Origin of the sequence: Paraburkholderia largidicola (assembly GCF_013426895.1) — a bacterium.
In the GTDB taxonomy this organism is placed as follows: domain Bacteria; phylum Pseudomonadota; class Gammaproteobacteria; order Burkholderiales; family Burkholderiaceae; genus Paraburkholderia; species Paraburkholderia largidicola.
The window spans coordinates 2,357,021-2,413,717 of the sequence record NZ_AP023174.1; the positions used below are offsets into that span (position 1 = coordinate 2,357,021).

The window sequence follows — 56,697 nt, forward strand, 5'->3', positions numbered from 1 at the left end:
GCCGGATCAGCAGAACCCGGATCCGTAGCACCCGAATCAATAGAACCCGAATCAGTAGAACCATTTGTACCGCGCGCCCAGCAACGTGACGGGCGTGCCGATCTTCGACACGCGCTGATGCTGAAGGAACACCGCCAGGTGATCGCCGCCCAGCACCGCGCCGGCAATGCCGATACTCACGTCCGGTCCCCAGCCCTGAATCGAGTCGTGCACGATGCCCACGTCGAAGAACGGACGCCATGCATGCGTGTACTGCTCGAGCAGATCGTTGCCGAAGCCGAAGTAGAAGCCGTATTGCGTGTACGTGTCCGGCATGAAGTCCTGCGGCGACGCAGGCTGCAAGGCCGTCGGCAACAGGCGCGTCATCAGCGCGTCGGCCTGGCCGCTTGCGCCGTAGCCGCCGTGCGTGATCAGCGCGCGCAACGTGTAGTCCGGGTAAGTCGTGCGGATGCGGTAGGTCACTTCCGCTGTCGACAGCACGCCGCTGCCGATGTAGTTGCGCGCCTGGCTGTAGAAGCGGTCCGCTTCGACGCTGCCCGTGAGCGTGATGCGTTCGGTCATCCGATACGTCAGATCGCCGATCACGTTGTCCTTCATGCCGCCGACCAGCAGTGTCTGGTTTTCATCCGCGACCTGGTTGCGGCCCGCGCGCACGCCGAGCGTGAGCGGCGAGTTGCGCCCCACTTCGCCCGCGAGATCGAGCGTGTAGAACGCGGCCGAACCGACGCGCCGGCCGCCTGTGATCCTGAACGACGTGTCGCGCGTTTGCCGCTCGCCGTAGATGTCGAGCCAGCGGTCGACGGACGGCACGTTGACCAGTTGCGTGATGTCGGTCGAATGCTGGAAGTGCTGCACGGCCGTCACGCCGACCAGATAGCGCTCGGCAATCTTGCGGCTGGCGGCGAGCGTCGTCTCGACGTAATCGAGCGGATGCTCGATGTGATTGACGACATCGGCGTCGATCGATTGCGGCCAGTCGAGCGTCGTTTCCGTCACGCGCGTATGCAGGTCGGTATCTTCCGGCGCGCCGTCGAGCGCGTTGAACGCGAGTTGCTGCGCGCGGTCCGGACGGTCGACGGCGATCGTCGCGTCGATGCGGTCGTTGACGGGCAGTCGCGAGCGCTCCACCGCGAGCAGGCGCTCCATCTCGGGGATATTGTTCTCGGCGAGCGCGATGGTCAGCTGCGCATCGGCGGGACGCGACAGGCGCTCCGCGTATTGCTGCGCGAGCCAGCGTTTCGCCAGCGGATTGCTTTCCTTCGACAACGCCCACGCCACGGCCACTTCCTTCGCAACGGCACCACGCACGCGCGCGTTCTCGGGCAGGCCGGCGCCGTCCAGCGGCGCGCCGCCCGGCAAGCCCTTCGCCGTGCCGATCATCGAGCGGCGCGCGATCGAATTGTCAGCCGATGCGGGCCGCGCCGACATCAGGCTGTCGAGCAGCGCAGCGGACGTATCGCCCGTTGCGTAGTCGGCCGAGAGCGTCACGCGCCGGCCGCGCAGGTCTTCGAGCGTCTCGGCGTCCTGCGCGGTGCGGCCGCGCATGGCCGCGCGCTGCGCGCCGTGCAGTTTCACGAGCTGCGCTTCGTCCTGCTGCATCTGCAGCCACACCTTCTTGCGGATCGACCACGCGAGACCGTCGTGACCCGCCTGCTCCTGCGCGTCGGCATAGGTGAGCAGCCACAGCGGATCGCGCGACATCATCGCCGACTGGCGGCGCAGATATTCGAGCGCGGCGACCGGCCGGTTCAGGCGCATTTCGGCGGCTGCGTAGGGCTCCCACAAGGCCGAGCTTTGATCGGCACTGCCGCGCCAGCGCTTGAGCGCTTCGCGCAGATCGCCGTCGCTGCCGTAGTCGACCAGCGTCCACAGGTACGCCGCGCGCAGATCGGAGCTCGCGCCCGGCAGATCGACGGCGCGCTTCAGATCGGCGAGCGCCTTCTGCGGCTCGTTGATCAGGCGATAGTATTCAGCGCGCACGCCGAGCAGCGCGGGCGAGGCTTCCGCTGCCTTGCGCTCGTCGGGCGTCAGGCTCGCGAGCAGCGTCGCGATGCGGTCCATCGCCTGCGCGTCGGTGTAGTAGAAGATTGCGTCCTGCAACGCGCGCACCGTGTGATCGCGGCGATAGCGCAATTCGGCGACACGGCCCGCATCGATCGGATACGGATCGTAGAAGTACGTCATGTCGCCGAGGTCTTCGGGCGTCGCCGCGCCGCTCGCGATCAGATGGAAATACGCTTCGTTCGCGTCGTCGTCCCGTTGCAGCAGACGCGCGAGTTCCGCGTAGTTGCGCCAGAAGTCCTCGTCGCTGTCTTTCGCGCCCGCGCGCGCCGTTTTCAGCGCAGCCAGCGACGCACGATAGTCGCCCTGCCGGTACAACACGCTGGCCGTGCGCAGCGCCGCATTCGCGTCGTTCGGATGACGCGCCTGCACCGCGCGATAGGTCGCGAGCGCCTGATCGTCGTGACCCGCGCGCTCGGCAAGCTGGCCGATGCGTTGATCGATCGCATCGGCATTTGTTGTGCGCGGCAGCGAGCGCAGGAATGCAAGGCCATCGTCGGGACGGCCGAGACGTTCGTACGTTGCCGTCACGTTGTCGATCAGCTTCAGGTCGTTCGGCTTGGCGCGCGCCTCGTGCACGAGCGCCGTCAGATAGGCTTCGTCGTCATCGAGCATGGGCGCGATGCGCAGCACGTTCTGCCAGCCGACCTGATCGTTCGACAGTTGCGCGTAGTCGAGCCACGACTTCAGCGCGAGCGACGGATCGCGATTCCATTCGGCGACCTGCGCGAGACGCTTGACCCATTCCACCGAACGCGGATCGCGCTGCACCTGCTGCGCGGCGACTTTCTGCGCGCTCGCCAGATCGCCCGATTCGACGAAGGCCTGGAATACGACGTTCGCGACGCTCGGGTCCGAACGGATTGCGGAGGCGTCGACGCCGTTCACACTGCTGGCGGCTTGCGGCGCTGACGCTGCTGGTGCGACCGGCGCTGCTTGCGTGGCGACGCGGATCACCCGCACTTCGCCCTGCTCTTGCGCGGCTGCCTCACGCATCGCGGCGCGCAGGCTGACGAGCGAGCCGCCATGCCGGTACGCGACGGGACCATCCATATACGCATAACCCGCTTGCGCCACGCTGCGCACATGCTCGGCGAGCGGCGACGTCGGCTCGGCGAGCGCGTACTTCGCCAGCAGCTTCGCATAGCGGTCCACAGCGTCCGGACGATTGGCCGCGCGCGCGAGATTGAGCATCACGATGAGCGTGGCGGGATCGTCGGCGAGCTTGCCGAGATGCGCGTCGGCGGCCGTCAGCGCGTCGTCGAGCAGATTGCCCGACTGCAGCGTGCGCACGCCCGCGACGAAGCAACGGCGCTGCTCGTCGCGCGTCTGCGCCACGGCTTCCTGACGGAACCATGCGTCGGCGGCTGCGTGATAGTCGCCGACCTGCAGCGCGTAGCGCGTGATCTGCGTGTCCCACTTCGTGCGCCCGTCGGGATCGTTGGCCGACAGACGCGCGTACAGACGCGCCGCGAGATCGGGCATGCCGACGGCGGCCGAACGCTGCGCGAGCCACTCCAGATCCTTCGGCGCCCACGGCAGCTTCGCGGCCTGCGTCAGGCGCGCGCGCAGCTCTTCGAGCGCGGGCGCGCGGCGCGGGTCTTCTTCGGGAATCGCGAAGGTGCGCTGCTCCGTCACCGACAGATGCAGCATCATCGCGCTGCGCATCATGTCATCGGTGCCGAGCGCTTCCATGCGCGTGGCAATACGTTCGGCGTCGTCGGTGCGTCCCAGATATAGATACTGGGCGCCCAGCAACGACAGGAATTCTTCGTTGTCGGGCCGCACCTTCGACCACGCTTCCAGATACGCGACGCTCAACTCGCTCGGCGCGCCGACGGAGGCGACACGCTGACGCAAGCCGCCGCGCGGCGACACGCCGTACATGGTCGCGAGCACCACGCCCGTGAGCGTGTAGACGAGCCACGTCGGAACGATACGGGGACGTTTGTCGTTCGTTTTATCGTTCACAGCGGATCTCGACGGGCTGATAGTGGACTTCGAGGGCATTGAGCGCGGGCGTGTCGAAGCGTGCGTAGGCGCCGTCGCGTTGCAGCGGCACCGCGCGGCCCGCGACGCTCGCGGTGCAGCTTTGTGCATTCGCGAGCTTCACGAACGGCTGGTAGTAGCTGCCGAACTCGAACGAGAGGTTCTTGCCGTCGCGTTTGAAATCGCGCACGAAGCCGTTCGCTTCGGCGATGTACGGCAGCGCATCCGCTTTCGGCAGCGCGCCGGCCGCATCGAATGAGACGCGCGCCGCGCCATCGGTGATATGGATGTACGTGCCGTCCGGTCCCGCCGCGTAGCCCGTCACGCCGCGCGACGCGCGCAGATCGGGCGACGTCGTCAGCGGCCAGTGCAATTCGCGCACTTCGCCGTTGCCGCGCACGATCCAGTCGCTCGACCTCGCATTCGACGCCTCGCTTTGCACCGTGCGCGCGACGGCGAACGAGCGCCAGTCGAGCACCTTGTGCGCGTAGTCCGTCATATGCACGGGCAGCACCGGCTGCTTGAGCACGGCCGAGAAAATCTGGTCGAGCGCGCGCAGCGACGCGACCTTCGTGCCGCTGTACATGTGGTAGTAGATATCGATCGGTTTGAAGCGCAGCGGCTTGTCCGTCATGTCGAAGGTTTCGAGCACGCGCGTGAAGCCGTAGAACGGGCCGAGCCAGTCGTTCGTGTAGACGTTCTCGTCCTGGTTCGGCGCATACACCTGGTACGCGCCCGGCCCTTTCAGCACGCCGATGGGCGCGATATTGGTCCAGCTGTTCGCGCTCTTCGTGATGACGGTGTCGCCGCCGTTCACGTTATCGACGCCTGCTGCATAGACCTTGCGCACGACGATCGCGGGCGGCTCACAGTTGCCGGGCCATTGCAGGATCGTCGTCTTCTTGCCCGGGGGCGCGAGACGCGAGTTGATGTAGTCGATCGAGCCCGTGACTTCGCGGTCGATATTGAACGTGTAGTTCGGGATGTTCAGCGAGAACGCGGTATCGCCACCGCCGCGATCGATGCGCTCGCCCGTCTTCGCATCGACGTTCTCCCATTCGAACGGATGCGAATACGTGTGCGTGCCGATCGCCACATACGGCAGCGCGAACATCTTGCGCGCGATCTCTTCGAGTCGCGGCGAGATCTGCGGATACAGGCCCTTCGGCCCCACTTCGCCTTCGATCACCGACAGCGTCATCGGCACCTTGTAGCGCGTGAAGATCTGCTGGAACAGCGCTTCGCCCGAATAGTCGGCGCCGGGAAATTCCGCGCGCGACGCGAAGCCGTCGCCGTCCACGTGCGACATGAACAGACGCCGGCCGTTTTCTGTCGTCACGCTGGGCGACGGCATCGGTTGCAGACGCAAGGCCTGGCGCAGGAACTCGATCGGCTGGATGGCCCAGCGCTCCTGGCCGATGCCGTTGAGCGAGACCACCGTGTAAGGGCTCATCGCGAAGCCGCCCCACGGCGTGATCGCAATCTGGTCGAGCGTCGCTTCGCCGCTCTTCACGCGCAGCAACGACTTGCTCGCGCTGCCGACCTGCACGCCCGTCAGATCGCGCGTGCCGAGCTTCGGATCGACTTCGAAGCCGACCATCGGATCGCGTGTGACGACTTCGATCTTGTCCGCGAACGGCCCCGCCACGGCTTGCAGATCGAGCGCGCGCCCTTCGTCTTCCGCGGCGTCGAAACCGAACTGGCCGAGAAACACCATCGGCACGTGCGCGGCGAAGCGCGCATCGACCCACGCGCGCCAGGCGCCGCTGTTCGGCGTCTCGTCGCCCTGCAGCCACGCGACCACGCCCGCATAGCGGTCCGGCGTGATGCCCTCGGGCAACGGCTCGTGGACATTCGCGTACTCGACGTCGTAGCCGAGATAGTTGAGCGGCGTTGCGAGATCGCGCACGCCGGGTGTTTCGTCGAGCGGCAGGTCTTCGTCGCTGTCCTGCACAATCAGTACCTTGCGCGGCAGCACTTCGATCGCGCCGATGCCGACCGCGTTCAGCGACGCGTTCGTCACATACGGCGTGAGGCCCGTGGCGAGCACCTGAGCAGCCGTCGCGCGCGCACAGGCGCGGTCGTCGGCGGGACAGGTTTCGATCGTTACGACGGGCACGCCCGTCGCTTGGGTGAACTGTTGCGCGGCGGCGCTGCGCGCGTCGCGCTCGCCTGCCGCGACATTGCCGCTCGCTGCGTCGCGCACGAGCGACGGGCCGACCACCGCATACAGCGCTTTCGCATGCGGCGACGCTGCCTGCAACGCCGCGTCGCCGCCGATCACGATCTTTGCGTCGGGATGCGCGGCGCGGATTGCATCGACAGCTGCAATGGCCGTCGGCGTGTCGAGCAGGAAGCCGCGAAAGCCGCGCTGCCAGAGCGGTTCGATCTGTGCAGCAACGAATGCGTCGGGCGTGCCTTGCGCGGCATCGGCCTGCGTGCGGGCGAGCCATACCGTATGACGCAACGGATGCGCGGCAGGATCGAAGCCGCTGGCGGGATCGATCACGACGGCATCGAATGCCTGCAACTCGCCGACGGGCACGCGCGAGCCATAGAAGAATGCGAGATTGACGTGCGGCGTCTGTGTGCCGCCCGATGCTTGCGCGTGCAACTGAGTGGACGCGGAAGTCTGTGCGTGCGCGGCGACGCCGTGCAGCGCGAGCGCTGCCGTCGCCATGAGCGCAACCATGCGGGCGTGCGTCAGCGCACGAACGAGCGCGCGCGGTTGCGCCATCATCGTTCTGTGTCTTTGCGGCTTATCGCCTTGCATTACCCCGTCGAGCGCCGGTCGCGCTTCGAATATCGTTTGAATCCCCACTGGCATACGATTTTTTCTTCGGTTTATTGCTTTTTTTACCGACCGGCTTTAAACGCCGGTTTTCCCCGGGATTTATGTCCCTACGGCAGCATTGGATGGCCAAATGTCAAATACTGGCCAGCCGCGGCAAGCGGATGAAAATCTGCAGACTGGAAAGATCAGAGGATATGAAGCGCTATCTCTGTGAATCGGCGCGAATTCTAACGCGTCCATCGTCAAAAAAGACGGGTGTCGCAAAAATATCACGCGCTTAAAAATGCTTTAACGACGGGCACAGACGATATCGGATTAACCTGAGAAAGGCTCGCAAACGTTAAACAGATAATCGCGAACGGATATTCACTTTTCATTATTTTTCAATTCGGCACCGTGCGATACCCGGTATTTCATGCAGGGCGTGGCCATTTTAAAACTCCAATATCTGGAAACTGAAAGGCGCGCAAACGATTTCGCGGTTGCAACGCATTGCAACTCGCGTCGGCGCACGCGTTCATGCGATCATCGGGCGCATGAACGATCAACGTTACTGGTGCGACCCACAGCTGCCGTTCGTCGAAAGCCGGCGGGCTTCTCATTCGCGCGCGTGCTACGTGCCGCATACGCACGACACGCTGTCTATCGGCGCCGTCGACAGCGGGCATAGCAACTACGCGTGCGGCGACGACCGCGCGCGTCTGGGTCCAGGCAGTCTCGTGCTGATTCCGGCGATGCGGGTCCACTCGTGCAATCCGGACACGGAAAGCGAGTGGAGCTATCAGATGCTTCATCTCGACGTCGCATGGGCGAGCGCGGTGCTGCGCGAAAGCGGCAGCGCGGACGCCGATGCCGTGCTCGCGCGTCCGTCGATCAACGAGAGCCGCGAAGCGTACCTGCGTTACTGCGCGCTCAACCGGCTGTTGTTCTCGAACGCGGATAGCGCCGCCAAGGAAGCGGCACTGATCCTGTTCGTCGGCGAACGGTCGTGGCTCGGCGAGGCACGCGATGTGCCGCCCATACAGCCTATCGCCGCCGAGCGCCTCGCGCGCATCACCGAACTTCTGCATGACGCGTATGGCGAGCGCCTGCCCATTGCCGAGCTCGCGCAGATGGCAGACATGAGCCGCTACGCGTTCATTCGCGCGTTCCGCGCCGCGACGGGCATGTCGCCCCATGCGTATCAGCTCGATCTGCGCATCAACGCGGCGCGGCGCCTGTTACGCCATGGGCGCGCGCTCACGGCCATCGCGCATGAACTCGGTTTCGCGGACCAGGCGCATTTCCAGCGCGCCTTCAAGGAGCGCGTCGCGATGACGCCGGGTGCTTACCGTCGCGCAGCCGTCTCATAAGCGTGCCCTTCCGCGCCGCGTCGCGCACTTTTCTTCAATATCTTCGCTCGCAAGTCCAGCAGACTCCCGTCACACACAAGGAGTCGAGATGGGTCTTTCTCTTCAGCAATTCGTGATGGTCGCGGGCGCGCATCTGCTTGCGCTGCTTAGCCCCGGCCCGGACTTTTTCCTGGTCGCGCGCAGCGCGCTGCTGCGCGGCTGGCGCAAAACGGGCGCCGTGTGCTTCGGTATCGCCTGCGCAAACGGCGTGTTCATCGCGCTCGCGGTCGGCGGCTTTGCGGCGCTGCATCGGCATGGCCTCGCGTTCGCGCTCGTGCAGGCGGCGGGCTGCGCGTATCTGTTCTATCTCGGCGTATTGATGCTGCGGCACGCAAGAGCGGCATCGATCGAGGCGCACGTGCAGGACGGCTCGCCTGCGACGCAGACAGGCGCGTGGCATACGCGTTTCGCGATGGGTTTCGCGTCCGCGATTCTCAATCCGAAGAACGCGCTCTTTTACGCAAGCCTGTTCGCCTTGCTCGCGGCCCGCGACGCGCCGTTCGGCGCGCAAATTGTGTACGGCGTATGGATGTTCGCCGCCGTGTTCGGCTGGGATCTGCTCGTGGCGATGGGCATCGGGCATCCGTCCGTGGTCGCGCGCTTCACGCGGCATAGCGCCACGATCGAACGCACCACGGGTGCCGTGCTGCTCGCGATCGGAGCGAGCGTGCTGACGATGCTCGCTCGCGAATGGCTATGAAGGCGTTGGCGTCTTGACTCTGCGTTATCGATCACGATCGATCAATGCCGCAAGCTCATCGATCCCGTCAGGCGCGAACACGCGTATGCCGTGCCGTTCGAGCAAGGCGGCTGTCACGCCGGATGCGTCGTGTGCGACGCCCCAAAACGTACCGTCATGGATGAAACTGCTGCCACACGACGGACTGCCGTCGGCGAGCAGCGCATAGCGGCAACCGTGCGCGAGCGCCTGCTGGAGCGCGTGACGCGCGCCGTCGACGAAAAGCGCGGTGACATCAGCGCCGGCGTTATCGCGGATGCGGGCCGTGCCGTCGAGCACGTCGCGTCCGTTGCGGCGCAACTGGATTTCGGCGGGACGGCGCGGCGTGCTGAAGCCCGCTGCCACTTCCGGACACACGACGACGAGCCGCCCTTCATCGCGCCACGTCTGCATCAGCGCGCCCGCGAGCGACTTCGCGGAACCGTCGTATCGCACCGGTAAACCGGCGAGGCACGCGCTAACGAGTATCCTTTTCATGTCGGGACGATTGGGTTTCAGCGAGCTGCGGGCGTTCGACGGATGCCCAATGGGCACGGGTGTTGCTCCATGCCGTGACGGCGGCGCCTGTGTCCGTCGATGCGGTTCCCGCGCGTGGGTCGATCATCGGATCGATCTGTCCAGCAATCCTTTGGTGGAGGCTTCCATGCTTCGATACGCTGCCATCTTTTTCGTCATCGCCATTATCGCGGCAATCTTCGGGTTTGGCGGCATTGCCGCTGGCGCGGCCGAAATAGCGAAGGTGCTGTTCTTTATCTTTATCGTGATCTTTCTCGTCACGCTGCTCATGGGCGTGATCAGACGCTGAGGCTGCGTGCGGGCCTTGCGCTTCTTCAAAGGCCTGCGAAGTGATGGACCTTGCCGGCGGGCGTGCAATTTATAGTGCGTCCGCTTGCAATACTTTCCGCCCGATAGCGTCTGATGGCCTGTCCGGCGGCCTTACGCCCCCGTGAGCGACTCCAGCACGCTCAGTGCCTCATCCAGCCTTCGCGCGCGGCTCTTTTGAGCGGGAATACGCGCTGCGGCCGACACGTCGTCGACGCGCTTGCGCCAGTACGACAGCGGTATGTGATCCGTGCCGGAAATCCGCGCCAATACATGTTCGAGATGGTCGAGCGCCGACTCGAGCTGGTGATGGTTCATGCTGTTCCCCGATCGCACCGTCCGCGCGAACCGACTGTGTGTCGTCGCGGCGGCGTCGAATTGATATGTCCTGCAGGAGGCCATCACGCGCTCGTGATCCGGATGATGCATCGGATTGGCAAGTGCTCGCGGCCGTCGGACGCACAATATGACATCCTGGAAAAATCCCCCGCAAGCCCGCCGTTGCTTATACGAGGAATCCTCATAACTTTCACGCGCTTGTAAAACTGTCATCCTCCGGGGCCAGTCGCGGAATGTCCGGACTGAGGTCGTAATTCAGGAAGCCGAGAATCAGGCGGACCATTTCGTCTTCGAACGCATCGGTGCCGAAGTAATGCGGCCGCTCCAGCGCTGTCGCGAGCAGGACGCCGGAGATCGCGCGAAACAGCACGAAGCGCGCTTCGTCGCGCTTGATGCGCTTGCCCAGATCCGGGTTCTCACGGTTCAGCGTCCCCGCGATCAGTTCGAAGTAGCGCAGCATGCCCTGCCCGATCGCCGTGTCGGGCGCGGCGTCCGCCCATTCGGCGCGCAGGATGCTGTAAAGCCGCGGACGGTCGCCGATGAAGGCCGCCGTCGCGCGCATCATGCGGCGCGCGTTCAGGCCCGTGCCGAATGGCGCGGGCTGCGTGAGCGCTTCTTTCATCATCGCCGTGAGGCGTTCGAGTTCGCGCCGCGCGAGTGCTTCGATCAACCCGTCCTTGTTCGGAAAGTACTGATAGATCGCACCGATGCTGAAGCCTGCCGTATCGGCGACGCGCTGTGTCGTCAGCCCTGCCTTGCCATGGGATTCGAGCGTGCGTGCGGCCGCTTCGAGAATGCTGTCGAGCGCGAATTCGGCGCGCGCCTGCTTGGGCTGCCGACGCGACGTGTGAGTCGTGGGCAAAGAAACTCCGTGAATGAATGAAGGTTGAAGATCGTTGGGTGTGCAACGTGATGTTCGATCGAACCTCTCTACGCAAGCAGTTTGCATCAACCATGCCGATGAGGGAACGCCATAACGCGAAAACGGTGCACGATCCGCGCAGCGAGGTTATCACGCGCCTCGCCGCCTATCACCGTCGTGGCGCTCTAGACGTGCGTTCGATGAAGTCGAGATCGAGCGCTTCGCAGAGAAAGCGCTGCAAGGCATCGACGGCTGCTTCCTGCGCGCCTGCCGCCTGCCGCACGAACAGGCCGAGGTCGGCGGCGGGCGGTTCGGGCAGGCCGTCGGCGGCGCCGAGCACGCGCATCGTGTCGTAACGGATATTGCCGTCGAGCAGCACCGACACGCCCAACCCCGCCTCGACGGCCGACTGCACAGCGGGCAGGCTCGTGCTCGTGCAGACAACGCGCCACGCGATGCCCGCGCGCCGCAGCACCGTCATCACCTGCTGCTGCCACAGACACGTACCGCCGAATGCAACGAGCGGCAACGGCGACTGCGGGTCGGCAAGATAGCCGCGCGCGCCGACCCAGAAGAGCGGCTGCGTCCACGCGACGAGCGGCGTCGCGTCGACCATCGCGGGATCGCCGACGAGCACATCGAGCGCGCCGTCGTTGAGCCGTTGCGACAGCGCCGCGCTCGCATCGACCACGATCTCCAGCGCGACCTGCGGATGCGCCGCCGAAAAGCGCCGCAACGCGCGCGGCAGGCGGCCCACGGCCACGTCTTCGAGCATGCCGAGGCGCACGGTGCCCGCCACGTCGCCGACTTCGAGCGCGCGCCGGGCGTCTTCGCCCGCGCCGAGAATCGCATGGGCATACGGCAGCAGCCGGTGCCCGGCGTCCGTCAACCGCACGCCGCGCGGCGAGCGGTCGAGCAGCCGCTGGCCAATGTCGTCCTCCAGCCGCCGCAACTGCATGCTGACGGCCGCCTGCGTGCGTGCAAGACGCACGGCCGCCGTGCTGACCCCGCCCGTTTCGGCGACCGTCACAAAGGCTCTGAGAAGGCTACTGTCGAAGTCACGCATTATTAGCATCCGTGATAGCGGCATAAGAAATATCAGCTTATCTTAACGCCCGTTTCGTCGATATGATGAGCCTGTCTGTAGTGCACCCGCTCGAACCCCATGAAAAATTCCACGCTCGCCGAACCGCTTCCCTTTGATACCGCGCCGCCGTCGAGCGCGCCGAAGCGCCATGTCGGCATGGCTGCGCTGCTCGGTCTGCTGTCGATGTCGTGCGTGCAGTTCGGCGCCGCCCTTTCCGCGCCGACGATGGCCGCATTCGGCGCGTTCAGCACGACATGGCTGCGGCTCGCGTGGGCCGCCGTGATTCTTGCGCTGGTCGTGCGTCCGAAGCTGCGCAGCTACTCGCGCGCGCACTGGATCGCGGCGGGCGTGCTCGGCGTGGCGATGGCGGGCATGACGCTATGTTTTTTCTCGGCGATCGAGCGCATTCCGCTCGGCCTCGCCGTCGCGATCGACTTTCTCGGGCCGCTGACCGTCGCGACGCTGGGTGTACGGCGCCTGCGCGCGCTGCTTTGGCCGCTGCTCGCCGTCGCGGGCGTGCTGCTGCTCGCGCATGACCGTTCGGGTTGGATCGGCGAGCCCGTCGGCATGCTGCTCGCGGTGGGCGCCGCGTGCGGCTGGGGCAGCTATATCGTGCTGATGAAAAAAACGGGCGCGCTGTTCGACGGGTTGGAAGGTCTCTCGGTGTCGCTGATCGCGGCAGCCCTCGTTGCGACGCCGTTCGGCCTCGTCGAGCACGGCCTGCACATCGCGCCGATGCAGTTCGCCGCCACGGCGGGCCTCGCTGTGCTCGTGCCGCTGCTGCCGTACGCGCTTGAAATGATCGCGCTGCGTCACATGCCCGCTGCGTCGTTCGGGATTCTGATGAGTGTCGAGCCTGCCATCGGCGCGGCGGCGGGCTTTATCGTGCTGCATCAGCCGATGACGGCGCTGCAACTGGCAGGCACGTTGTTCGTCGTGAGCGCGAGCGTTGGTGTGATCGTCACGTCGAAGTGAACCGTCCGATCAGGTCTGGATGATGCTGCGTGTGAGCCGTCTACAATCGACGGATCGCATGCCGACCTGCAAGGAACCCAACATGACCGACGACGAACGCGCCATTCGCCAACTGATCGATGACTGGCTCGCCGCAAGCAAGGCGGGCGACACGGCGACCGTGCTGAGCCTGATGACCGACGACGCGATTTTCATGGTGCCTGGGCAGAAGCCGTTCGGCAAAGCTGCGTTTATGGCAGCGTCCGAAGGGCAGAAGAATGTCGATATCGACGGGAAGAGTGAGATTCTGGAGCTTCAGGTGCTGGGGGATTGGGCGTTCCTGCGGTCGCAGCTCGAAGTGACTATCACGGTGAGGGATGGCTCCGCGCCGCCAGTGCGTCATGCTGGGAATACACTTACGATTCTGCGCAAGGAGATTGATGGACGATGGTTGCTGGCGAGGGATGCGAATTTGCTTGTGGTGGAGGGGTGAACGCTTTTTCGTTGTTCACTTTTGGGTTTTGTTTTTGTTTTGCTGTTTTGCTGGCATCTGCGTGCTTTTGCGCTGGCATCCGCGTGCTTTTGCGCTGGCATCCGCGTGCTTTTGCGCTGGCATCCGCGTTTTTTTAGCGTGCTTCAAGCGTTGCCCCTGTGCGGGGCGGCACCTACTTTTCTTTGCCGCCGCAAAGAAAAGTAGGCAAAAGAAAGCGGCTAACACCGCCAATCCTCGTTACTGCCTGAGGGCCCCCACAGGGTCTTACACTTCACACGGCAATCACGTCATACATGCTCGCTGCCAGCGCTCTAATGTGCGCCTCACCCGCTTCGTGCTCCCGCGTTTCGGCATGCCACGCCAGACAGTCCACCGCCGTCCAGGTGGCAAACTGTGTGTCGGCCCGCGTGCTCCACACGCCTTACTTCGGACCGATAGCACACGCGTTCCACCTGTAAGAGCGCTAACTTATACGACGCGACAACCTACACACAGTTTGCCACCTGGGCGGCACCTACCATTCGCTGCCGTCTGCCGTTGTACGGGTGCCTGACGCGGGTGATGCGATTGTTCGAAGCGTTGGCAACGGGCAACGAACAACGCGTTACCGTGTGACGTGTGGGGACGTTGAGGGCCCGTGGATAAGCACACGGGCTGGCGGTGTGAGCCGCTTTCTTTTGCCTACTTTTCTTTGCGGCGGCAAAGAAAAGTAGGTGCCGCCCCGCACAGGGGCAACGCTTGCGAACCAATAACATCACGCGGATGCCAGCGCAAAAAACCAAAACCACCACCCCAGCGTCGCAGACATAAAAAAACCTAACCCGAAAACCCATCACCTTTCCCAAGGCGTAGCCTTACCACCCCCAACCAACCCATACTGCTCGCGCGCACGCGCAACAACATCACGCGCAATCGCGCCCTCATCAACGAGAGCCTTCAAAGCCGCAATCACAATCGACGCACGGTCGACCTCAAAGAACGCCCGCAGCGCCGCGCGCGTATCGCTACGTCCGAATCCATCCGTCCCAAGCGTCACATAACGCCGCGGCACATACGCGCGAATCAGCTCGGGCACGGCCCGCACGTAATCGGTTGCGGCAACCACCGGACCACGCGATGCAGCAAGCGCAGACGTCACATACGGCGTCGCCGTTTCACCATCATCGAACAGGCGCTCGGCGCGCTCCGCCGCGGCCCCATCGCGATGCAACTCGGTAAAGCTCGTTACGCTCCATACAGCGGCGTCGATGTTCCAGTCGTTCTTCAACATGCGGGCGGCCGCCTGCACTTCGCCGAGTATCGCGCCCGAACCCAGCAACTGGACCTGCGCGGTCTCCAGCGAAGAAACTTCCAGTGGGTACATGCCCTTCAGCACGCCTTCGCGCACGCGATCAACAGAAGCCGCAGGCAATGAAGGCTGCGCATAGTTCTCGTTCGTGACGGTCAGGTAATAGAACACGTCCCGCTGTCGCCCGATCATTTCTTGCATGCCTTCGTCGACGATCATTGCCACTTCATAGGCGAACGCGGGATCGTACGCGCGGCAGTTAGGCACCGTCGATGCCGCGAGATGGCTCGTGCCGTCCTGATGCTGCAAGCCCTCGCCGCCGAGCGTCGTCTTGCCCGCCGTCGCACCGACCAGAAAGCCTCGCGCGCGCTGATCGGCGGCTGCCCAGATCAGATCGCCGATGCGCTGGAAGCCGAACATCGAGTAGTAGATGTAGAACGGCAGCATGGGCAGATCGTGAACGCTGTACGACGTCGCCGCCGCGATCCACGACGACACCGCGCCCGCCTCCGAAATGCCCTCTTCGAGAATCTGCCCGCCCGTGTCTTCGCGGTAGTACAGCATCGAGCCCATGTCTTCCGGCTCGTACAACTGGCCAAGCGGCGAATAGATGCCGACCTGGCGGAACAGGTTCGCCATGCCGAAGGTGCGCGCCTCGTCGGCGACCACGGGCACGACCCGAGGCCCAAGCGACGCATCCTTCAACAGACTGCCGAGCATGCGCACGATCGCCATCGTCGTCGACATCTCCTTGCCGTTCGCGTCCAGCGCGAATTGCCCCCAGGAAGACATCGCAGGCACGGTCGGTGTCTGCGATGCCGCTTTCCGCCTTCTGGGCAGATAGCCTCCCAAGGCAGCCCGGCGTGCATGCAGGTACTGCATTTCCGGGCTGTTTTCCGCTGGCTTGTAGAACTTGAGCTGCTCGACGTCGCTATCGGACAACGGCAGGCGAAAGCGGTCGCGGAACGTCTTCAACTGCTCGACGTCGAGCTTTTTCTGCTGGTGCGTCGTCATGCGCCCCTGGCCGATCGCGCCCATGCCGAAGCCCTTCATCGTCTTCGCAAGAATCACCGTGGGCTGGCCGCTGTGCTTCAACGCGCGGTCATACGCAGCGTGCAGCTTGCGCACGTCGTGGCCGCCGCGCCGCAAGCGGTCGATATCGTCGTTGCTCAGATGCGCGGCGAGCGCGGCCAGCTCCGGGTTCTGTCCGAAGAAACGTTCGCGGTTGTAGGCGCCGTCGTTGGCCGAGAAGGTCTGGAACTGGCCGTCGACCGTATGTGCGAACGCGCGCAGCAAGGCCCCCGTACGATCGCGCGCAAACAGGGCATCCCAGTCCGAGCCCCATACGACCTTGATGACGTTCCAGCCCGCGCCCGTGAACTGCGCTTCGAGTTCGTCGATGATGCGGCCATTGCTGCGCACAGGACCATCGAGCCGCTGCAGATTGCAGTTGATCACGAACACCAGATTGTCGAGGCCTTCGCGCGCCGCCAGGGACAACGCGCCGATCGATTCCGGCTCGTCCATCTCGCCATCGCCGAAGAAGCCCCACACCTTGCGGCCTTCCGTCTTCTGCAGGCCGCGGTTTTGCAGGTAGCGCATGAAGCGCGCCTGGTAAATCGAGTTGATGGGACCGATGCCCATCGAGCCCGTCGGGAACTGCCAGAAGTCCGGCATCAGCCACGGATGCGGATACGAACACAAGCCCGGCCCCGCGATCTCACGGCGGTAATGTTCGAGATGCGTCTCGTCGAGAAAGCCTTCGAGGAAGGCACGCGCATACACGCCCGGTGACGAATGCGGCTGGAAGTAGACGAGATCGCCGCCATGCCCGTCGCCGACCTGATTCGCGGCGCGGAAGAAATGATTGAAGCCAACTTCGAACAGATCCGCCGCCGACGCATAGCTGGCGATATGGCCGCCCAGTTCGCCGTACGCGCGATTGGCCCGCACCACCATCGCGAGCGCGTTCCAGCGCAATGCAGCGGCGAGCTTTTCCTCGGTGTCGAGGTCGCCTGGATACGGCGGCTGCTGATCGACGGAAATCGTATTCGCGTACGGCGTGACATTCGCGCGCGCCGTCGCAACCCCATTGCCAAGCGCATGTGCGGCCAGCCGGTCGAACAGATATTGCGCGCGTTCGAGGCCGACGTGCTGGACGACGCCATCGAGCGCAGTCAGCCATTCGGCCGTCTCCTGCGGATCGCTGTCGATGCGAGCTCGAGTGAGGGCAAGAACGGGGCGGGCACCGCTCGATAAGTCCGTCATGGCACAACTCCGGCTGAAAAACGTACGTGAAAACGACTCGGGAACGTGTAATCAGCTTACCCATGCACCCGCAAAATGTGCGTCTCTTTTGCTTGCGTCAGCGCTTTCAGATAGTGTATTTATTCCGGTAAATCGGCTTTACATGGAATATTTACACTATGACTTCCGACACAAAACCGGCCGCACGGCGGCTGGACCGCATCGACATCGCGATCCTGCAGCAGCTTCAGCAGAACGCGCGCATCACCAACGCGGAACTGGCGCGCGCCGTCAATCTGTCGCCGACGCCCTGCTTCAACCGCGTGCGCGCGCTCGAAAAGCTCGGCCTGTTCCGTCAGCAGGTCACGCTGCTCGACGCCGGGGCGCTCGGGCTGCGCATCAACGTGTTCATTCAGGTGAGCCTCGAAAAGCAGGTCGAAGACGCGCTGCGCCGCTTCGAGCAGGAAGTCGGCGAACGTCCCGAGGTGATGGAGTGCTATCTGATGACGGGCGATGCCGACTATCTGCTGCGCGTCGTCGTGCCCGACATGCAGGGCCTGGAACGGTTCATCGTGCAGTGGCTGACGAAAATTCCCGGCGTGTCGAACATCCGCTCGAGCTTCGCGCTCAAGCAGGTGCGCTACAAGACGGCGCTGCCGTTGCCCGTCGCGGGCCTGACGCTGTCGACGGAGGATGACGCGCCGCGCGAGTGGGCCTGATCGTGGCCGCCTCGTCTGTCGATCAGCGCGGCGTCACGCGTTCGCGCAGTTCGCGCCGGATGACCTTGCCCGTCGCCGTCATCGGCAACGCATCGACGAAATGGATCGCGCGCGGATACTCGTGCGCGGCGAGATGCGTCTTCACGTGCTGCTGCAACGTCTGCACGAGCGCGTCGCTCGCCTGATAGCCTGGGTTCAGCACGACGAACGCGGTGACGATCTCCGTGCGCTGAACATCGGGCGCGCCGACCACGGCCGCCATGCGCACGGCGGGATGACGCAGCAGGCAGTCTTCGATCGGCGCGGGACCGATCCGGTAACCGGCGCTCGTGATCACGTCGTCGTCTCGTCCGACGAAGCGGATAAAGCCGTCCGCGTCCATCAATCCCATGTCGCCCGTCAGCAGCCAGTCGCCGCGAAACTTGTCGCGCGTCGCGGGCTCATTGCGCCAGTAGCCGAGGAACATCACGGGGTCGGGCGCGTGGATCGCGATGTTGCCGGGTTCGCCGCGCGGCACCGTGTGCCCCGTGTCATCGACGATTGCCACGCGATGGCCCGGCACCACCTTGCCGATCGAACCGAAGCACGGCTCGAACAGCGTAGCGCATGACGCCACGACAACATTGCATTCCGTCTGTCCGTAGAACTCGTTGATCGTCACACCGAGCGCACGCCGTCCCCATTCGATCAACTCCGCGCCGAGCGATTCGCCGCCGCTCGCCACCGCACGCAGCGACAGAGCCCAGCGCTCGGGATGTTCGACGGTGCGCATCATCTTGAGCGCCGTCGGCGGCAGGAATGCATGCGTGACCGCGTGACGCTGCATCAGGTCGAACGCGGCCTCGCCGTCGAACTTCTCGAAGCGCCGCGCCAGCACGGCGACGCCGTGATGCCACGACGGCAGCAGCACGTCGAACAGCCCGCCGATCCATGCCCAGTCGGCGGGCGTCCACATCAGACGTGCGTCGCTCGGGAAGAACGCTTGCGGCATCTCCACGCCGGGCAGATGACCGAGCAGCACGCGATGCGCATGCAGCGCGCCCTTCGGCTTGCCTGTCGTGCCGGACGTGTAAATGATGACGGCGGGGTCGTCGGCGGAAGTCGGCTCCGCGTCGAAGGCGGCTGGCGATTCGTTCAACGCCGACCAGAACGATTCGACCTGCAACGCGGCATCCGCGTGGTCGGTGTCGACGCAGAAGATCGAACGCAATTCGGGCAGACTCGAACGCAACGAGGCGATTTTCTGCGCGCCGCCCAGGTCCGTGACGAGCGCGACGGCGCCGCTGTCGGACAAACGGTATTGAAGCGCGTCGGGACCGAACAACGCGAAGAGCGGCACGGCGATCGCGCCGCATTTGTAGACGGCGAGATGCGCGAGCGCCGTCTCCACCGATTGCGCGAGAAAGATGCCGACACGGTCGCCCTTCTGTACGCCGCTTTTACGCAGCGCATTGGCGAAGCGGTCGGACAGCGATTTGAGTTCGTCGAAGGTGTATTCGGTCGCCTGTCCTTCCCGCGTCTCGCAGATCAGTGCGAGACGGCCGCTGCCGTCGGCCCATTTGTCGCAGACATCGATGCCGATGTTGTACTGCGGCGGAATGCGCCATTCGAACGCGGCGACGAGGCCGTCGTAGGTGTCAGCGGCGGGGAGCATCCGTTGTCTCCTGAGTATCGGATATCCGCGGGTATCCGCGGGTGCAAGCACGCTCATGCTACTCCGCAAGCAACGCCTGCGGCGCGTGCGCGCCTCACTCGACGCGCTTCGACGGTTCGTCCGATGCTGGTTTGTCATCCGTGTTGTGCGGCACGAGCGGCTTGAACATCCGCACGCCGCCGAGGATCACGAGCGCGATCACCGTGCTGAGAATGGCGGTCGCTTCGCGCCCGAGTCCCGTCGCGACGCCGACGCCCGCTGAGAGCCAGAGACTCGCGGCCGTCGTCAGTCCGCGCACTTCCCGCTCCGCGCTGAGTTTGATGATGGCGCCCGCGCCCAGAAAGCCGATGCCCGATACGAGGCCCTGCAACACGCGGCTCATGTTGTCCTGCGAAAACCCCGCCTGCAACGGCACGAGCACGAACAGCGCCGAACCCGTCGCGACCAGCATGTGCGTGCGCAGCCCCGCGTCGCGCCCGGCCATTTCGCGCTCGAAGCCCAGCGCGCCGCCCAGCAGCAGCGCGAGACCCAGGCGCATCACGACTTGCGTGATCGCCTTGACGTCGTCGAGATCCGAGAATTCCCGGGCTACGGTCAACCAGACTTCATGCCACCATCCACCCATGCCCTCCTCCTCTCGACACGACAACGCACGCGCTGCGCCCTTGCAGGAAAGCATAATGTAATGTCAACGCGTGCGGCCGGATAGCGGGCCCGACACACTGAACCCCGCTAAAGTTTTTTTCAGTTGCCTGTTGCGGCCCTCGCCCGCGACAATGCGCCAACCGAGGGAGGACTATGAAGAAGTGCATTCTGCTCGCCGGAATTGGCGTGCTTGCCGCGTGTACCGCGGTTTCGGGCGTGGACAGAAAGCAGAACGGCTACCTCTCGGTCACGAGTCGCGGGCGCATCAGTCTGATTTCGTGGAATAGCGTCCGCAACGCGGGGATCAAGCATGCCAAGGCGTATTGCCGCGAACAGAACAAGGAATTGCACACCGTCGAGATCCACACGAACGGCGTGCGCGGCGCAGGCACTCAGACCGTCGAAGTGGTGTTCGAGTGCATCTGATGAAATGATGACCGGCACACCTTATGACGGCGCTCAGTGCGTGCCCGCTTCGTCCGCGACCGTGTCGCCGAAATGGCTCGCCACGAACGCGCGCATCGCGGCAATCAGCGGCGATTCACCGACCTGCTCGATGGTGCTCGCGCCGGCCGGAACCGACCCCGTCCATGATGCGCGATCGCCCGCCGCGGCCGGCACGAGATGGATTCTCGCCCGTTCGATGATCGGGCCGCATTGCGCCCAGTCCGTGGACGGCGCAAATGCGGCTTCGAGCGCGCCAGCGGGATCGCCGTCGCAGGCGGGCTCCTCGATCCAGCAGAAGCCGTCGTCGACGCGCGGCTTCGGCAGATTGTCTGCTCGTGCGACCCAATAATCGAGTAACGCGCCTTCCAGCTCTGAAACTCTCATCTCTGCTCCTCGTGGAGATCGTATGTGCCGAACGCAGCATCGATTGTGCATCAAGTTCGTGTTGCCCTTTGTGACGCCGCGAGATCCGTTCGCGGCGACTGACGTCCAACTCAATTGCGAGGCACCATGACGTTCGACTATCGACAGGCAAGTCCGCGCGCAAACCCGTTGCACAAACGCTGGCGCGCGCTGGCATTTGTCCTGCTCGGCATCGCCGCGACGCAGGCCGATGCCGCTACTGGCCCGGCGCATGTCGTGGCAGCGGCGGGCGCCGCGGACAGGCCCATCATCATCGACGCGCAAGGCGATTCGACGATGTTCGGCTATCAAACGTCGGACGGTTTCAACAAGTCGTGGCAAACACGGGACAATCCGCCCGCCCTGCTTCAGGCCGCGTTGCAGGCCCGCTTCGGCCCGCATGTGATCGTGCAGAACAACGGTGTGCCGGGCGCCACGCTCGTCGATCGCGAGAAAGGCATCAACGGATATAGCCAGCCCTACGCGCAATGGGCCGCGACGTCGCCGGCGCATATCGTGATCGTCAACTTCGCGCTCAACGATGCCGACAATCACGTCAAGGAACCGCCCTCGGCGTTTCGCGCGCACCTGATGCGCTTCATCGAAGAATCGCGAGGCGCGGGCCGGATCGTCGTGCTCGAAGAGCCGAACCCCGTCGATTATTCCGTGAATAGAAGGATCGTGCCGCGCTATGTCGCCGTCGTCGATGAAATGGCGAAGCATTACCGGCTCGCGCTGATCCGGCAGTACGCGTATATCGGCGCGATGCATGACTGGCGTTCGCTGTTGATCGACCGCGTGCATCCAACGGATGCGCTCTATCGGCTCAAGGCCGAGCGGCAGCGCGAAGTCGTCGAGCCGATCGTCGCCAAGCTGGTCGAGTGATCGGGCGACGCTTCACTCGCCTACGGAGAATGTCTGCTGCGACGCGATCAGCTTCGGCGGCGGCTCGCATCCGCAGATGCAGAGATCGTCGCTCAACGCGGCGTGACGGCCATCGGGTGCCGTCATCACTTCGCGCGGGCCGTCGCATTGGATCTTGCCCGTCGTATTGCACGCGGGACAGATCACGTTGTCCCCTTCATGCGCGACGTCGCGGCCTTCGAGTTGAATCGTCGTCGATACGGCTTGCACAGTGCCACTCACCGTCGTCGTATCGCCGTTCAGGATCAGATAGCGTTTCATGGATGGGGCGTCTGTTGGAAGCTGCGTTTTTGAGGGTGTAGGCGGATAGCGTATTGCGTGTTTGCTTTCAAACGAATTTTCGGATTCTACAAAAAACCGCTAATGAATTCACCATCGAATGGTTTAAGGCATACGACAAGACGCTATATGCAATAAGCATTCAATCAATTTTTCCGCGCTTTAATAAGGCCACGACAGGCAATAAAGAAGCCATCGAATCATGTTGCATTCGACGGCTCGATAACCACGAAGCGCGGGATCATCGCCAGTACGCGAACACTCCCAACGCCGCCATCACCGTCAACGCGCCGCCGATACGCGTCGCAATCTGCGCAAACGGCATCAGTTCCATCCGGTTGGCCGCCGTGAGAATCGCCACGTCCCCCGTCCCGCCGAGCCCGCTATGCGTTGCATTGACGATAGCGGCTTCGACGGGATACATGCCGACCAGCCTGCCGACGAAGAAGCCCGTCGTCGTCAGCGTCAGCACCGTCGAAACCGCCGTGACGATATTGACCCAATGAAACGCCGTCACGATCTCGCCCCACGGCGTCATCGCGACGCTGATCGCGAACATCAGCGGATACGTCACGGCCGTCGAGAAAAAGCCGTACATGAAACGCGCGCCGCCTCGCACGCGCGGCGACACGACCTGGAATAACTGCGCCGCGACGACCAGCACGAGCATCACGACGGGCGCAGGCCAGCCGAACAGTTGATGACTGAGCACGCCAAGCAGATAGAACGCGATAGCCGTCGAGCCTGCCGCCGCGACCGAGCCGACGTCGAATTCGAATGACGCCGGGCGTTGCGCGATGTCTTCGTCGCTGCCGTCCGCTTTGGTCAAACGTCCGTTGCCCGTCCAGTCGGGCCGGCGCGTGCCGAGATAGCTCAGCAAGCCGGCGCAACAGATCGCCGCGATATTGCCGAGCATCACGGCCGACAGGACCTGCGCGAACAGCGGCCCCTGCTCGACGCCCAGAATCTGCGCGTAGCCCGCCGACAACGGCAGCGCGCCCTCGCCGACTCCACCCGCCATGATCGGCACCACGACCATGAACAACGCATGGCGCGCATCGAGCCCGAGCGCGGTCCCCACGGCGGTGCCGACCGCCGCCGCGGCGACGGAACCCGCCGCAACGGGAATGAAGATCCGCACGAAGCCCTTGATCAGCATCTGACGGTCCATGCTGAGCACACTGCCGACAATGATCGCCGCGATGAACAGATACAGAAAATTCGATGTCTTCGTGAAGGTCGTTACTGCCTTGACGACGGGCTCGGGCATCAGCTTGTAGTACACCAGCATCGACGGGATGAAGGCCGCAAAGATCGACGTGGCGCCGATATGGCGAATCCACGGAATGCGCCTCGCCAGTTCGGCGCATGTGAAGCCGCCGACCGCGACGAGCGCGATGCCCGTGGGCAGATCCGCCGCGAGCTTGCCTTTCGCCGTCATCGCGCCGAGCACGCCCAGCATCAGCACATAGACGGGCAATGGCAACGAACCGATGCGTATGTCGAACACGCGCCACCACCATTCGATGACGGCGTGCGGCACGTGCGCCTCGCCGCTCGAAGGAGCGCTCAACGTAGCTGGCGTCGATGATTTCATTGGATGGTCTCCGTTCATTGTTTCGACGGGCGCCCCGCTCAGACGAGCAGCAGCAATGCGGCGCCATACACCAGCGCGCCGACGATAAACGTCATCACGGTGAAGCCGAGCACGCGCTGCACGCCGATGCCCGCCATCGCGACGACGGGCGCGGCCCAGAACGGCTGCATCATGTTCGATACCTGCTCGCCCATGGCGACGGCCATCGTCGTCGCGGGGACGGACGCATGCAGCGCGACGGCGGCGGGCACGACGAACGGCCCTTGCACTGCCCAGTGGCCGCCGCCGCTCGGAATGAAGAACGTGACGATCAGCGAGCAGACGTAGCTCCAGAACGGCAGCGTATGCGCGTTGGAAATAGCGATGAAGAAATGCGAAATGACGTTCGGCAAACCGGTCGCATCCATCATCCCCATGATCCCGCCGTACAGCGGGTATTGCAGCATCATCGAACCTGTCTGCCGCGCCGCGTTCTTGACGGCATCGGCGTACGCGAGCGGATAGCCATGCAGGATCACGCCCGCAATGAACATCACGAAGATCACGGCATTCACGCCGGAAAACGCGATGTGCTCCGCCTGCGCGAGCACCAGCAGCGCCACGCCCGTCGCGCCGATGAATGCCGAGCCGAGCCACGAATATTCGATCCAGCGCGCGAAGCTGAGCTTGCCGGTGGGCTTCTCACGCGGTGGCGCATCGGGATGCTTCTGCGTATCGAGCAACACGGCGTCTTCGTCGCGCGGCTTGAGCCACGCGAGTACGAACGGCATGGCCAGCAGCATCGCGATGGTCGGCACCAGATTGAAACCCGTGAACACCGTTGCGCCGAACGGCAGCACCTCGCCCGTGATCTTCTGCACGACGTTCATCGCGCTGCCCGGCGTCGACTGCGCAAGCGCAATCGAACTGGAGATGCCGCTCGCCCACACGACCCATCCCGAGAAACCCGCCGCGACGATCCACGCGAAGTCGACGCGCATGCGCTTGGCGACCTCGCGTGCCAGCAACGCACTGACGACCAGCCCCAACCCCCAGTTGCAAAACGACGCGACGGCCACGAGCACGAACGTGAGCGTCGCCGCCTGCACGGGTGTGCGCGCAACGGAAACGAGGGCCTTGAACACGCGTTGCACGATGGGCGCGTGAGCAAACGCGTGTCCCGTCACGAGCACCAGCGTGATCTGAAACGCGAACGTGAGGATGTCGAAGAAGCCCTTGTACCAGCCGCCGACCAGCTTGCCCAACGACGCATGTGGCGCGAACAGCGCCGACAGCACCGCAACGATCGCCGTGATCAGGATTGCAAGCACGAACGGATCGGGGATGGTGCGCTCGAACAGGCCGATCGTCGCTTCGGTGAAGCGGGTCTTGCGCACTGACGATGGCGCAACGGTGGATTTCATCACGTGTCTCCGGTTTGGAATGTGCCCGCGTTTTGTGTGGTCGGCGGGTCGTCTCTTCAGGTCATGTCGGTGCAAGGCGCTCAGTTGCCGAATCCATATAGCGTTGCAGCGTTGTCGACGAGGATGCGGTCGCGCGTGGCCGTGCCGTTCGCCCATTCGCCGAGCAGATCGAGCAGCAATGGATCGTCGGGCTTGTGCGTTTCCGTCACGTGCGGCCAGTCGCTGCCCCACACCAGCCTGTCCGGCACGGCCGAGACCCACGCACGCGCAGTCGGCGCCGCATCGGCATAGCGACGATCGCGTCCTTCGATCGAATCGAGATACGGACCGGACAGCTTGATCCACGCACGCCCGGCATCGGCAAGACGGCGCACGATGGGAAACGCCGCGTGCGACGCGCCCTCGGGCAACGGCAGGCGCGCGCAATGATCGAACACGATCGTCGACGGAAGACGCGTGAGCAGCGCTTCGTGCTCGACGATCTGCGCGGCCGTCCAATGCAGTTGCACATGCCAGCCGAGTTCGGCCACGCGTGCTGCCAGCGGCTCGACCATATCGAATCCGACCACGGCGTTGGCCGGCGTATAGAGCGTGAAGCGGATGCCGCGAATGCCGCCCGCGTGCAGCGTTTCAAGCTCGGCGTCCGTCACGTCGGGACGCACGACGGCGACGCCGCGTGCGTTCGCGATGCCGAATTGGCGAATCGCATCGAGCGTCACGGCGTTGTCGGTGCCATAGATGCGCGGCGTGACGATCACCACGCGTTGCGTGCCGATCCGCGCCTGCACGTCGCGATACGCAGCGACATCCGCTGCGTCGACGAAACCTGGCGCGTCGCGATTCGCGAGGAACGCGCGGCTATAGATGTGAATGTGTGAATCGCAAGCGCCTCGTGGCGTGTGCCGAAGTGCGTCCATGCGTGTCTCCTTCCTTTTTTTGAGGATCTCTACAGCACGGCCCGCTTCTCGCGCAGACTGTCGATGTCCGCGTCCGAGCATCCCGCGTCGCGCAGCACGGCATCCGAGTGCTCGCCGAACGCGGGCGCTGCGAACGGCTCGGGCAACGGCCCCGAGCCGAACCGGATCGGATGCTTGAAGCCGCGATACCGACCCACACCCGGATACTCGAAGTCGGTCACCATGTCTTCGGCCAGCACCTGCGGATGATCGAACATGTCTTCGATGCCACGCGCCGCGGCGCACGGAACCGCGTCGCCGAAATGCGCTTCCCATTCGAGCGCCGTGCGAACCTGCAACGCCGCGCGAAGCTTCGGAACGATTTCGCCGTAATGCAACGCGCGCTTGCGCACCGTGTCGTAGCGTTCATTCTTCGCAAGCTCCTCGAGGCCCGTCTTTTCGCACAGCGCCTGCCAGAAATGCGGCGTGTTCGCCGACAGATACAGATAACCCTCGCGTGTCGGATGAATGCCCGTGATGCCGCCCGAGCGCATATCGCGACCGACCTCTTTCGGCTCGTCGTCGGCCCAGACCATGCGGGCCGACTGCATCGCCAGCGCGCTGCGCAGCAACGACACGCCCACGTACTGACCCGCGCCGCTGCGCTCGCGGTCGAACAGCGCGGACGACACGCCCGCCGCGACCAGCGCGGCGGCATAGTAGTCGACCACCGAGCCATAGACGATTTCGGGCGGACCGCCGTTTTGACCTTGCAGCGCGCAGATGCCCGTCATCGTTTGCAGGACCTGGTCATAGCCCGCCTTGTCGCGGCTCGGGCCCGTTTCGCCATACCCTGTGACCGCGCAATAGATCAGCCGCGGATTCACCTCGCGCAACTGCTCGTATCCGATGCCGAGACGCTCCGGCACGCCCGGCCGGAAGTTGTGCACGAGGACGTCAGCCGTCGTCACGAGACGCATCATCACGTCGAGTGCTTCGGGCTGCTTCAGATCCAGCACGAGGCCGCGCTTGCCGCGATTCACGCCGAGAAAAGCGCGGCTTTCGGCTTCGAGCGTCGAGGGATACTTGCGCAGGTTGTCGCCCGAAGGCGGCTCGATCTTGATGACCTCGGCGCCCTGATCGGCGAGCAGCGTGCAGCCGTACGGCCCGGCGATATAGGCGCTCAGGTCGAGCACGCGCAGGCCGGCGAGCGGTCCCTGCGGTCGTGCGTCCGCTGATGGCGATGGTCGTTGCATCTGTTTCTCCAACTCGATTCGATATGTGTGCACGAGAGCGCGCGGCTTTACGAAGCCCTGCTGTCGACAACGGCGCGCTGTTCGACCGTCAGCAGTTCGAGGCGCGCGGCGTGCTGCACGAGCGCGCGAGCCCGCTCGAAGAACGGCGGATCGATCATCCTGCCGTCGACGACGTACGCGCCCAGGCCTTTGCTCTGCGCATCGCGCGCTGCTTCGACGACGCGCACCGCATGCGCGATGTCCGCGTCAGACGGACGGAATACGTCATTGGCCAGCGCAATCTGGCTCGGATGAATGCAGCTCTTGCCGAGGAAGCCCATCGCTTGCGCGAGCTGCGCTTCGGCGCGGAAGCCCGCTTCGTCCTTGATGTTGGCGAACGCCGAGTCGTACGCGAAGACGTTCGCCTCGCCCGCTGCGATGCGCAGCGTGAACATCGCCTGCTGAATCGCCGACTGCTCGCGACGCGCGATACCAAGCGGCTCGAACAGATCGCCCAGCCCGAGTTGCAGCCCGGCGACGCGCGGATGCGCGGCGGCGAGTTCCGCCGCGCGCCGCAACGCTTTCGGCGACTCGATGTTGAGCAGCAGGCGCACCGGCACCCTCACGCCGTTTGCCTGCTCGGCCCGTTCGAGCGCGGCGGCAGCGGCGCGCACGTCGTCCGCGCTTTCGGGTTTCGGGAGATTCAGGTAGTCGAGGCCGGGCTGGACGACGGCATTGAGGTCTTCGGCAAAAAACGGCGTGTCGAGCGCATTGACGCGCACGATCAGCACCTTCCGATGCTCGCGCACCGCGCTGTCGCGCAACAACGCGCGCAGCGCGACACGCGCTTGCGGCTTGCGCTCTGGTGAGACGGCGTCTTCGAGATCGAACGAGAGGGCATCGGCGGCACTGGCGAGCGCCTTGGCGAACAGCTCCGGGCGCGATGCCGGCACGAACAGCTTGCTTCTCATGTCTCCGTTCCAGTTGCTTGTTAGCTGGCAACCAGTCTACGGACAGACAGGTTTTAGATAAACTATCTGTGCCTATCTTCAAACCATAGAATATCTATCATCATGGACATTCACTTTCTCGGCAATCTGCTGCTGGTCGTCGACACGGGCTCGATGGCCGAGGCCGCGCGGCGCGTCGGCGTGACGCCTGCGGCGATCGCGCAGCAGGTGCAGGCGCTCGAACGCGAACTCGGCGTGCCCCTGCTCGTGCGTGCGGGGCGCACGGTGATTCCGACGGAAGCGGGTCATCGCGTGATTGCGCGCGCGAGGAATCTCGTGCGTGAATTCGCGGAGTTGAAGGCGTTCGCGCTCGAGGACGAAGCTGCGGGCGAATTGCGCATCGGCACGATCAACACGGCGCTGCTGTCGTTGCTGCCGGACGTGCTGGCGGCATTTGCGCGGGCTTTTCCGCGGGCGAACGTGCTGATACGCGCGGGCACGTCGATGGAACTGTATGAGACGCTGCAACGCGGTGATCTCGACGTTGCCGTTTGTCTGCATCCCGCGTTTGCGCTGCCCAAGGCGTACGACTGGCATCTGCTGCGCGAGGAGCCGATTGTCGTGCTTGCGCCGTCGCGGCTGAAGGATGAAGACCCGCATGAACTGCTTCGGCGCGAGCCGTTCATCCGCTATGACCGCTCGCTCGGCGGCGGCAAGCAGGCGGATCACTATCTGCGCTCGGCGCGGATCGTTCCGCGTGAACTGTTCGAACTGAATTCGCTGATGGCGATTGCGATGATGGTCGATCGGGGGCTGGGCGTGTCGCTGGTGCCCGATATCGTGTCGCCGCTGACGACGACGCTAAAGGTCGCGAGACTCGCGCTGCCGACGCCGACAGAGCCGAGGCGTTTCGGTGTGCTGTGGCAGAAGACGTCGCCGCGTGGGCGGTTGATCAGGGGGTTCTTGCAGTGTGCGGATGAGGTGCTTGGAAAGGGGGACAGCGGTGGCGATGGGAGGAAGGCGCGGCGTCGTTCGGCAAGTTGAAGATTGTGCCGTCGCGAACGGGCGGTTGGCTGTCGCCAGCTAAAACATACGGCCCTGCGACACGACACATGCGCCAGAAAACAAATAACCCCGCAAATCAGTGATTTGGCGGGGTTATTTATAGGCAATCTTGTGGCGGAGAGACGGGGATTCGAACCCCGGATAGGTTATTAACCTATACACGCTTTCCAGGCGTGCGACTTAAACCACTCATCCATCTCTCCGGCGGGAGGCGCATTATAGCAGATTCTGTCTCTATTGCCACCTCGTCCGGAAGGCCAGCCGTCACGGATGCCGGATATAGTCCACCAGCGCCCGTGTATACGCATCCGGCTTCCGGTCCACGAGGCTCACGAGCACCGTCACCAGAAAGCCCGCCGGCACGCCGAACACGCCTGAGCTGATCGGCTCGATGCCGAACCAGCGCGGCCCGACAAAGCCCGTCAGCTGCGTGAAGAACGGATACGTCGACACGATGTACCAGATGCACACCACCAGCCCCGCCACCATGCCCGCCACCGCGCCCAGGCGCGTCGTCCGCTTCCAGAACACCCCGAGTACGAGCACGGGAAACAGACTCGACGCCGCCAGCGAAAACGCCGCCCCCACCAGAAACAGAATGTTCCCCGTATTCAGCGACGCCACATAAGACGCAAACAGCGCTACCCCGAGCAACAGGATCTTCGAAATCGTCACCCGCTTCTGGCTCGACGCCTCGGGATCGACCATGTGGTAGTACACATCGTGCGACAGCGCATTGGCGATGGTCAGCAGCAGGCCATCGGCGGTTGAAAGCGCCGCCGCCAGCGCGCCCGCCGCGATCAGCCCCGACATCACGTACGGCAGCCCCGCTATCTCCGGCGCGGCGAGCACGACCATGTCCGGTTGCATCTGGATCTCGCTCCAGCGCACGATGCCGTCGCCGTTCACATCGGCGATGCTGAGCAGGTAAGGCTCGACGTGCCGCCACTGCATCACCCATTGCGGCAGGTCGGAAAACCGATGCCCGACGAGATTCGACAGGATCTCGTACTTGATCAGCACCGCGAGCACGGGCACCGTCAGATAGAACAGCGCGACGAAGAACAGCGTCCAGCCGACCGAGCGCCGCGCCGACGCCACCGACGTCGTCGTGTTGTAGCGCGTGAGGATATGCGGCAAGCTCGCCGTGCCCAGTGAGAGGCACAGCAGCAGCGACAGAAAATTGCGCAGATGCAGGCGCCGCTCGTCCTCGTTCGAAGCGGGAAACGGCTCATGCATCGGCACAGGCGACGCCGCGCGCTGCATCATCTCGTCGCGTTGCTGCGCCCACACGATCTGCGCCGTCGCGGGATCACGCGGGAAACGCGCGATGCGCCGCTGCAGATCGGCGATCTCGCGCAACGGCCCGTTATGTCGCCGCAAATCTTCGAGCTGCGCAGTGAGGCGGCCTTTCTCGTCGATATACGACTGCGGCAGGCTGTCGATCTGCGTCTGAATTAACGCGGCGCGCATCCGATAGTCGTCGCGCACCGCCTGCTCCGTCGGCGCATCGCGCACCTGGCGCTCGAGCGACTCGACGCGCTCCATCAGGCGTCCATAGTGGAGTTGCGGCACCCAGCCGAGCCCGTCCTTGTGCGCAATCATCGACACGGGAATCAGGAACGCCACGATCAGGATGATGTACTGCGCAACCTGCGTCCACGTGACCGCGCGCATGCCGCCGAGAAACGAGCACACCAGAATGCCCGCCAGCCCGCAGAAGATGCCGATCGCAAAGTCGACGCCGATGAAGCGCGTCGCAATCAACCCGACGCCCTGAATCTGCGCGACCAGATAAACGAACGAGCACAGGATCGCCGACAGCGCCGCGAGTCCACGCACCGCATTGCTCGAAAAGCGCGTGCCGAGAAAATCGGGAATCGTGTAGCGCGCGAGTTTGCGCACGTATGGCGCGAGCAGAAACGCAACGAGGCAATAGCCGCCCGTCCAGCCCATCATGTAGGCGAGGCCGTCGTAGCCCGTCGCGTACAAGCTGCCCGCCAACCCGATGAACGACGCCGCCGACAGCCAGTCCGCCGCCGTCGCCATGCCGTTGAACGCGGACGGCACGCGCCGCCCGGCTACGTAGTATTCGACGAGATCGGAAGTTCGCGAGAGCAAGCCGATCACCGCATACACCGCGATCGGCACGAACAGGAACACGTAGCCGATCCACATGCCCGGACCGTTCGCGGCTTCGATGCGCCAGAGCAGATAGATGAAGACCAGAAAGCCGAGCGTGTAGAGCGAATACGAACGGATCAGCCGATGGGCGAGCTTCATCGGTCGGCGGCGCGCTCGGCGAAGTCGTCGGTCGCGCTGGCTGCGAGCGCGCGCAGCAGCGCCGCGTCGGCGCGCTGCATCAGCACGATATACACGGCGATCAACACCAGGTACACGAGAATCGCGCCTTGCGCGCCCATGTAGAACGGCAGGCTGAAGCCCGCAAAACGCGCGTGCTCGAGGTTTCGCGCGATGAGCGGCACGATGAACGACACGAAGAAGCCGATCAGCATCAACACGACGATCAACATGACGTTGAAGCGCCAGTAGCGCGCGTGCGCGCGCGCCATCGCCGCCGTCACGGGCGGCGGCTCGGGCACGGGATTGATCGTGTGTCGCGAAGTGTGGTGTGGCGCGGCCATGCGCCTATTTATCAAAAAGGTGTTGCATCGGCAATCGGGGTTGTCCGCGCAACGATTTCGCGCGAGGGTTCGAGGGCGACATCACAGGCGTATGCAAAAACGGCGCACCCTGAGCGGATGCGCCGTTTGCTTCAAGCCTTCACGTCTTCGCCGTTGTGCGAGATCAGCGCGATTCGCCCAGCTGGTCGAGAATGGCCGGGTTCTCGAGCGTCGATACATCCTGCGTGATCTCTTCGCCCTTCGCGAGCGAGCGCAACAGGCGGCGCATGATCTTGCCCGAACGCGTCTTCGGCAGGTTGTCGCCGAAACGGATGTCCTTCGGCTTCGCAATCGGACCGATTTCCTTGCCGACCCAGTTGCGCAGTTCCGCCGCGATCTTCGCAGCCTCTTCGCCCTCGGGACGCGAGCGCTTCAGCACGACGAACGCACACACGGCTTCGCCCGTCGTCTCATCGGGACGGCCGACCACGGCCGCTTCCGCGACCAGCGGATTCGCGACCAGCGCCGACTCGATCTCCATCGTGCCGAGACGGTGGCCCGACACGTTCAGCACGTCGTCGATACGGCCCATGATCGTGAAGTAGCCCGTGTCCTTGTCGCGCACCGAGCCGTCGCCCGCGAGGTACAGCTTGCCGCCGAGTTCCTCGGGGAAGTAGCTCTTCTTGAAGCGCTCCGGGTCGCCCCAGATCGCGCGGATCATCGCCGGCCACGGACGCTTGACGACGAGAATGCCGCCCTGCCCGTTCGGCACGTCCTGACCCGTTTCATCGACGATCGCGGCCATGATGCCCGGCAGCGGCAGCGTGCACGAACCCGGCACGAGCGGCGTCGCGCCCGGCAGCGGCGTGATCATGTGGCCGCCCGTTTCTGTCTGCCACCACGTATCGACGATCGGGCAACGCGAGCCGCCCACATTCTCGTAATACCACACCCATGCTTCCGGATTGATCGGCTCGCCAACCGTGCCGATGATGCGCAGTGTCGACAGGTCGTAGCTCTTCGGATGCACCTTCGCGTCGGCTTCGGCTGCCTTGATCAGCGAACGGATCGCCGTCGGCGCCGTGTAGAACACGGTGACCTTGTGTTTCTGGATCATGTCCCAGAAGCGGCCCGCGTTCGGATACGTCGGCACGCCTTCGAACACGACCTGCGTGCCGCCGAGCGCGAGCGGACCATACGTGATGTAGCTGTGACCCGTGACCCAACCGATGTCGGCCGTACACCAGAAGACATCCGTGGGCTTCCAGTCGAAGGTCCACTTCATCGTCTGCGCAGCCCACAGCAGATAACCGCCCGTGCTGTGCTGCACGCCCTTCGGCTTGCCCGTCGAACCCGACGTGTAGAGAATGAAGAGCGGATGCTCGGCGCTCACCCACTCGGGCGCGCACTGATCCGATTCGTTCGCGGTGATCTCGTGCATCCACAGATCGCGCTGGTCGTCCCAACCGATCTTGCCGCCCGTGCGCTTGTACACGACCACGCTCTTCACGGCTTCGCAGCCGCCCATCGCGAGCGCTTCATCGGCGATGCTCTTCAACGGCAGCGCCTTGCCGCCGCGCATCTGCTCGTCGGACGTAATCAGCGCAACCGCGCCGACATCGACCAGACGTTCGTTCAGCGACTTCGACGAGAACCCGCCGAACACGACCGAGTGCGTTGCGCCGATTCGCGCGCACGCCTGCATCGCGACGATGCCCTCGATCGACATCGGCATATAGATGACGACGCGATCGCCCTTTTTGATGCCACGCTTTTTCAGCGCATTCGCGAAACGAGACACGCGTTGCAGCATGTCGTTGTACGTGACGTTGGTGACGGTGCCGTCGTCGGCTTCGAAGATGATCGCGACGCGCTCGCCGTTACCCGCTTCGACATGACGGTCGATGCTGTTGTACGACGCGTTCAGTTCGCCGTCTTCATACCACTTGTAAAAAGGCGCGTTCGATTCGTCGAGCACCTTCGTGAAGGGCTTTTTCCAGCTGAGCGTCTCGCGCGCCAGCCTGCCCCAGAAGCCTTCGTAATCGCGCTCGGCCTCGGCGACGAGCGCCTTGTACGCGTCCATGCCGGACACAGTAGCCTGCGCCGTCACTTCGGCGGAAGGCGGAAACACGCGGCGTTCTTGAAGAACCGATTCAATCGCAGACATCGACTACCCCTTGGTGAAGATGAAACGTCAATCCTTGCCGGTGCGCTCGCGATGCATGCCAGCCGCAGCCGGCGCAGCGCGTCGCTCCCTATCGTCATACTGGTCATCGTGGCGCCGCGCATGATGGTGTCCCGCGGCGTGTCTCCCACCCTCGTGCGCATCGGCAGCGATGCGCACACAGCGATTCGGCGAATGACAACTGCGGCGTCGCATGATCCGGCGCGCCGCATGTCTTCATCAGCTTCGATCACTTCCCACGATAAGCGTTGCAACTTACCGCGTTCTTACGTGCGGGTCGAGCGGCCGTCAGGCTAAACACCAGGTACGGCGACTCGCGTGCGGCGCTGCAAGCAGTCCGCAAGGCGCGCAGACCCGCTTTGCGCCGATGTTAGCGCCCTTTTACAATGCTAACTGATCTCGCCGTCCGGATTCCAGCTTGAACCGCTACTCACTGTTCCTCATCGCCGCGATGCTGCTCGTCGGCAGCAACGTCGGCATCGGCAAGTCGATTGTCGCGTTCGTTCCCGTTCCGCTCTTTGCGCTGCTGCGCTTCGTCATCGCCATGGCCGTGCTATGGCCGCTGTTGCGCGTGAGCAAGCTGCGCCGCGTGAAAGCGGGCGAGTGGCTCAACCTTTTCCTGCAGGCGCTGTTCGGCACATTCGGGTTTACGCTGCTGATGCTCAATGGCGTGCATCGGACCAGCGCCGTCGCGGCAGGCGTCATCACGAGCACGATTCCCGCCGTGGTCGCACTGTTCTCGTGGATCTTCCTCAAGGAAAAGCCTGATCGCCGCGCACTGGCCTCGATTGCGCTGGCCATCGCCGGCGTGGTCGTGATCAATCTGGCGCACGCGGGGGCCGCTACGGGCGCTTCCAGCGAGAGTTCGTTCACCGGCAACCTGATGGTGCTCGGCGCGGTTTGCTGCGAATCGCTCTACGTGATCCTGTCGCGCCGCCTCACGCAGACGCTCGCGCCCATCGACATCTGCGCATACACGCATCTGTTCGGCCTGTTGCTGATGCTGCCGCTCGGCGTGTCGTCGCTGTTCGCCTTCGACTACACCGGCGTGCCCGTCGGCATCTGGGCGCTGGTGTTGTGGTACGGCCTGTCGGCGAGCATCTTCTCGTTCTGGCTGTGGATGAAGGGCATCCGCCACGTGCCGGGCAGTCTCGCCGGCGTGTTCAGCGCGGTGCTGCCCGTCGCCGCTGCGTTATATGGAATCGTGTTTCTCGACGAACGGCCGACCCTCGCGCATGGCATCGCGCTCGCCTGCGTGATCGCGGGCATTGCGCTCGCGAGCATGAAGGCGCGACGCGTGCCGCCCGTCGCTTCATGACGTGAAATCAAAAGGACGCGACGCAGGTGCGCGCCGCCGCGCCATGCTGCCCGGCGCCCGCATGAGTGCCCGGTTGCCCGCCTCGACATGGCTGTCACGGATCACGCTGTACAATATCGCGCCCAACGCGCCTTGCCGGCCTGTCTCACCGCCGAGCCGCTGACTGCCGGTCGTTCATGGTTCACGTGATCCGCCGCCGTCGATGCGAGCGCGTCCGTGCCCGCCGTATCCGTCGCCACGATCCGTCACCAAGAAGCGCCAACACTACGTCGACCCTACATGACCGCTCCGCGCCCCACTCTGTCCGGCCAGCCGCGCCGCATGCGCCTTCTGCCCTCCGTGATCTTCATGAGCCGCTGGCTGCAGGTGCCGCTGTATCTGGGCCTGATCGTCGCACAAGGCGTCTACGTCGTACTGTTCGCGAAGGAAGTGTGGCACCTCGTCACCCACGCGATGACGCTCGACGAAACCAACATCATGCTCGTCGTGCTCGGCCTGATCGACGTGGTGATGATCTCGAACCTGCTGATCATGGTGATCGTCGGCGGGTATGAAACCTTTGTCTCGCGCCTCGGCCTGGAAGGTCATCCCGACGAGCCCGAATGGCTCGACCATGTGAACGCAGGCGTGCTGAAGGTGAAGCTGTCGATGGCGCTGATCGGCATCTCGTCGATTCATCTGCTGAAGACCTTCATCGACCCGGACAAGCACACGCAGCAGGCCGTGATGTGGCAGGTCATCATCCACGTCACGTTCCTCGTGTCCGCGCTGGTGATGGCATTCGTCGACCGTCTGACCACGCATACGCACCCGGAACACTTTCACGAGCCCGCCGCGCGCGGCGGCGCATCGCACGGCAACAACCCAACGATTTCCAACTCCCCTGAAGGCGTCTGAACGGCCGCGTCGTCACGCAGCCGCGATAACAGGCGCCACAATGCCCCACTGAGCCTAGCCATGACCGTCATCAAACAGGAAGACCTGATCCAGAGTATTGCCGACTCGCTGCAGTACATCAGCTACTACCATCCGCTCGACTACATCGAGGCGCTCGGCCGCGCGTACGAGCTCGAGGAGAGCCCGGCCGCGAAGGATGCGATCGCGCAGATCCTGACGAACAGCCGCATGTGCGCCGAAGGCAAGCGCCCGATCTGCCAGGACACGGGCATCGTCACGGTGTTCGTGAAGGTCGGCATGGACGTGCGCTGGGACGGCGCAACGATGTCCGTCACCGACATGATCAACGAAGGCGTGCGCCGCGGTTACCTGAACCCGGACAACGTGCTGCGCGCGTCAATCGTGAGCCCGCCCGAAGGCGCGCGCAAGAACACGAAGGACAACACGCCCGCCGTGATCCACTACGAGATCGTGCCGGGCGACAAGGTCGACGTGCAGGTCGCGGCGAAGGGCGGTGGCTCGGAGAACAAGTCGAAGTTCGCGATGCTGAACCCGTCGGACTCGATCGTCGACTGGATTCTGAAGACCGTGCCGACCATGGGCGCTGGCTGGTGCCCGCCCGGCATGCTCGGCATCGGCATCGGCGGCACGGCTGAAAAGGCGATGCTGATGGCGAAGGAATCGCTGATGGACCCGATCGACATTCAGGACGTCATCGCGCGCGGCCCGCAGGACTGGATCGAGGAACTGCGCGTCGAACTGCACGAGAAGGTCAATGCGCTCGGTATCGGCGCGCAGGGCCTGGGCGGCCTCGCGACGGTACTCGACGTGAAGATCATGGCCGCGCCGACGCACGCGGCGTCGAAGCCGATCGCGATCATCCCGAACTGCGCCGCCACGCGCCACGCGCACTTCACGCTCGACGGCTCGGGCGTCGCGAAGCTCGAAGCGCCGTCGCTCGACGCATGGCCCAAGGTTCAGTGGGAACCGGACACCGAGAAGAGCAAGCGCGTCGACCTGAACACGCTGACGCCGGAAGAAGTCGCGTCGTGGAAGCCGGGCCAGACGCTGCTGCTGTCGGGCAAGATGTTGACGGGCCGCGACGCCGCGCACAAGCGCATCGCCGACATGCTCGCGAAGGGCGAAAAGCTGCCCGTCGACTTCACCAACCGCGTGATCTACTACGTCGGCCCGGTCGACCCGGTACGTGACGAAGCCGTCGGCCCGGCAGGCCCGACTACCGCGACGCGCATGGACAAGTTCACGGAAACGATGCTCGCGCAAACCGGCCTGATCTCGATGATCGGCAAGGCCGAGCGCGGCCCCGTCGCGATCGAGGCGATCAAGAAGCACAAGGCGGCGTATCTGATGGCTGTGGGTGGCGCGGCGTATCTCGTGTCGAAGGCGATCCGCAGCGCGAAGGTGCTCGCGTTCGAAGATCTCGGCATGGAAGCCATCTACGAATTCGACGTGCAGGACATGCCCGTGACGGTCGCCGTCGATTCGAACGGCACGTCGGTTCACCAGACGGGACCGAAGGAATGGCAGGCGAAGATCGGTAAGATTCCCGTCGCGACTGCTTAACGATTTTCTTTGTTTTACCGAAGCCGGGACGTTATAGTCCCGGCTTTTTTATTGTTCACGCAGAATACAAATTAAATTGCGCGAATGATTCTCAACAACCATATTCGTCCTTGGCTTTTAGTTTTCAGACGTTTATTGTTGTTGGAAAACCCAGCTCTTGAAGAGGAAACGTCATGCAAGGCGATAAAAAAGTCATTGAATATCTGAACGCCCAGTTGAAGAACGAACTGACCGCGATCAACCAGTATTTCCTGCACGCGCGGATGTACAAGCACTGGGGTCTCGAGAAGCTCGGCAAGCATGAGTACGACGAATCGATCGGCGAAATGAAGCACGCCGACATGTTGATCGAACGCATTTTCATGCTCGATGGCCTGCCGAATCTGCAAGACCTGCACAAGCTGCTGATCGGCGAGGAAACGAAGGAAATTCTCGAATGCGATCTGAAGCTCGAATACATTTCGCAGGGTACGTGCAAGGAAGCGATCGCTTATTGCGAGACGGTGCGTGATTTCATTTCGCGCGAAATCTTCACGACGATTCTCGACGACACCGAAGAACATATCGACTGGCTCGAAACGCAAATCGATCTGATCGACAAGGTTGGCATCCAGAACTACCAGCAGTCGGCGATGGGCTCGCCGGAATAATAAGACAACACCCGAGCTGGGAGCGTCCGCACTCCTGCTACACTTCTGCGGTCCGATCCGCGCAACGTTCGTTCACACGCGCTGCGCGGATTTTCTTATATGGCTTCCGTTGAAACCATGACCGCTTCGTCCCCCGCCGCCGCTAACTCCGCTTCGATTCCCCCGCTCACCTCGCTCGATCCGCGCGCGCCCGTCGGCATTTTCGACTCGGGTCTCGGCGGATTGTCGGTGCTGCGCGCGGTTCGCTCGCAACTGCCGGACGAAGCGCTCATCTACGTCGCGGATTCGCTCTATGCGCCCTACGGCGAGCGCGACGACGACTTCATCGCCGACCGCACGCTCGCGATCGGCGAATGGCTCGTCGCGCAGGGCGCGAAGGCGCTGGTCGTCGCGTGCAACACGGCGACCGCGCAATCGATCGCGCTGGTGCGCGAGAAATTGCCCATTCAGCTGATCGGCGTCGAACCGGGCGTGAAGCCCGCGGCGTTGCAATCGAAATCGCGCGTGGCGGGCGTGCTCGCGACCCGCGTGACGCTCCGTAGCGCCCGCTTTCAGGGGCTGCTCGAACGCTACGCCAGCGACTGCCGTTTTCTGTGCCAGCCGGGCCTCGGTCTCGTGGAGGCCGTCGAGCGCTGCGACATCGGCTCGCCCGAACTGCGCGCACTGATCGAAAGCTACCTTCAGCCGATGCTCGACGCCGGCGCCGATACGCTGGTGCTCGGCTGCACGCACTACCCGTTTCTGGATGCCGCGATCCGCGATATCGCGGGCGACCGGCTGACGCTGATCGATACGAGCGTCGCCATCGCCCGGCAACTGGAGCGCGTGCTCGACCAGCAAGGGCTGCGTTCGCCCGCGCGCGACGCCCTGCCGCAGCCGCGCTTCTGTTCGACCAGCGACGGCGCGCATCTCAAACAGCTCGCGGCGACGCTGCTCGATATCGATGCGCCCATCGAGCGCGTGCACATTCCATCGCGCCGCACGATCACGCCGGATTCGCACGCCGCCTGAGGCGGGCGGACCGCGCCGCGCCGCCGGTGGTTTCCATGCGTCGGCGCCGCATCAAATACCCCACAGCCCGACGGAAACCCGCTCCCACAGCGCCCCTCCGCCACGGCCACCGTCGTCTGGCCATAGACCCAACCGGACGAAACCCTTCTAACAGGCTGGTTTTGTTACAAAATTTTGCCTGGGAGGCTTGCCAAACCGACCAAACAAAATGATAATAATTCGCATTAACGTTAGCTATCGCGAGCTGTCATGATTGTCTGCGTGTGCAAGTCAGTGTCCGACCGGAAAATCCGTGCAACGATCGCCGAGGGCGTCGATTCATTCGACGAACTCCAGTTCGAGCTGGGCGTCGCCATGTGCTGCGGCAAGTGCGAAGAGTCCGTGCGGGATGTAATGGCGCAAAGCGGCGTCTGCGCGAGCCGTTGTGGTGTCGAGCACCACACGCAAGCTGCACCGCTGACGTTCTACGAACGCAAGGCAGCCTGAAGCCGGTTCCCGGCCTTTGACGCGTTTCAACGTAGTGCTTCGAAAAGCGTGCCACTATCGGGCGCCGTAGTTTTTTCGTTTCCGCCGTCAGCAAGCCAGTCCGACACCAGCCAGCGACGCCATTCTTCGAGGAGTTCGAGATGGAATTGCTGATCGGTTTTCTGACCACCGTTTGTATTTCGTTGCTGATATTCCGAACATGACGCTGTTTTGCATGACGTGCTGCATCGTCGGCGCGCCGCCACGCTAACCATGCAGGCCACGCCTTCCCTCCCAACCGGCCTCGCGCCGGACGCTTCCGCCCGAATCAACCCGCGTATCGCCACGGTGACGGGTATCGTCATCGGACTTCACGTTATCGCGCTCGCTATTGCGTTCACGGTGCGTACGGTCACGCCTTTGCCGGTCGAAACGCCACGTACGATCACCGCGGAACTGTTGCCGCCGCCGGCGCCAGCCGCCGCGCCTGTTGCGATCGAATCGGCCCCGCCACCGCCGAAGCCCGTCCCCGTGCAGAAGGTCAAGCCGAAGGTGCAGCCGCGCCCGACGCCGACGCCAAAGCCCACGCCGACTCCGATGCCCGTCGCGCAAGCGCCGTCGCAGCACGAGATCAGCGCGCCCGAGCCGGCTCCGCCCGCGCCGCCGGCACCTGCTGCGCCCGCGGCACCGGCCGCGCCCGCCGCGAAGCCGGTGATGTCGATCACAGCACCGAAAGACGCGTCGCACCTGAACTGCAGCATCGTCGAACCGACTTATCCGGCGATGTCGCGCCGTCGCGGCGAAACGGGCCGCGCGGTCGTGCAGTTCATTCTGTCGGCGTCGGGCCGGATCGAAAACGTCGAACTGAAGAAGAGCAGCGGCTCCGATCGCCTCGATCAGGCCGCGCTCGATGCGATTCGCTCGAGCTCGTGCAAACCCTATCTGGTGGACGGCGAGCCGACTCGCGTACCCGCCGTCCAGCCGTTCGATTTCAGCCTGAACAATTGACATTGATCAGCTGATCAGAATTTCAAAGAAAAAAGGAATTGCCATGCAGAACTACGGTATTGCCCACGTCTGGGCACAAGGGGATTTCGTCACGCGTGGTATCGCGGTGACGTTGCTGATCATGTCGGTGCTGTCGTGGAGCGTGATCGTCGTCAAGAGCTGGAACGTGATGCGCCTGAACCGCCTGACGAAGAACGCTGAAAAGGCTTTCTGGCATTCGGACGATTTCGCCGATGGCATGAAGAAGCTCGGCCGCGACACGTCGTCGCCGGCTGAAAACCCGTTCCTCGCGCTCGCGCTGTCGGGCCAGGAAGCCGCCGATCACCATCATCAGACGCAGCCGCATCTGCACGACCGCATGGACGTGTCGGACTGGGTCACGCGCTGCCTGAAGGACACGATGGACGAAAGCGTCGCGCGCATGCAGAGCGGCCTCGCGGTGCTGGCGTCGATCGGCAGCACGGCGCCGTTCGTCGGCCTGTTCGGCACGGTGTGGGGCATTTATCACGCGCTGCTGTCGATCGGCGCGGCAGGCCAGTCGTCGATCGATCAGGTCGCCGGCCCGGTTGGCGAAGCGCTCATCATGACGGCCTTCGGTCTGTTCGTCGCGATTCCCGCTGTGCTCGGCTATAACGCACTGACGCGCGCCAACAAGGGCATCGTCAGCAAGCTGAGCCGCTTTGCTCACGGTCTGCATGCGTTCTTCGTGACGGGCGCACGCCTGTCGTCGTCGAAGCGCGGCGATGGTCTTCGGCTCGCGACCCGCGCCAACTAACTAGCGAGGCATAGCGATGGCAATGAGCCCTTTCGCCGGCGACGATGACGACGGCCTCATGAATGAAATCAACATGACGCCGCTCGTCGACGTCATGCTGGTGCTCCTGATCGTGTTCATGGTGACGATCCCCGTGATCCGCCATGCGGTGAAGATCGACCTGCCGCACGCGAGCAGCCAGAAGGAAGACACCAAGCCTGCGCAGGTGACGATTGCGATCGACGCCGACGGCAACCTGATGTGGGACGAACAGAAAATCTCCGACGACATGCTGCAGGCGAAGATCGCCGCCGCTGCGCAGCAGGAGCCGCAGCCTGAACTGCATCTGAGCGCGGACCGCAAGGTCGCGTATGAAAAGGTCGCGCAGGTGATGTCGGCTGCGCAGGCGGGCGGCCTGACGAAGATCGGTTTCGTCACGGAGCCGAAGGCGAAATAAGCACCTTCGTTTGAACAAAAGCCCTGTTTTTCAGGGCTAAAAGTAAAAGGCCTTCATCGTCGGATGAAGGCCTTTTTTCATGCGCACTCGGCGCCTTCGGGCGGTGGGATCATTTACCATTGCTTGTGCTCTGGACCTGATCACCACATGCGAAAGCCGTGGTCGACACGGACAACGCGGTCAGCCCTATCAGGCTCACTATCAAAGCGGCCGTGATTTTTCGCATAGGAGACTCCTTAGCGAAGGGATTTCAATATAAGCCCGTGAGCTTTTCCATTCAAGCCTGCGGCCATTGAAAGTATCCATCGCCGGCCGCGCTTGCATGGCGAAAAGGTATTTCACTTCCTGCGCGCGCGTGAAAGTCCGCGCCGCATTCGTCACGCCACGGCCGCTTTCAGCCGCAGATTCTTCGCTTCGCGCTCCGGGCATTCCTGCTGGATATGCTTGCCGGTGTCGGGATCGAGCATCTCGACGAGATAATCGACGAAGGTCCGCACCGCCGGCACCATGCCCTGCCGCGACAGAAAAACGGCATACAACTGCGGCGACGGCAGCGTCCATCCCGGCATCACGGGTGACAGCCGTCCACTTCGAAGCGCGGCGCCGTACATCATTTCCGGCAGCGCCGCGATGCCGACGCCCGCGAGCGCTGCTTCCAGGATCATCATCAGGTCGGCCGTGACGAGGCGCGGCTCATGGTCGTGCGCGTGGCGCGTGCCGTCGGGCGCGATCAGGTTGTAGACATGGCGGCCGTCGCCCGTGGGCACGTCGAGCGTCTCGAAGCGCTTCAGATCGCCGGGCTCGAGCGGCGGCGCGTTCTGGCTGAGCAGGCTCGGCGCGCCGACCAGCATCTGCTGCGTGCGCCACAACGGTCGCACGACGATATTCGCGTTCTCGGGCGGCTCCGAACGCACGCGCAGCGCGACGTCGATCGAATCTTCGAACAGATCGACCACGCGGTTCGTCACGCGCATCACGACACGCACTTCCGGAAAACGATGCATGAACTCCGGCATGATCTGCGACATGATGGTCTGCGAGATCGTCACGGGCACACTCACGCGCACCGTGCCGCGCGGCGACGAGCGCAACTGCTGCACGACGTTGACGGCCGCCTGTGCCTCCGACAGCATCGCCTGACAGTGCTGGTAGAACAGTTGCCCTGCTTCCGTCAGCGCGAGCTTGCGCGTCGAGCGCTGCAGGAGACGCACACCCAGCGACGCCTCCAGCTCCGTCAGCCGGCGCGACAGGCGCGACTTCGAAATGCCGAGCACGCGTTCGGCGGCGGAAAACCCGCCATGTTCGACGACCTGCGAAAAGTACATCAGGTCATTCAGGTTATGCGAATCGATCTTCATGTCATCGTTTCACTAGCAGAACAATCCATTGCGGTAGACGGCCTGTTACGGCCCAAAACGGTCCATATAATAGCCCTATGTTTCAGAAATAACGCTATTCCCCAATTTTCGAGGTGATTTTGATGAGCGCGACCCGCACGATCGAACGCACGTATCCTTCCGTACGCACGGTTGAAGGCGGCGGTTTCGTCGTCCACCGCCCGTTTCCGACCCGCATGCTGATGGATTTCGACCCGTTTCTGCTGCTGGACGAAATGGGCCCCATCGACTACGCGCCCGGCGAGGCGAAAGGCGCGCCGGATCATCCGCATCGCGGCTTTGAAACGGTCACGTACGTGCTCGAAGGGCAATTTGGTCACAAGGATTCGGCGGGCCACTCGGGCACGCTGCGCGCAGGGGACGTCCAATGGATGACGGCAGGCGCGGGCGTCGTGCATAGCGAAATGCCCGATCCTTCTTTCATCGCGACGGGTGGACGCGTGCACGGCCTGCAACTGTGGGTGAACCTGCCGAAGCGCGACAAGATGATCGCGCCCCGCTACCAGGAAATGCCGTCTGCGGGCATTCCCGTCGCGACCTCCGCCGACGGCAAGGTGCGCGTGAAAGTGATCGCTGGCGAAGCGCTCGGCGTGAAGGCGGCGATCGAAACGCGCACGCCGATTCTCTATCAGCATTTCACGCTGCAACCGGGCGCGCAGCTGGTGCATCCCGTGCCGCGCGACTATCGCGTGTTCGCTTACGGGCTGTCGGGAAAAGGCCTGTATAGCGACGAGCGGCTCGAAATCGACGCGCAGCAGATGATCGTGTTCGACAACGACGGCGACACGGTGACGATCGCCGCCGGCGCTGAACCGCTCGACGTGCTGCTGTTCGGTGGCGTGCCGCTGAACGAGCCTGTCGTCCGTTACGGCCCGTTTGTGATGAATACGGAAGACGAAATCCGTCAGGCTGTGATCGATTATCAGGCCGGCCGCATGGGACAGATCACGCACTAGGCGTCCATACAGCTTTTCGCGGGTCGGCACTCAACCGCGAATCACAGCAAATTCGTTCACAATAGCGGTTCGAGCCGCGCGCCGCTTCATGCGCCGCGCGGCGCTATCGTTCTAACTGAGCGTTCCAGGTGAACGCTCAACTCAACGTCCCGCACAGGAGCGCGCATGGCAGACACGAAGGTCACCGCACACATCGGCTCGACGGATTTCCAGGTGCTGTTCGACGATGGCACCCACACGTGGCTCGCCGACGAACCCGAGTCGCTGGGCGGCGGCGATCGCGGCCCGACGCCGAACTCCCTGCTGCTGTCGAGCCTCGGGGCCTGCACGTCGATTACGCTGAAGATGTACGCGCAGCGCAAAGGGTGGCCGCTCGAAGAAGTGCGCGTGACGCTGTCGATGCAAAAAGAAGGCGACGGCACGGCGATCGACCGCCAGATCGTCCTGACGGGCAATCTGTCGGACGAACAGCAGGAACGACTCCTGCAAATCGCCAATGCATGTCCCGTGCACAAGATCCTGAGCAATCCGATCTCGATCCGCACGGGCCTGGCCGTCGCCTGATATTGCGTGAATTTTGAGCTTTAAGAGGAAGCTGTCGTCTTGAACTTCGAACATCTCATTCAGATCAACGATCCGCTCAACCCGCTCGTCGAAACGCTGACGCGCGAGCAACTGTGGGAAGGGCTCGTGCTGCGCGCGGAGCAGCCGCAGCTATTCGTGATGGGCCTCGACAGCTGCTCGATCCTGTCGCGCACCGACAGCACGATGGAGCGCGAGCTGCACTATGGCCACGCGACGGTGCGCGATCACGTCACGCTCACGCCGCAAAAAAGCGTGCGCTACGACATCAGCGCGACAGCCGATTACGTCGGCGGCTCGCTGACGATGACCATCGAGCAGCCCGACGATCTGCAGCTTTTCCTGCGCTTCGAGTACAGGACAAGTCTGCCGTCCGCTGACGAAAACGGCGACCCGGACGCGCATCAAACGGAAGAGATCGTGAAATCGGCGTATCGCGAGTCGGACATCGATACGGTCCGCCTGATCCGCCAGTACGTCAGCGCGCGCAATACGCCTGACCAGTTGCACTAGATCCCGCGCGCCGCCAACGACTTCAGGCGGCGCAACTCCCCTCGCCTATCGAAACACCAAACCGATTAAATTTGAAACCTTGTAAATGGGAATGGTTATCATTTAGAATCAATCTAACGAATCGACGAACACCAACGGCAAGCATGACGAACATGACACGCTCTTCCACGCTTAGCCTGCGCCGCCCCGCGGCCGCGGCACTGACGACCAGTCGTCCCGCCAAATCCGTGACGACGGCGCCTGCGGAACGTCAAGCAGCTAACGGGAATAACGCTGCGCCGGCTGCAGAAACGTCGGACCGCGTGCTGCGCAGCGATGCGCTGCTCCAAGGCCGCAGCCATGTGAGCATCATGCACAACGGCGAGACGTATCAGTTGCGCGCCACGCGACTGGGCAAACTGATTCTGACGAAGTAACGAATAGCTGTAGTACCGAGTATTGTGGGGACCACCTCCCAGAGAGGTGTTGGGCACTAGCCAGCCACGACGGCTTGCACGCGAGATCTAGACCCCTTCGTGCAGACACCAAGCCAGCCGTCGAAGCAAGCCAGGCCGTTTTTTTTGGTTCTCACCGCAGTGTGCGCGCTTATGAATCGCGCAACGTTTTATGAATGTCGAAAACAAAGCCGTGCAGGTGACATCGTCTGCGCGGCTTTTGTCTTATGCGGGTCGCGCGGAACGATCAGTGCAGTTCGAGTGAGGCAATGGCCGCGCGCGCAATCGCCGTGTCCTGCTCCGATTTCACGCCCGACACGCCGATCGCGCCTACCGTCTCACCTTCCACGACGATGGGCACGCCGCCTTCGACGAACGCCGCGAGCGGCGCACTCAGAAACGCGATGCGCCCCTGCTTGATGACGTCCTCGTAGACCTTGGTTTCGCGGCGCCCGAGCGCGGCGGTGCGCCCTTTCGCGGTCGCCATGTCGACCGTGCCGGGTGCCGCGCCATCCATTCGGTGCAGATGCAGGAGATGACCGCCGTCGTCGAGAATCGCGATCGTCACGGTCCAGTGATTCGCCGCCGCATGCGCTTGCGCCGCGGCGGCCATCTTGCTGACGTCTTCGTCAGTCAATACGGGTTTGGTTCTCACGGGCGCCTCGCTCGAATACGCGGCGCCGCCGATCAATGTGCCGGCCAGTACCAGAACATCAGCCACCACGCGCTATCGACGACGGCCAGTGCTGCCATGAACCATACCACCGACCACGCGCGCAGGAAAATCCGTTCCGTGTAGCGGCGCGTCACGAGCCACGCGAGCCATGCGCTCCACGCGTTCGAAATCACGAGAATGGCGATGCGCACGTCCGACGCCCAATCGAGCGGCACATGTTCGGCCTTCAGCAGCGACAATGTGGTCGCCGACAGACCGAGGAACACGCCCGTGCCCGCAATCGGAATCAGCGCCTGCGCCAGATGATGCAGGCGCGTTCTGTCGAAGCGACCCAGCGCGCGCGTCGCGCCCGCCAGCAGCGCGAGCAGCACCGTGCCGTAGACCACGCCCGTCGCGAGAATGTAGGCGATGATCATCGTGCCGTCGAGCCAAGAGAACACGTCGTTCTGTTCCGGATAATGCGTGAACAGGAACCACGGCGCGTTCGTGTCGAGCGGCCACATGATGTCGTGATCGACGAGCCATGTCGCGAGCGACTGCTTGATATCGATGAACCACGGCGAGCCCGTCCAGTGGAACGCGCCAATCGCGATGCCGAGCAGACCGTAGAGGATCAGCGCGGTGTCCCAGGCGCTTGCCTGTTTGTCGCCGAGATTCACCACTTCCGTCGACGGCTTGCGCCACGTCAGCGCGATCGCATCGCGGTGCCCGCTGCAGCGGCCACACATATGGCAGGCGGCGGCGCCTTCCATCTTGCGCAGCGGCACGAGCGGCGCGCAGTTGATGGGGATCACACGGTGACCGTGTTCGCCTTCCTTGTACGACCGGCGCCACGCGTCTTCGTCCACCTTGTAGTGGAACGGCGCGAGGCGCGCCAAAAGCGAAAAAACCCCGTTGACGGGGCACAGGTATTTACACCAGACGCGCTTCTCTCGACCGTATAACAACCCGATGATCATCGCGGCGAAGGTCGATCCGCCCAGCACCAGCAAAACCGCTTTTGGATACTGATAGACGCTGACCATCTGGCCGTAGATCGTCGTCAGACCGAAAGCGACGAATGGCCAGCCGCCCCATCGCATCCAGCGCGGGATCGCCCAGCCTCGTCCGTATTTGCTCGCGAACTCCGCGAGCGCCCCTTCGGGACACAGCACGCCGCACCAGACGCGCCCGAGCATCACCATCGACAGCAGCACGAACGGCCACCAGATGCCCCAGAACACGAACTGTGCAGCAAGCGTCAGGTTGTTCCACAGATGCGCGGTGTCGCCCGGCAGTTCGGTGAACGCGGGTACAAGAATCAGAAACGCGTAGACGGCAACGACGACCCACTGGATACCGCGGATGGCAGCGCCGTGGCGCTGCATCCAGTTACCGGCTTCGGCGAGCCGGCTGCGGCGATTTGCAACTGCCGCCGTCATGCCGCGCGCCCTGCCGCCTGTTGCGCGGGAACGCGCTTCGAACGGCGAATCAGATACCACACGACGACCCAGTACAGCGCGTACGTGATCAGGTTCATCAGCGCCGGATGCGCGCGATAACCCGTCAGCGTCGCGATCAGCGAGCCGAACGTGCTCGAGTCGTCGAGAATCATCGACGTGTTCCAGATGCGGTCGGCGATGGTCGGCAGGATTTCCTTGTCGATCAGCTTGTCGACGCCCGTCTGGAACAGGCCTGCGCCGAGGAACAGCAGCATGATTTCCGTGACGCGGAAGAACAGCCGCCACGAGAAGATCTTGCCGCCCAGTTGCAGCAGGTAGAACGTGACGAACGCGAGGCCGAGGCCCAGCAGCACGGCAAGAACCTGGTCCATGCCGACGTGGCCCGACTGGCCGAAGCCGAGGCCGTACAGGAAGATCACCGTCTCGCTACCTTCACGCGCGATGGCCAGCGCGACCAGCACGGCAACGCCCCACCAGTTCGCGCTCTGCGTGCTCTTCTGCAGCGACTTTTCCATGTCGCGTTTGAGCGTGCGCCCGTGAGACTTCATCCAGATCACCATCTGCACGATCAGCACGCACGCGATCAGCACCATCGCGGTCTGGAAATAATCCTGTGCATCACCGGACAGCACCTCGGTGAACCCGACCAGCGCCGCGCCCAGGCCGATCGCAGCCAGAATGCCCGTGGCGACGCCCGCCCACAGATACGGCAGACCGTGACGCGCCTGTTCGTCGCCATTCTTCAGCCACGCATACAGAATGCCGACCACGAGCAGCGCCTCGACGCTTTCCCGCCAAACGATGAACACTACCTGACCCATCGAAACCTCCAACCACTTCAGTGGACGCCGCGCGCCCGAGTTACGGCTTGTGCTGCCGCGACGTCATTTGGCGACGATCACGCCCTGCGCCTGCTGATGGAAATCGTCAAAGAACTTATAGGTGCCGGGATCGAGCGGCGCGATCACGACCACCGATTCCGCGCCCGGCGCCAGAACCTTTTCCTTGCGCAGTTCGACGCTTTCGAATTCCGCCGCGCCCTTGCCCGTGTTCTTCACTTCGATCCGGATACGCTTGCCCGCGGGCACTTCGATACGCGCCGGCGTCAGCTTGCCATCCGTCATTTCGAGCTTGAACGTCACGGCTTCCTCGGCGGCGTGCGCTACGCCGAAGAACGATGCCGCCATCGCGAGAACGGCAATCCTCTTGTTCACTCTCATGCACCTTCCTAAGAATGCGGCACGCTCTCACGCGCCGCTTACACCCGCCGCTTACACCAATAGGGATCGCGATGCGATCGAACGATCAGTACCCGCCCTTCTTGCCGATGCCCGCGAACGTGAAGTCGTATTCGAGCGTGATCGGCTTGAACCACGGGCCCACGCCCGTTTCCTTGTCGACGTGACGGCCGAACGCCATATGGCCTTCCTGCATCGGCGGTTCGACGATCAGCTTCAGGTGATACTTGCCCGGGCCGGCGAGCTTGACGTTGTCGCCATAGTGCGGACCGTCGTCGGCCACCATGGCCATCAGATCACCCTTCTGGTCGTAGCTCGAGCCTGGCTTCGTCAGTTCGTAGTGCACTTGCAGATACGGCATCCAGTCGCCTTCCGCGAACCCGGTCGGATTCTTCTTGACTGCATGGATGTCGGCTTCCAGGTGCACGTCGGAATCTGACGCCTTGCGCATCATGCCTTCCGGATCCATCGTGATCGGCTGCAGATAGACGGCGCCGATTTCCATGCCGCCATGGATCTGCTGCTTGCCGATCGGATATTCAGCCGCCGACGCCGACATCACGGCAACGGCAGCGAGGGCAGCTACTCCGCCGCTCAAGATTGACGAAACGCGCATTGAAACTCCTTTGGTTTTTTTAGACTGAAGCAACGAAAAGCAGTACTCGGAAAGGCGCGTTGAAGAGGTCTCGCCAGCGCGTGGTCTTCACGTCTTTCACGAATTGTCCGACGCCGCTAACGCAATTGCGAAAGCACTAACGAACGGTAATGCGAACCATTCTCAATACTTGAACCAGTTTATCACTGTTCGGATGGAGAAACAAATGCGAAAGCGTGGAAAGCCTTGCTGCGACAGGGTCTTACGCCAAGCTTAAGCGCCGCTTTCGCGCTGTTTCCGGCATGGCGCCGCGATGGCGTTCGTCCTAAACGTGGAAAGCGTGAGATGCGCGGCGGCAAAGCGCCGCGCCTGGTAGCCTGCCCGCAATAGCAGAAACGTGGACGAAATCTAGTCTGTGCCCGTCAAATGATCGCCGACGTTCGCGCCGAACACCCGCTCGCGTAGCAGCGCAAGCTGGTCGCGCACCTGAGCCGCTTTTTCGAATTCGAGATTTTTCGCGTGCTCCATCATCTGCTTCTCGAGCCGCTTGATCTCCTTGGATATCTGCTTTTCGGACATGTCTTCGAACTTCGCGCGAACCTGCTGCTCCTTCAGCTCGGCGCGCGCTTCATCGACGTTGTAGACACCGTCGATAATGTCCTTGATCCGCTTCACCACGCCGCGCGGCACGATGCCCATCTTCTCGTTGAACGCGATCTGCTTCGCGCGCCGCCGCTCGGTTTCGTCGATTGCGCGCTTCATCGAATCCGTGATCTTGTCAGCGTAGAGAATCGCCTTGCCGTTCACGTTACGCGCGGCCCGGCCGATGGTCTGGATCAGCGAGCGCTCGGCACGCAAGAAGCCTTCCTTGTCGGCATCGAGAATCGCGACGAGCGACACTTCCGGAATGTCCAGCCCTTCGCGCAGCAGGTTGATCCCGACCAGCACGTCGAACGTGCCCAGCCGCAGATCGCGAATGATTTCGACGCGCTCGACGGTGTCGATGTCGCTGTGCAGATAGCGCACCTTTACGCCGTGATCGGCGAGAAACTCCGTCAGTTGCTCGGCCATGCGCTTGGTCAGCACCGTCACCAGCACGCGATCACCGGCCTTTACGCGCTCGTTGATCTCGGCCAGTACGTCGTCGACCTGCGTGCGCGCCGGCCGCACCTCGATTTCCGGATCGACGAGGCCTGTCGGGCGCACGACCTGCTCGGCCACCTGCCCCGCCGTCTTCTTCTCATAGTCGGCGGGCGTCGCCGACACGAACACGACCTGGCGCATCTTGCGCTCGAACTCATTGAACTTGAGCGGCCGGTTGTCGAGCGCGGACGGCAGCCGGAAGCCGTAGTCGACGAGATTTTCCTTGCGCGCGCGGTCGCCGTTGTACATGCCGTTCAACTGGCCGATCAGCACGTGAGATTCGTCGAGGAACATCATCGCGTCGGCAGGCAGATAGTCGACCAGCGTCGGCGGCGGCTCGCCGGGCGCGGCGCCCGAAAAATGCCGCGAGTAGTTCTCGATGCCCTTGCAGAAACCCAGTTCCTGCAGCATTTCCAGATCGAAGCGCGTGCGCTGTTCGAGCCGTTGCGCTTCGACGAGCTTGCCGTCGCCATAGAAGAATTCGAGCCGGTCGCGTAGCTCGGACTTGATCGTCTCGACGGCGCGCATCACCGTCTCGCGCGGCGTCACGTAGTGCGACGACGGATAGACGGTGAAACGCGGAATCTTCTGACGCACGCGGCCCGTGAGCGGATCGAACAGCTGCAGCGTATCGATCTCATCGTCGAACAGCTCGACGCGCACCGCCATTTCCGCATGCTCGGCCGGGAAAATATCGATCGTGTCGCCGCGCACGCGGAATGAGCCGCGCGCGAAGTCGGCTTCATTGCGGTTGTACTGCATCGCAATCAGACGCGCGATGATGTCGCGCTGGCCCATCTTGTCGCCGGTACGCAGCGTCAGAATCATCTGGTGATATTCCGACGGATTCCCAATACCGTAGATCGCCGATACGGTCGCGACGATCACGACGTCGCGCCGCTCCATCAGGCTCTTCGTCGCGGACAAACGCATCTGCTCGATGTGCTCGTTGATCGACGAGTCCTTTTCGATAAACAGATCGCGCTGCGGGACGTACGCTTCCGGCTGGTAATAGTCGTAGTACGAGACGAAGTATTCGACGGCATTGCGCGGAAAAAACTCGCGAAACTCGGAGTACAACTGCGCGGCGAGCGTCTTGTTCGGCGCGAAGACGATGGCCGGCCGGCCCAGACGCGCGATCGTGTTCGCCATCGTGTAGGTCTTGCCGGAGCCCGTCACGCCGAGCAGCGTCTGGAACGACAGACCGTCCTCGACGCCTTCGACGAGCGTGTCGATCGCCGTCGGCTGGTCGCCGGCGGGCGGATACGGTTGATAGAGCCGGAACGGGGAGCCATCGAACGTCACGAATTTGGATTCGTCGAGAGCGTCGTGGACTTCACTCAGATGATGTTCGGACATGGAAGCGGCACCTCGGCCGGAAGCAAACGACTATTCTAGCGGTTTGCGAACAGGCGGGCTGACGCCTCGCCGGAGGTCCGGAACGCACCCGGCGTGCATCCGCCGGCGCGCCCGGATTGATGCAAAAGCGGCATAAAAACGCCGCCAGATCGCTGTTTTCATTGCAAATTAATCGGCCGACGGGCGCCGCCGATGTCAAAAACCCCGGCGAGATTCGTTACAATGGCACGTTGCGCGCCAGCGCGGCCGTCGGTTGAATGCGTCGCAGGAACCCGAACCAGGACTTTCCGCCACGATTGCCGAACCCGGTCGCCACACGGTGCATACGGTTCCTGGCTGCATCCGAAGTTGTCCCTCTTTTCACTACTGCCGAATCATCATGTCTCTGTTCTCCGCTGTCGAACTCGCTCCCCGCGACCCGATTCTGGGCCTGAACGAAGCTTTCAACGCAGATACGCGCACCACCAAGGTCAATCTGGGCGTTGGCGTGTATACCAATGAAGAAGGCAAGATTCCTCTGCTGCGCGCTGTGCGTGAAGCAGAAAAGGCACGCATCGAAGCGGCGCTGCCGCGCGGCTATCTGCCCATCGAAGGTATCGCCGTCTATGACGCCGCCGTGCAGAAACTGCTGCTCGGCAACGATTCGCCGCTGATCGCGGCCGGCCGCGTCGTCACGGCGCAGGCGCTGGGCGGCACGGGCGCGCTGAAAATCGGCGCGGACTTCCTGAAGCGCGTCAACCCGGCATCGAAGGTCGCGATCAGCGATCCGAGCTGGGAAAACCACCGTGCGCTGTTCGAAGGCGCGGGCTTCGAAGTCGTCTCGTACCCGTACTACGACGCGAAAACGCACGGCGTGAACTTCGAAGGCATGCTGTCCGCGCTCAACAGCTACGAACCGGGCACGGTCGTCGTGCTGCACGCGTGCTGCCACAACCCGACGGGCGTCGATCTGACGGTCGACCAGTGGAAGCAGGTGGTCGAAGTCGTGAAGGCACGCGCACTCGTGCCGTTCCTCGACATCGCCTACCAGGGCTTCGGCGACGGCATCGACGCCGACGCTGCCGCAGTGCGCCTGTTCGCGCAATCGGAACTGAACGTGTTCGTGTCGTCGTCGTTCTCGAAGTCGTTCTCGCTGTACGGCGAGCGCGTCGGCGCGCTGTCGATCATCACGGGCAGCAAGGAAGAAGCGGCGCGCGTGCTGTCGCAACTCAAGCGCGTGATCCGCACGAACTACTCGAACCCGCCGACGCACGGCGGCGCCGTCGTCGCAGCCGTGCTCGGCTCGCCGGAACTGCGCGCGACGTGGGAAACGGAACTGGGCGAAATGCGCGACCGCATTCGCGCGATGCGCAATGGTCTCGTCGAGCGTCTGAAGGCTGCGGGCATCGAACGCGACTTCAGCTTCGTCAACGCGCAACGCGGCATGTTCTCGTACTCGGGCCTGACGGCTGCGCAAGTGGACCGTCTGCGCGAAGAGTTCGGCATCTACGCGGTCGGCACGGGCCGCATCTGCGTGGCCGCGCTGAACACGCGCAACCTGGACGTGGTGGCTAACGCGGTCGCTGCTGTCCTGAAGTAATCATTGCGAGCGAGACGGCGCTAAGCGTCGTCTCTCACTGCTTGCGATTGAAAAGGCGCTCGTTTCGAGCGCCTTTTTTCATGCCTTCGACGTGAAGATCGTGCTCAGCGCAAGTCGCGGTGAATGTCGTGCGTAACAAAGGCTGCGTCATTGTCGGGCATATCGAGCCAGCCCGGTTGCGCAAGCGAATTACGGATGTCTTCGAGGCCGCTTTCCCAATGCTGAAGCATCGTCGACAAGCCGAACTGATAGTCCTTGTAGTGCCCTTCGTATTCCTTGTTGCGGTAGATCAGGTGAACGATGTTGTAGCGCTTCGAGCACGATAGTTCTTCGGCAAGCTTGCACCATGGATCACTGCGATGCTCGGGCGACACGCGATCGAGCACTTCGCGCAGCACATGCCGGAAGCGCTGCGTGCGCTGCATCATGTCCGTCACGAGGCGCGTGCGGCTCGAATACTGAATGTCCTTCATGCGGCCTTGCACATCGGTGATGTTGTCCGGCACGGGACCCAGCGCGCTCCACAAGTCGACCTGAAACGCGAGCGTATCGCGGCGCGGACTGGCTTGCGCGACCTCGTACAGCGGCGTATTCGACATCAGTCCGCCGTCCCAGTAAAACTCTCCGTCGATCTCGACGGCTCCGAAGCCCGGTGGCAACGCGCCCGACGCCATGAAATGCTCGGGTTTCAGCGTCTTATGCATATTGTCGAAATAGGCGAAGTTGCCCGTATGCACATTCACAGCGCCAACCGAAACGTGCATTTCCTTCGAGTTGATCCGGTCGAAATCGCATAGCCGCTCGAGCGTCGCCTTGAGCGGCGTCGTGTCGTAATAGCTTGCGAGTTGCGGCGGAACGGAAACGGCGGGCAGTGGCGGAGGGAACCGCGGCGTGAAAAAGCCCTTCTGCCCGTCGACGAGCGCGCCGACTGCCTGCATCGCGGTGAACGCCTTACGCACCGTATCGTTCGAGTTGAAGAACGCCTGTTCGACGGAAGGCGGCATGGGCGGACCATAGGCCGGCTGGCAAATGGTCTCCCAGAACTCGCGCAGTTTCTCGACGCGATGCTCGGGTGCATTGCCCGCAATGATTGCCGTGTTCAGCGCGCCAATCGAAATACCCGCCAGCCAGTTGGGCCGGATGCCTGCCTCGTCGAGCCCCTGATACACGCCCGCCTGATACGCGCCGAGCGCGCCGCCGCCTTGCAGCATCAGCGCGACGGTCTCGTACTGAGGCAGCGCCGCGTGATGACTGGCGCGAACGCCGGACGCCGCGCCCGCCTCCCCGCTTTCTCCCGCGCCGGCACCGCCGGCGCGCGCCCGCTTCACACCTGGTCGTGAATCGCGTTGCGCCATCATCACCCTCCTCGCTTGGTGAGACGTTATTGCATGTACCAGCCGTGGCTTACGATGAACGATTGACCCGTGAGCGCGGCCGTCGGGAACGACGACAGGAACAGCACCGTCTGCGCGACGTCTTCGACCGTGGTGAAGATGCCGTCCACCGTGCCGCCCAGCATCACGCGCTTGACCACTTCTTCCTCGCTGATGCCCAGTTCCTTGGACTGCTCGGGAATCTGCTTGTCGACGAGCGGCGTGCGCACGAAACCCGGACATACGACATGCGAGCGCACGTTATGTTTCGCGCCTTCCTTCGCGAGCACGCGCGACAGGCCGAGCAGCGCATGCTTGGCCGTCACGTAGGCCGACTTCAGCGGCGACGCTTCGTGCGAATGCACCGAGCCCATGTAAATCACGATGCCGCCGCGATCGTCCTTGTACATGTGCTTGAGCGCGGCTTTGGTGGTCAGGAAGGCGCCGTCGACGTGGATGGCCTGCATCTTCTTCCAGTCCGAGAACGAGTAGTTCTCGATCGGATTAACGATCTGAATGCCGGCGTTTGAAATCAGGATATCTACCGAGCCGAGCTCGGCTGCGACCTTGTCGATGCCCTGATTGACGGCGTCTTCATTCGTGACGTCCATCGCGACGCCGAGCGCCTTGCCGCCCGCCTTGTTGATTTCTTCGGCGACGGCGTTCGCGCCGTCCTGGTTCAGGTCCGCAATCGCGACGGCCGCGCCCGCCGCCGACAGCGTCAACGCGATCTGCTTGCCGATGCCGCTCGCCGCGCCCGTGACGACGGCGACCTTGCCTTTCAGACTATCGTTAGATGACGACATCCAGAACCTCCATGCAGTTGATTGAGCAATGACAACATGGCGCGCAGGCACCGTAAAGCTGGCTGAATGGCATATGCCGTTCGGTCGATTGCTGCGCTGCGGCCGACTCCGCTATTGTGCATGAAGCAACGCGAACTACACACCCAAAGGCACGTCTTCCCGATTCGGATTAATGTGTGGGGTTCCGGCTACGACACTCACAAAAGGAGATCTGCATGAACTACCGACGTCTCGGCCGTTCCGGCCTGCAAGTCAGCGAGCTGTCCATCGGCTCATGGGTGACTTACGGCAATCAGGTGGACCGGCGCGCCGCGCGCGAATCGCTGGCGGCCGCGCGCGACGCGGGCGTGAATTTCTTCGACAACGCCG

At 63.4% G+C, this 56,697-nt stretch carries 52 protein-coding genes and 1 tRNA gene (1 of these 53 running past the window's edge); 24 read left to right on the forward strand and 29 right to left on the reverse strand.

Going from position 1 to position 56,697, the window contains the following annotated elements; genetic code table 11:
• Positions 1-51 precede the first annotated feature (51 nt).
• Together PPGU16_RS10560 and PPGU16_RS10565 are read right to left on the reverse strand one after the other, a co-directional pair.
• Positions 52-4,032, reverse strand: coding sequence for a tetratricopeptide repeat protein (locus PPGU16_RS10560; protein WP_180719946.1), 3,981 nt, complete (start codon positions 4,030-4,032; stop codon positions 52-54).
• Positions 4,022-6,877, reverse strand: coding sequence for a bifunctional glycoside hydrolase/polysaccharide deacetylase family protein (locus PPGU16_RS10565; RefSeq protein ID WP_180719947.1), 2,856 nt, complete (start codon positions 6,875-6,877; stop codon positions 4,022-4,024). The genes PPGU16_RS10560 and PPGU16_RS10565 overlap by 11 nt, the downstream gene beginning before the upstream one ends.
• A gap of 503 nt (positions 6,878-7,380) precedes the next feature.
• Between PPGU16_RS10565 and PPGU16_RS10570 the strand changes: the two genes are divergently transcribed.
• Both PPGU16_RS10570 and PPGU16_RS10575 read left to right on the forward strand, forming a co-directional pair.
• Complete coding sequence (locus PPGU16_RS10570) at positions 7,381-8,196, forward strand: AraC family transcriptional regulator (protein WP_180719948.1); 816 nt, start codon at positions 7,381-7,383, stop codon at positions 8,194-8,196.
• 88 nt (positions 8,197-8,284) lie between these two features.
• Positions 8,285-8,935 carry a LysE family translocator gene (locus tag PPGU16_RS10575; RefSeq protein ID WP_180719949.1) on the forward strand — a complete coding sequence of 217 codons (651 nt, stop codon included), beginning with the start codon at positions 8,285-8,287 and terminating at the stop codon, positions 8,933-8,935.
• Positions 8,936-8,959: 24 nt separating this feature from the next.
• On the opposite strand, the gene PPGU16_RS10580 is transcribed toward PPGU16_RS10575, so the two are convergent.
• A complete protein-coding gene (locus PPGU16_RS10580; RefSeq protein ID WP_180719950.1) occupies positions 8,960-9,451 on the reverse strand; it encodes a 2-thiouracil desulfurase family protein in 492 nt (163 codons plus the stop codon).
• 166 nt (positions 9,452-9,617) lie between these two features.
• Here PPGU16_RS10580 and PPGU16_RS10585 point away from each other — a divergent pair, with 166 nt between their 5' ends.
• The gene (locus tag PPGU16_RS10585) at positions 9,618-9,779 is read left to right on the forward strand and encodes a DUF1328 family protein (protein WP_007590496.1); all 162 of its coding nucleotides are present in this window, start codon (positions 9,618-9,620) and stop codon (positions 9,777-9,779) included.
• Positions 9,780-9,910: 131 nt separating this feature from the next.
• On the opposite strand, the gene PPGU16_RS10590 is transcribed toward PPGU16_RS10585, so the two are convergent.
• From PPGU16_RS10590 to PPGU16_RS10600, 3 genes are all read right to left on the reverse strand, one after another.
• Positions 9,911-10,114, reverse strand: coding sequence for a hypothetical protein (locus PPGU16_RS10590; protein WP_180719951.1), 204 nt, complete (start codon positions 10,112-10,114; stop codon positions 9,911-9,913).
• 211 nt (positions 10,115-10,325) lie between these two features.
• Positions 10,326-10,997, reverse strand: a complete 672-nt coding sequence (locus tag PPGU16_RS10595) for a TetR/AcrR family transcriptional regulator (RefSeq protein ID WP_180719952.1) — start codon at positions 10,995-10,997, stop codon at positions 10,326-10,328.
• 169 nt (positions 10,998-11,166) lie between these two features.
• Positions 11,167-12,063, reverse strand: coding sequence for a LysR substrate-binding domain-containing protein (locus PPGU16_RS10600; protein WP_238271747.1), 897 nt, complete (start codon positions 12,061-12,063; stop codon positions 11,167-11,169).
• 99 nt (positions 12,064-12,162) lie between these two features.
• On the opposite strand from PPGU16_RS10600, the gene PPGU16_RS10605 reads away from it, so the two are divergent.
• Positions 12,163-13,059, forward strand: coding sequence for an EamA family transporter (locus PPGU16_RS10605; protein WP_180719954.1), 897 nt, complete (start codon positions 12,163-12,165; stop codon positions 13,057-13,059).
• Between the two features lie 82 nt (positions 13,060-13,141).
• The gene (locus PPGU16_RS10610; RefSeq protein ID WP_180719955.1) at positions 13,142-13,531 is read left to right on the forward strand and encodes a YybH family protein; all 390 of its coding nucleotides are present in this window, start codon (positions 13,142-13,144) and stop codon (positions 13,529-13,531) included.
• Between the two features lie 832 nt (positions 13,532-14,363).
• Here the strand turns inward: PPGU16_RS10610 and mdeB are convergent.
• Entirely contained in the window at positions 14,364-17,087 is a 2,724-nt protein-coding gene (gene mdeB, locus PPGU16_RS10615) for an alpha-ketoglutarate dehydrogenase (RefSeq protein WP_180719956.1), read from the reverse strand.
• Between the two features lie 158 nt (positions 17,088-17,245).
• Here mdeB and PPGU16_RS10620 point away from each other — a divergent pair, with 158 nt between their 5' ends.
• Positions 17,246-17,785, forward strand: coding sequence for an Lrp/AsnC family transcriptional regulator (locus PPGU16_RS10620; protein ID WP_180719957.1), 540 nt, complete (start codon positions 17,246-17,248; stop codon positions 17,783-17,785).
• A gap of 22 nt (positions 17,786-17,807) precedes the next feature.
• Here the strand turns inward: PPGU16_RS10620 and PPGU16_RS10625 are convergent, their stop codons facing one another.
• Both PPGU16_RS10625 and PPGU16_RS10630 read right to left on the reverse strand, forming a co-directional pair.
• On the reverse strand, positions 17,808-19,439 hold the full coding sequence (locus PPGU16_RS10625) for an acyl-CoA synthetase (RefSeq protein ID WP_180719958.1): 1,632 nt from the start codon (positions 19,437-19,439) through the stop codon (positions 17,808-17,810).
• Between the two features lie 94 nt (positions 19,440-19,533).
• A complete protein-coding gene (locus PPGU16_RS10630; RefSeq protein ID WP_180719959.1) occupies positions 19,534-20,064 on the reverse strand; it encodes an MgtC/SapB family protein in 531 nt (176 codons plus the stop codon).
• A gap of 173 nt (positions 20,065-20,237) precedes the next feature.
• Here PPGU16_RS10630 and PPGU16_RS10635 point away from each other — a divergent pair, with 173 nt between their 5' ends.
• Positions 20,238-20,510 carry a hypothetical protein gene (locus tag PPGU16_RS10635; protein WP_180719960.1) on the forward strand — a complete coding sequence of 91 codons (273 nt, stop codon included), beginning with the start codon at positions 20,238-20,240 and terminating at the stop codon, positions 20,508-20,510.
• 33 nt (positions 20,511-20,543) lie between these two features.
• Here PPGU16_RS10635 and PPGU16_RS10640 read toward each other — a convergent pair whose 3' ends face one another.
• The gene (locus PPGU16_RS10640; protein WP_180719961.1) at positions 20,544-20,915 is read right to left on the reverse strand and encodes a DUF2591 domain-containing protein; all 372 of its coding nucleotides are present in this window, start codon (positions 20,913-20,915) and stop codon (positions 20,544-20,546) included.
• 126 nt (positions 20,916-21,041) lie between these two features.
• On the opposite strand from PPGU16_RS10640, the gene PPGU16_RS10645 reads away from it, so the two are divergent.
• A complete protein-coding gene (locus PPGU16_RS10645; RefSeq protein ID WP_180719962.1) occupies positions 21,042-21,818 on the forward strand; it encodes an SGNH/GDSL hydrolase family protein in 777 nt (258 codons plus the stop codon).
• A 12-nt stretch (positions 21,819-21,830) separates the two neighbouring features.
• Here the strand turns inward: PPGU16_RS10645 and PPGU16_RS10650 are convergent, their stop codons facing one another.
• From PPGU16_RS10650 to PPGU16_RS10675, 6 genes are all read right to left on the reverse strand, one after another.
• Positions 21,831-22,118: a PAAR domain-containing protein gene (locus PPGU16_RS10650; RefSeq protein WP_180719963.1), complete on the reverse strand. Its 288-nt coding sequence runs from the start codon at positions 22,116-22,118 to the stop codon at positions 21,831-21,833.
• 259 nt (positions 22,119-22,377) lie between these two features.
• The gene (locus PPGU16_RS10655) at positions 22,378-23,733 is read right to left on the reverse strand and encodes a 2-hydroxycarboxylate transporter family protein (RefSeq protein WP_180719964.1); all 1,356 of its coding nucleotides are present in this window, start codon (positions 23,731-23,733) and stop codon (positions 22,378-22,380) included.
• 38 nt (positions 23,734-23,771) lie between these two features.
• Positions 23,772-25,136 (reverse strand): short-chain fatty acid transporter, encoded by a 1,365-nt coding sequence (locus tag PPGU16_RS10660; RefSeq protein ID WP_180719965.1) that lies wholly within the window; start codon positions 25,134-25,136, stop codon positions 23,772-23,774.
• An 80-nt stretch (positions 25,137-25,216) separates the two neighbouring features.
• Positions 25,217-26,053 carry an amidohydrolase family protein gene (locus tag PPGU16_RS10665; RefSeq protein ID WP_180719966.1) on the reverse strand — a complete coding sequence of 279 codons (837 nt, stop codon included), beginning with the start codon at positions 26,051-26,053 and terminating at the stop codon, positions 25,217-25,219.
• A 29-nt stretch (positions 26,054-26,082) separates the two neighbouring features.
• The gene (locus tag PPGU16_RS10670; RefSeq protein ID WP_180719967.1) at positions 26,083-27,288 is read right to left on the reverse strand and encodes a CaiB/BaiF CoA transferase family protein; all 1,206 of its coding nucleotides are present in this window, start codon (positions 27,286-27,288) and stop codon (positions 26,083-26,085) included.
• A 47-nt stretch (positions 27,289-27,335) separates the two neighbouring features.
• Entirely contained in the window at positions 27,336-28,238 is a 903-nt protein-coding gene (locus tag PPGU16_RS10675) for an HpcH/HpaI aldolase/citrate lyase family protein (protein WP_180719968.1), read from the reverse strand.
• A 102-nt stretch (positions 28,239-28,340) separates the two neighbouring features.
• Here PPGU16_RS10675 and PPGU16_RS10680 point away from each other — a divergent pair, with 102 nt between their 5' ends.
• Positions 28,341-29,261, forward strand: coding sequence for a LysR family transcriptional regulator (locus tag PPGU16_RS10680; protein ID WP_180719969.1), 921 nt, complete (start codon positions 28,341-28,343; stop codon positions 29,259-29,261).
• 133 nt (positions 29,262-29,394) lie between these two features.
• Here the strand turns inward: PPGU16_RS10680 and PPGU16_RS10685 are convergent.
• The 4 genes from PPGU16_RS10685 to acs form a co-directional block, all read right to left on the reverse strand.
• A tRNA-Ser gene (locus PPGU16_RS10685) sits at positions 29,395-29,485 on the reverse strand.
• A 61-nt stretch (positions 29,486-29,546) separates the two neighbouring features.
• Complete coding sequence (locus PPGU16_RS10690; protein WP_180719970.1) at positions 29,547-31,565, reverse strand: sodium:solute symporter family protein; 2,019 nt, start codon at positions 31,563-31,565, stop codon at positions 29,547-29,549.
• Positions 31,562-31,927 carry a DUF4212 domain-containing protein gene (locus PPGU16_RS10695; protein WP_180719971.1) on the reverse strand — a complete coding sequence of 122 codons (366 nt, stop codon included), beginning with the start codon at positions 31,925-31,927 and terminating at the stop codon, positions 31,562-31,564. Before PPGU16_RS10695 ends, PPGU16_RS10690 begins: the two co-directional genes overlap by 4 nt.
• 163 nt (positions 31,928-32,090) lie before the next feature.
• On the reverse strand, positions 32,091-34,073 hold the full coding sequence (gene acs, locus PPGU16_RS10700) for an acetate--CoA ligase (RefSeq protein ID WP_180719972.1): 1,983 nt from the start codon (positions 34,071-34,073) through the stop codon (positions 32,091-32,093).
• A 436-nt stretch (positions 34,074-34,509) separates the two neighbouring features.
• On the opposite strand from acs, the gene PPGU16_RS10705 reads away from it, so the two are divergent.
• The 9 genes from PPGU16_RS10705 (at position 34,510) to PPGU16_RS10745 (ending at position 42,235) form a co-directional block, all read left to right on the forward strand.
• Positions 34,510-35,409 carry a DMT family transporter gene (locus tag PPGU16_RS10705; protein ID WP_180719973.1) on the forward strand — a complete coding sequence of 300 codons (900 nt, stop codon included), beginning with the start codon at positions 34,510-34,512 and terminating at the stop codon, positions 35,407-35,409.
• A gap of 279 nt (positions 35,410-35,688) precedes the next feature.
• Positions 35,689-36,306, forward strand: a complete 618-nt coding sequence (locus PPGU16_RS10710; RefSeq protein WP_086919382.1) for a TIGR00645 family protein — start codon at positions 35,689-35,691, stop codon at positions 36,304-36,306.
• A gap of 60 nt (positions 36,307-36,366) precedes the next feature.
• Positions 36,367-37,890 (forward strand): fumarate hydratase, encoded by a 1,524-nt coding sequence (locus tag PPGU16_RS10715; protein WP_180719974.1) that lies wholly within the window; start codon positions 36,367-36,369, stop codon positions 37,888-37,890.
• Positions 37,891-38,063: 173 nt separating this feature from the next.
• Positions 38,064-38,540, forward strand: a complete 477-nt coding sequence (bfr, locus tag PPGU16_RS10720; protein WP_180719975.1) for a bacterioferritin — start codon at positions 38,064-38,066, stop codon at positions 38,538-38,540.
• Positions 38,541-38,639: 99 nt separating this feature from the next.
• Entirely contained in the window at positions 38,640-39,551 is a 912-nt protein-coding gene (gene murI, locus PPGU16_RS10725; protein ID WP_243460534.1) for a glutamate racemase, read from the forward strand.
• A gap of 249 nt (positions 39,552-39,800) precedes the next feature.
• Positions 39,801-40,037 carry a (2Fe-2S)-binding protein gene (locus PPGU16_RS10730; RefSeq protein ID WP_180719976.1) on the forward strand — a complete coding sequence of 79 codons (237 nt, stop codon included), beginning with the start codon at positions 39,801-39,803 and terminating at the stop codon, positions 40,035-40,037.
• 252 nt (positions 40,038-40,289) lie between these two features.
• Entirely contained in the window at positions 40,290-41,024 is a 735-nt protein-coding gene (locus tag PPGU16_RS10735) for an energy transducer TonB (protein WP_180722603.1), read from the forward strand.
• Positions 41,025-41,067: 43 nt separating this feature from the next.
• Complete coding sequence (locus tag PPGU16_RS10740) at positions 41,068-41,799, forward strand: MotA/TolQ/ExbB proton channel family protein (RefSeq protein WP_180719977.1); 732 nt, start codon at positions 41,068-41,070, stop codon at positions 41,797-41,799.
• Between the two features lie 16 nt (positions 41,800-41,815).
• Positions 41,816-42,235 (forward strand): ExbD/TolR family protein, encoded by a 420-nt coding sequence (locus PPGU16_RS10745; protein ID WP_007590433.1) that lies wholly within the window; start codon positions 41,816-41,818, stop codon positions 42,233-42,235.
• A gap of 377 nt (positions 42,236-42,612) precedes the next feature.
• On the opposite strand, the gene PPGU16_RS10750 is transcribed toward PPGU16_RS10745, so the two are convergent.
• Positions 42,613-43,593 carry a LysR family transcriptional regulator gene (locus PPGU16_RS10750; protein WP_180719978.1) on the reverse strand — a complete coding sequence of 327 codons (981 nt, stop codon included), beginning with the start codon at positions 43,591-43,593 and terminating at the stop codon, positions 42,613-42,615.
• Between the two features lie 122 nt (positions 43,594-43,715).
• On the opposite strand from PPGU16_RS10750, the gene PPGU16_RS10755 reads away from it, so the two are divergent.
• From PPGU16_RS10755 to hemP, 4 genes are all read left to right on the forward strand, one after another.
• Positions 43,716-44,588 carry a pirin family protein gene (locus PPGU16_RS10755; protein WP_180719979.1) on the forward strand — a complete coding sequence of 291 codons (873 nt, stop codon included), beginning with the start codon at positions 43,716-43,718 and terminating at the stop codon, positions 44,586-44,588.
• 165 nt (positions 44,589-44,753) lie between these two features.
• The gene (locus PPGU16_RS10760; protein WP_007590427.1) at positions 44,754-45,152 is read left to right on the forward strand and encodes an OsmC family protein; all 399 of its coding nucleotides are present in this window, start codon (positions 44,754-44,756) and stop codon (positions 45,150-45,152) included.
• A 39-nt stretch (positions 45,153-45,191) separates the two neighbouring features.
• Positions 45,192-45,683 (forward strand): SRPBCC family protein, encoded by a 492-nt coding sequence (locus PPGU16_RS10765; protein ID WP_180719980.1) that lies wholly within the window; start codon positions 45,192-45,194, stop codon positions 45,681-45,683.
• Between the two features lie 143 nt (positions 45,684-45,826).
• On the forward strand, positions 45,827-46,099 hold the full coding sequence (gene hemP, locus PPGU16_RS10770) for a hemin uptake protein HemP (RefSeq protein WP_180719981.1): 273 nt from the start codon (positions 45,827-45,829) through the stop codon (positions 46,097-46,099).
• A gap of 265 nt (positions 46,100-46,364) precedes the next feature.
• On the opposite strand, the gene PPGU16_RS10775 is transcribed toward hemP, so the two are convergent.
• The 6 genes from PPGU16_RS10775 to uvrB form a co-directional block, all read right to left on the reverse strand.
• Positions 46,365-46,772 carry a GlcG/HbpS family heme-binding protein gene (locus PPGU16_RS10775; protein ID WP_180722604.1) on the reverse strand — a complete coding sequence of 136 codons (408 nt, stop codon included), beginning with the start codon at positions 46,770-46,772 and terminating at the stop codon, positions 46,365-46,367.
• Between the two features lie 32 nt (positions 46,773-46,804).
• Positions 46,805-48,214: a 4Fe-4S binding protein gene (locus PPGU16_RS10780; protein ID WP_180719982.1), complete on the reverse strand. Its 1,410-nt coding sequence runs from the start codon at positions 48,212-48,214 to the stop codon at positions 46,805-46,807.
• Entirely contained in the window at positions 48,211-49,056 is an 846-nt protein-coding gene (locus PPGU16_RS10785) for an FTR1 family iron permease (RefSeq protein ID WP_180719983.1), read from the reverse strand. Before PPGU16_RS10785 ends, PPGU16_RS10780 begins: the two co-directional genes overlap by 4 nt.
• A gap of 63 nt (positions 49,057-49,119) precedes the next feature.
• Positions 49,120-49,455 carry a cupredoxin domain-containing protein gene (locus PPGU16_RS10790; RefSeq protein ID WP_180719984.1) on the reverse strand — a complete coding sequence of 112 codons (336 nt, stop codon included), beginning with the start codon at positions 49,453-49,455 and terminating at the stop codon, positions 49,120-49,122.
• 85 nt (positions 49,456-49,540) lie between these two features.
• Positions 49,541-50,089, reverse strand: coding sequence for an iron transporter (locus PPGU16_RS10795; protein ID WP_180719985.1), 549 nt, complete (start codon positions 50,087-50,089; stop codon positions 49,541-49,543).
• A 387-nt stretch (positions 50,090-50,476) separates the two neighbouring features.
• Positions 50,477-52,570 (reverse strand): excinuclease ABC subunit UvrB, encoded by a 2,094-nt coding sequence (gene uvrB, locus PPGU16_RS10800; RefSeq protein WP_180719986.1) that lies wholly within the window; start codon positions 52,568-52,570, stop codon positions 50,477-50,479.
• Positions 52,571-52,949: 379 nt separating this feature from the next.
• Between uvrB and PPGU16_RS10805 the strand changes: the two genes are divergently transcribed.
• Entirely contained in the window at positions 52,950-54,149 is a 1,200-nt protein-coding gene (locus PPGU16_RS10805) for an amino acid aminotransferase (protein ID WP_180719987.1), read from the forward strand.
• 104 nt (positions 54,150-54,253) lie between these two features.
• Here PPGU16_RS10805 and PPGU16_RS10810 read toward each other — a convergent pair whose 3' ends face one another.
• On the reverse strand, positions 54,254-55,504 hold the full coding sequence (locus PPGU16_RS10810) for a DUF3734 domain-containing protein (protein ID WP_180722605.1): 1,251 nt from the start codon (positions 55,502-55,504) through the stop codon (positions 54,254-54,256).
• A 26-nt stretch (positions 55,505-55,530) separates the two neighbouring features.
• On the reverse strand, positions 55,531-56,328 hold the full coding sequence (locus PPGU16_RS10815; protein ID WP_036004200.1) for a 3-hydroxybutyrate dehydrogenase: 798 nt from the start codon (positions 56,326-56,328) through the stop codon (positions 55,531-55,533).
• A gap of 215 nt (positions 56,329-56,543) precedes the next feature.
• Here PPGU16_RS10815 and PPGU16_RS10820 point away from each other — a divergent pair, with 215 nt between their 5' ends.
• Positions 56,544-56,697: the beginning of a potassium channel beta subunit family protein gene (locus tag PPGU16_RS10820; RefSeq protein ID WP_180719988.1), read on the forward strand. The gene runs 818 nt beyond the window's last position; only the first 154 of its 972 coding nucleotides appear in the window; it begins with the start codon at positions 56,544-56,546; its stop codon lies off the right edge, out of view.

What these genes read in the sequence shown, in the direction of transcription:
- murI (WP_243460534.1), top strand. Translation starts at nt 38,640, where the DNA reads ATGGCTTCCGTTGAAACCATGACCGCTTCGTCCCCCGCCGCCGCTAAC.
- bfr (WP_180719975.1), top strand. Translation starts at nt 38,064, where the DNA reads ATGCAAGGCGATAAAAAAGTCATTGAATATCTGAACGCCCAGTTGAAG.
- PPGU16_RS10805 (WP_180719987.1), top strand. Translation starts at nt 52,950, where the DNA reads ATGTCTCTGTTCTCCGCTGTCGAACTCGCTCCCCGCGACCCGATTCTG.
- PPGU16_RS10815 (WP_036004200.1), bottom strand. Translation starts at nt 56,328, where the DNA reads ATGTCGTCATCTAACGATAGTCTGAAAGGCAAGGTCGCCGTCGTCACG.
- PPGU16_RS10790 (WP_180719984.1), bottom strand. Translation starts at nt 49,455, where the DNA reads ATGAGAGTGAACAAGAGGATTGCCGTTCTCGCGATGGCGGCATCGTTC.
- PPGU16_RS10570 (WP_180719948.1), top strand. Translation starts at nt 7,381, where the DNA reads ATGAACGATCAACGTTACTGGTGCGACCCACAGCTGCCGTTCGTCGAA.
- PPGU16_RS10750 (WP_180719978.1), bottom strand. Translation starts at nt 43,593, where the DNA reads ATGAAGATCGATTCGCATAACCTGAATGACCTGATGTACTTTTCGCAG.
- mdeB (WP_180719956.1), bottom strand. Translation starts at nt 17,087, where the DNA reads ATGACGGACTTATCGAGCGGTGCCCGCCCCGTTCTTGCCCTCACTCGA.
- PPGU16_RS10625 (WP_180719958.1), bottom strand. Translation starts at nt 19,439, where the DNA reads ATGCTCCCCGCCGCTGACACCTACGACGGCCTCGTCGCCGCGTTCGAA.
- PPGU16_RS10645 (WP_180719962.1), top strand. Translation starts at nt 21,042, where the DNA reads ATGACGTTCGACTATCGACAGGCAAGTCCGCGCGCAAACCCGTTGCAC.
- PPGU16_RS10605 (WP_180719954.1), top strand. Translation starts at nt 12,163, where the DNA reads ATGAAAAATTCCACGCTCGCCGAACCGCTTCCCTTTGATACCGCGCCG.
- PPGU16_RS10755 (WP_180719979.1), top strand. Translation starts at nt 43,716, where the DNA reads ATGAGCGCGACCCGCACGATCGAACGCACGTATCCTTCCGTACGCACG.
- PPGU16_RS10760 (WP_007590427.1), top strand. Translation starts at nt 44,754, where the DNA reads ATGGCAGACACGAAGGTCACCGCACACATCGGCTCGACGGATTTCCAG.
- PPGU16_RS10695 (WP_180719971.1), bottom strand. Translation starts at nt 31,927, where the DNA reads ATGGCCGCGCCACACCACACTTCGCGACACACGATCAATCCCGTGCCC.
- PPGU16_RS10710 (WP_086919382.1), top strand. Translation starts at nt 35,689, where the DNA reads ATGACCGCTCCGCGCCCCACTCTGTCCGGCCAGCCGCGCCGCATGCGC.
- hemP (WP_180719981.1), top strand. Translation starts at nt 45,827, where the DNA reads ATGACGAACATGACACGCTCTTCCACGCTTAGCCTGCGCCGCCCCGCG.
- PPGU16_RS10730 (WP_180719976.1), top strand. Translation starts at nt 39,801, where the DNA reads ATGATTGTCTGCGTGTGCAAGTCAGTGTCCGACCGGAAAATCCGTGCA.
- PPGU16_RS10585 (WP_007590496.1), top strand. Translation starts at nt 9,618, where the DNA reads ATGCTTCGATACGCTGCCATCTTTTTCGTCATCGCCATTATCGCGGCA.
- PPGU16_RS10665 (WP_180719966.1), bottom strand. Translation starts at nt 26,053, where the DNA reads ATGGACGCACTTCGGCACACGCCACGAGGCGCTTGCGATTCACACATT.
- PPGU16_RS10565 (WP_180719947.1), bottom strand. Translation starts at nt 6,877, where the DNA reads ATGCCAGTGGGGATTCAAACGATATTCGAAGCGCGACCGGCGCTCGAC.
- uvrB (WP_180719986.1), bottom strand. Translation starts at nt 52,570, where the DNA reads ATGTCCGAACATCATCTGAGTGAAGTCCACGACGCTCTCGACGAATCC.
- PPGU16_RS10610 (WP_180719955.1), top strand. Translation starts at nt 13,142, where the DNA reads ATGACCGACGACGAACGCGCCATTCGCCAACTGATCGATGACTGGCTC.
- PPGU16_RS10575 (WP_180719949.1), top strand. Translation starts at nt 8,285, where the DNA reads ATGGGTCTTTCTCTTCAGCAATTCGTGATGGTCGCGGGCGCGCATCTG.
- PPGU16_RS10660 (WP_180719965.1), bottom strand. Translation starts at nt 25,136, where the DNA reads ATGAAATCCACCGTTGCGCCATCGTCAGTGCGCAAGACCCGCTTCACC.
- PPGU16_RS10590 (WP_180719951.1), bottom strand. Translation starts at nt 10,114, where the DNA reads ATGAACCATCACCAGCTCGAGTCGGCGCTCGACCATCTCGAACATGTA.
- PPGU16_RS10715 (WP_180719974.1), top strand. Translation starts at nt 36,367, where the DNA reads ATGACCGTCATCAAACAGGAAGACCTGATCCAGAGTATTGCCGACTCG.
- PPGU16_RS10655 (WP_180719964.1), bottom strand. Translation starts at nt 23,733, where the DNA reads ATGAAATCATCGACGCCAGCTACGTTGAGCGCTCCTTCGAGCGGCGAG.
- PPGU16_RS10630 (WP_180719959.1), bottom strand. Translation starts at nt 20,064, where the DNA reads ATGGGTGGATGGTGGCATGAAGTCTGGTTGACCGTAGCCCGGGAATTC.
- PPGU16_RS10670 (WP_180719967.1), bottom strand. Translation starts at nt 27,288, where the DNA reads ATGCAACGACCATCGCCATCAGCGGACGCACGACCGCAGGGACCGCTC.
- PPGU16_RS10795 (WP_180719985.1), bottom strand. Translation starts at nt 50,089, where the DNA reads ATGCGCGTTTCGTCAATCTTGAGCGGCGGAGTAGCTGCCCTCGCTGCC.
- PPGU16_RS10785 (WP_180719983.1), bottom strand. Translation starts at nt 49,056, where the DNA reads ATGGGTCAGGTAGTGTTCATCGTTTGGCGGGAAAGCGTCGAGGCGCTG.
- PPGU16_RS10780 (WP_180719982.1), bottom strand. Translation starts at nt 48,214, where the DNA reads ATGACGGCGGCAGTTGCAAATCGCCGCAGCCGGCTCGCCGAAGCCGGT.
- PPGU16_RS10635 (WP_180719960.1), top strand. Translation starts at nt 20,238, where the DNA reads ATGAAGAAGTGCATTCTGCTCGCCGGAATTGGCGTGCTTGCCGCGTGT.
- PPGU16_RS10735 (WP_180722603.1), top strand. Translation starts at nt 40,290, where the DNA reads ATGCAGGCCACGCCTTCCCTCCCAACCGGCCTCGCGCCGGACGCTTCC.
- PPGU16_RS10640 (WP_180719961.1), bottom strand. Translation starts at nt 20,915, where the DNA reads ATGAGAGTTTCAGAGCTGGAAGGCGCGTTACTCGATTATTGGGTCGCA.
- PPGU16_RS10745 (WP_007590433.1), top strand. Translation starts at nt 41,816, where the DNA reads ATGGCAATGAGCCCTTTCGCCGGCGACGATGACGACGGCCTCATGAAT.
- PPGU16_RS10650 (WP_180719963.1), bottom strand. Translation starts at nt 22,118, where the DNA reads ATGAAACGCTATCTGATCCTGAACGGCGATACGACGACGGTGAGTGGC.
- PPGU16_RS10620 (WP_180719957.1), top strand. Translation starts at nt 17,246, where the DNA reads ATGACTTCCGACACAAAACCGGCCGCACGGCGGCTGGACCGCATCGAC.
- acs (WP_180719972.1), bottom strand. Translation starts at nt 34,073, where the DNA reads ATGTCTGCGATTGAATCGGTTCTTCAAGAACGCCGCGTGTTTCCGCCT.
- PPGU16_RS10680 (WP_180719969.1), top strand. Translation starts at nt 28,341, where the DNA reads ATGGACATTCACTTTCTCGGCAATCTGCTGCTGGTCGTCGACACGGGC.
- PPGU16_RS10600 (WP_238271747.1), bottom strand. Translation starts at nt 12,063, where the DNA reads ATGCGTGACTTCGACAGTAGCCTTCTCAGAGCCTTTGTGACGGTCGCC.
- PPGU16_RS10675 (WP_180719968.1), bottom strand. Translation starts at nt 28,238, where the DNA reads ATGAGAAGCAAGCTGTTCGTGCCGGCATCGCGCCCGGAGCTGTTCGCC.
- PPGU16_RS10690 (WP_180719970.1), bottom strand. Translation starts at nt 31,565, where the DNA reads ATGAAGCTCGCCCATCGGCTGATCCGTTCGTATTCGCTCTACACGCTC.
- PPGU16_RS10810 (WP_180722605.1), bottom strand. Translation starts at nt 55,504, where the DNA reads ATGGCGCAACGCGATTCACGACCAGGTGTGAAGCGGGCGCGCGCCGGC.
- PPGU16_RS10580 (WP_180719950.1), bottom strand. Translation starts at nt 9,451, where the DNA reads ATGAAAAGGATACTCGTTAGCGCGTGCCTCGCCGGTTTACCGGTGCGA.
- PPGU16_RS10740 (WP_180719977.1), top strand. Translation starts at nt 41,068, where the DNA reads ATGCAGAACTACGGTATTGCCCACGTCTGGGCACAAGGGGATTTCGTC.